Here is a 57671-nt window from a genome sequence, read left to right as displayed (position 1 = left end):
TGTAGTTATCTAGCTCAAGCTTAAATGCTTTAAGTCAACCGACATACTAGCAAAGCTTAGGAGTAAATTGTGTCACATTTATTACATCGCGTGATCTAACCGACTCTTTTATAAACAATTTTCACAGATTAATGTTCGCCAGATAAAACAGAGGGGTTGCCGAGAAATAAGAATTAGGTATAAGTATTAATAATTACTGTTTACCGATAATGAAAGACACTAAAATCCAACTAGTTAACAACGCTAAAAATAGAAAAGTGATTGTCGCTTACAGCGAACAGGCGCCATTTCATTCAATGACACCTATTCGATAGAAAAATTAACAAGACTGAATTACTTTACATGCCCAAGTACGGTTTGTAGCCAAACCGAAATATCTCGAAGCTGCTCAGGTAAAACGCTATGGCCCATTGGGTAAGTTTGCCAGCTAGTATTAAAACCAGCATTCAGTAAAAGGTCATGGGCAATAGAGCCAGCATTGAGTGGAACCACCTCATCATCAACACCGTGGTGTTGTAAAATAGACGTAGATTTATTTACTTCGGAAATAGCCTCTGGCAACGAATCGCCACTTGGAAGGTAACAAGACAGCGCCATAATACCAGCAAGCTTTTTTTGCAGTCTCAACGCAGTAAATAAACTCATTACTCCGCCCTGGCTAAATCCTGCTAACACGATATTTTCACTTGGAATTCCATCGTTAATTTGCTCTTCAATTAGTGCAAGTACCTGCTGTTCACTTTGCTTAACACCAAGCATGTCAGCACGATCATGAAGATCCATACTTTTTATATCGTACCAAGCGCGCATCACATAGCCACCATTAATGGTCACGGCTTGTTCCGGTGCATGGGGAAATACAAAACGAATAGCATGTTCGTTGCCAAGGCCTAAAGCCGGCACGACAGGTGCAAAGCCCGCTCCAGAATCCCCTAAGCCATGTAGCCAAATAACACAAGCTTTAGCGGTAACAGTAGGTTCAATAGTAATACGTTCAAGTGTTGTTGCAGACATTCAAATGCTCTTTTTAATTAGTATGTTAATAACTTGCAATAATATCAGCGCTTACGCACTAATCCCACCAATTAAGCCTAGTCTTATATGCCTAATTAGCAGATCCCGAGTTCTTGTTTTACATCTTGTAATTGCTCATTGGAATCTAACTTGATATTCCAGCGCACAGCACCGGCGTCAGCCACTATCATCAATGCATCATCATGAAACTTAATATCGTCTACCATAGCGTATAGTTGGCAGCCATTGTCTAAACGAGCTTGCAACTCAAACGGGCTAAGGATCAATTTACCTGCTGAAAATTGAATTATCATCTTCTGCTATTTCTCTAAAACCGCATTAAAAAAGCCCAACATGAGTTGGGCTTAAACAAATCAGTGGTTACAGCTTAGTGCTGGTGACCGCCTTTACCATGAGCATGACCGTGTGCGATTTCTTCGCTAGTCGCATCACGAACGTCCATGACTTCTAGATCAAATGTCAGCTCACGACCTGCTAGTGGATGGTTAATATCCACAGTCGCCATAAACTTACCCACTTTTAGAATCGTTACTTGGCGTTGACCTTGATCTGTATTGATCAAAGCGCGCATACCAGGTTTCCATGCACTCGCGCCTTGCAAATGCTTAACTGAAACGCGCTGCTCACAATCTTCGTTACGTTCACCATAGGTTTCGCTTGCAGGTAAAGTCACTGAAAACTTAGCGCCAATTTCTTTACCTTCTAGTGCATCTTCAACACCTGGCATCATATTGCTATGGCCATGGAGATATGCAATAGGATCTAAGCCTTCGTTAGTTTCTAAAACTTCGCCCTGTTCGTCACGCAATGTGTAATTAAATTGCACAACAGAATCATTTTTAATGCTCATGGTATTCCTTAACTCTCATATAGTGGCCGCAGCTTACCAAAAGTGACGAAAAGCCTCTAGTTTTTATCAACTCATCTTAACTCACTTTGTTTATCGGTTTTATATGCTTATTAGTATTAGCCATCATCTAAGCGCCTATGAATAAATAACAACATATCCACTGTAGATACAAAAAGGGCGCAATCATCATGATTACGCCCTTGTTAATGGTTGTGCCTTGCAACAGTAAACCTACTTTACATTGAGTGCTTTAAAAGTTGCTTCGTCTGGATAGCCGTCGGCAACTAAACCTTGAGCGCGTTGATAAGCTTGCAACCCTTTTACAGATTTAGAACCTAAAATCCCGTCTGGTTTACCAACATCGTAACCTAGATCATTTAGCTGTATTTGTAGCTCTTTGACGCGCGCACGACTTAAACTTGGCATTTTTGGCGGGGCAACGTTAAGTGCCACTGCGCCATTGATCCTATCTGCAAGATGGCCTACCGCAATTGCGTAGAAAGTTGAGCGGTTCCAACGCATGATCACGTCAAAATTATCGTAACCAAGAAATGCAGGTCCCGTATGGCCTGATGGTAAATAAAGAGCTGCTTGCATATCTGGCGTACTCAATGGTGAACCACTGGTTTGGGTAATGCCTAGCTCAGCCCATCGGGTTAATGGCTGCGCTTGTGCCTTACCTAGATACTCATAAGAAAAATCTTTTGGTAGCGTGACTTCCCTTCCCCAGCGTTCATTACGTTTCCAGCCCAAGTTTTCAAGAAAGTGCGCTGCTGATGTTAATGCATCTTCAGTACTGTTCCATAAATCAGCCTTACCATCGCCATCGCCATCAACAGCATACTTAGCATAAGCTGACGGCATAAACTGAGTATGTCCCATAGCACCAGCCCAAGAACCTACCATATCAGTTTCAGCAAAGTTATAGCGCTCTTTTAATTTAAGCGCTTGCATTAATTCTTGAGTGAAATAAGTGCTACGTCTTGGATCACACGCTAACGTCGCCAACGAATCCAGCACAGGCATTTTACCTTTGTATGAGCCGAAGTTAGTTTCAAGCCCCCAGAATGCCAAAAGGTACTGTGGTGGAACGCCATATTGTTTAGCCAGTTTATCTAACAGTACTTTATGTTCTTTATAAAGCTTGCGGCCTTGTTCTACCCGCCAATCAGTTACACGTTTAGTAAAGTAGTTCTCAAATGATTGACTAAATTCAGGTTGTTTATTATCAAGCTCGATGACCCGTGGGACATATTTTACATTGGCCAATGTAGAGTCGATAGTTTGTTGCGATAACCCTTCGGTTTTCGCTTTTTGCTGAAGCTCAGCAACGCAGCTTGCCCAATTTGGCTGCTCAGCAGCAAATACTGTTGAGCTAGAAAGAATAAGCGCTGTAGCCAGGGGGATTGATTTAAACAATAGAAGACTCCCAAAATGAATGACTGTAACGTATAAAGTGACCGGTTTTAATTAAACCTACCTTAAACTTAATTAACTTTATGGGCACAAAGCGCAGCATAAAAGCTTATGACAGCAGGTAAACTAAAGACCATGTAAAATATCATACAATGATAGCTGCATAATATAGACTAATTTCGCAGAAATATTGCCGCCAAATAACGATTCTGTTGCAATCGAGCAAATTAGCAACAGCAATGCCCAGTTTACCTGCAATTACACTTTGCTCCTTAAGATAAAATAGCTAAATAACTTGCTAAAACGCTAAGCCAACTGCAGACTATTAACCATTAAATATCGCCGCTTATACCTAACCAAACAAGAGATTAATCATGACTGAAATGACTCCTGCATTAGAAAGTTTCATCAATAACGTAAAACAATCCCAAGTTGTTTGGGGCCTGCAAGATGAAACCGGTGAAGGCTGGGTAGTCTGTGATTCTTCAGAATATGAAGCGACAGACGTTATGCCTTTATGGTCTGAAGAAGCTCAAGCTAAGAGCCACTGTACTGAAGAGTGGCAAGATTACTCTGCCGTCGCTATCACTTTAGAAGAGTTTCTAGAGTTTTGGGTTAGCGATTTAAATGATGATGGTGTACTTATTGGTATTGATTGGATTGCCGATCAAGAGTGCCAAGAAGTTGATCCTATCGTTTTAGCAACATCACTTGTTGATGTTGAAAAAGAGTAATCAACTCACTTTAAGTTTTTAAAGTCAGTTACAATCTACCGAAGCGCACAATCTAACCCATTGTGCGCTTTGTTTTTATATTAAGGTTGCTAGGAACAAGGAGCAAAATCATTGTTAGATCTCACCCCATTAATCGATATTCCTTTTGACCGTCGACACACTTGTTGGTTTTGCGGTGAGCCAAGCAATCAACAATTTAGTTATGTCAAAGACCCCCATACGCCGCATCCGTCGCTGAGCGTACCTTGCTGTAAAGAATGCTTAAAGCTTGCCAAGCAGCATAAGTTGACGTCCATCTGGGACTGTAAAATGGCGGTAAAAGATGAATTAATGCGAATTTACGAAAAACATCTGGCCATTGGAGTTAACTGGACTAAACAAGAACTCGAAGAGTCTGAATTTGAAGATAAAGTTTTTGGTGGATTCAAAAAAAGCGCTTGGATGATGTATGAAATTGCGCGCGACAGAGTCAATTATAAAAGCTGGCCACTGAGTTTGAACGGTCTCGTCATTGACGACTATGGCTACGATGCAAGCTTTAATTTTGACGGAGTAAACTATCGCTCGGTTAGCCAAGCGATTAGCTTTTATGCAAAGCAATTTACCTTAGATAAACGTTTTTTAGAAGATGTCATTGCTATTGTAGGTAAAAACCGCTTTGGTTTTGCCGTCAGAATTGCACAAATAAATATCGCTGCAGTGCCTGAACTTAAGAAGCAAGTACTACAAGATTTGGCAGAAGAGCACGCTAACTAAACTGACGTATTGTCATTAAGGTATCTCAACAATCTTGGCCGTAAAAGCTAATCCCAAGCTTCTCTGCATGAAGCTTGGAACACAGATTTTAAGTTGATGGTTTTAGCTTTAAACTTACGATTTAGCCATTAGTGCTTCTCTGAGTCTATCTTGCACAACTTCGACCAAGAGATCCGGTTGGAATTTTGAAATGAAACGATTACAACCGACCTTTTCAACCATAGCATTATTAAAACTGCCACTTAACGATGTATTTAAGGTAATAAATAGATCAGCCATACGCTTATCGTTACGCACTTCATAGGTTAACTTATAACCATCCATTTCAGGCATTTCCGCATCGGTTATCAACATTAAAATGTGATCGGTTATCACTTTGCCTTCATCACACCATTTTTTTAGTTGATTCAGCGCAAGTAGACCATCAGATACTTCAATAACTTCTAGCCCAAGTTGCTCCAATGTTTCACGTACCTGTCTTCTTGCAGTCGCTGAGTCATCAGCAATTAGCACTTTGCGACCAAGCATATGAGGTAGCAATTGCTCGTCTAACACACCGTCAGATAAACGGATATCATAATGAATGATCTCCGCGAGTACCTTTTCAACATCAATAATCGATACCAATTCTTGCTTGTCTTGATATTCAATACGGGTAATTGCCGTAAGGTAATTGTCTCGCCCTACCGTTTTAGGAGGCGGCATGATGTCACCCCAGGTAAGATTAACAATATGCTCAACTTTATCCACCAAAAAGCCTTGCACCGAGCGGTTGTACTCGGTCACGATAAGGTTACTTTCGGGATGAATAGCTGATGGTCTAAAACCAATTGCTTTACGAAGATCTATCACCGGAATAGATAATCCACGTAAATTAGCCACACCAATAATACTGCTGTGACTGCCAGGCATAGAGCTTAACGGTGGCACTTTAACCACTTCTTTTACTTTAAAAACATTAATCGCAAAAAGCTGGGTAACACTTATTCGAAACAATAATAACTCTAGACGATTCTCACCAACGAGCTTAGTACGTTGGTCGACACTTGCTAGCATTTGAGTCATTTTGTTCCCTCATGTTTAGACTGAGTATGCCGCGTAAAAAAACCACAGATAAAAATACAGCTTAATTTATCAAGATAAGTTTATAACCCGCATCACTTAAACCATGATAGCGATAGTCATCTGTCAGCAGCATACAAATAGAATTATTTTTATGGCTCTAGGTTATATTTTTTTAACACATAAATCATGTACCTACTGCACAAAACACTCGCTAAAATACTAATTGATTGCCAGCGCATGAGTAATTCTCACTTTTTTTGATGCGAGAATTAAATTACTAGCCAAAAAGATGATCGTCATTCAGCTTACCAACGTATCAATACCCAGTTGATAAACTGTTTTAGAGAATTATGAAATTACCGCTGTTTCCACTACAAATGTGTATTCTGCCTCATGGTTATTCCAAACTAAGGATCTTTGAGCCTAGATATCAACGTCTAGTTAAAGAGTCCCTAAAGAATGATTTAGGTTTTGGCGCATGCATGTTGGATGAAGACAATAAAACATTGCTTCCTATTGGCACGCGCTGCAACATTGTCGACTTTGAAACGCTAGAAGATGGCTTGCTTGGGGTCACAATTAAAGGTGTTGAAAAGTTTGAGCTTGGTACTTACACCATTGAAAATGACGGCCTTAAACGCGGTAACGTTATTCCAGTGCCCTCATGGCAAGTGTTGCCAATTGCAGAACATCAGCAGAAATACACCCAAATTCTACAAGATCTGCTTAACGAGTATCCTGAGCATATAAGCCAATATAATCTCGATAACTTTATGGATTTGTCTTGGGTTTGCCAGCGCTGGATTGAAATTTTGCCGATTAGTCCAAGTGAAAAACAACATTGCATTGCGGCCAACGACCCGAAACCAACACTGGCAATGTTAAACGACGTACTAAAATAGCACGCTTAATAAACAAAGCTTGCTAATGCCTTGTTAGCGATGTTTAAAATTTTTTTAAAATAAAGTGATCCAGGCTGACTCAAGCCACGTAGAAACCTTTAACACTTAGTGAGCAAAGCTCTCTGCCTTTTAGAAACAGAGTGAGAATAATGCAAAATATTCAATCACAAAGTCGCCAAAATGGTTATGATAAAGCTTATGTCAGGCAAAATAAGCAAACTATGGATGACTCTAAATCAGATCTGTTATTAGCTCAGCTGACTGAGCAATTAGTTCGTGTCGCTAATGCACGTGACAAACAAGCCTACGCCCAACTGTTTAGCTACTTCGCGCCGAAAATTCTTAATTTTGGTAATCAGAAATTAGCTAGCCAAGGCTTGGCTATGGATCTAGTCCAAGAAACTATGACCACTGTTTGGACCAAAGCACATCTATTTAACGCGGACAAAGGCGCTGTGACCACTTGGGTGTTTACAATTATGCGTAACCGTTGTTTCGATATGTTGCGTAAAGTCCAGCACAACAAAGAAGACACCTTCGGTGACGATATTTGGCCTGTATTTGAAACACCGGAAACCGAGGAGCAAGAGGATCACATTCTCACTGCTAAGCTGCTCAAACATGTTGATGCCCTGCCACCATTGCAAAGGCAAGTCGTCAAAGGCATTTATTTACAAGAACTCAGCCAACAAGAATTATCCACTAAGCTCAGCGTGCCCCTCGGAACTATAAAATCACGCCTTAGATTAGGTCTTGTGAAGCTTAGAAGCATTTTGGAGAAACATTATGATTAAATTCCATCCAAAAGACGAAATGCTATTGCAACATGCAAAAGGTCAGTTGCACCTTGGTCTGGCAACTGCGGTTTCGGCTCATTGCGAGCTTTGCTCTGTTTGCCGCGAAAAAGTAAATGATTTCACCAAACAACTGGCAGAAGAATGCATGGGCGAAGTGGATTCTACTGGCGCTGACAGTGATTTTACTAACTTAGATTATGGCAGCATAGATTTTAGTGCCATGCTTAGCCAAATCACGAGTTTGGCTCCTAGCGAAGAGGAGTCATCTTCAGCAAAGGCTATTGTCGATATCAAAGGTAACCAGTATAAGTTGCCTAAAGCATTCACCAGGCAAGCAGATCATAGTTGGAGTGGCTTTGGAAAAATCAGTCGCATGCGTTTAGACGCCGATGATGGTCATAGCCGCGCAAGTCTATTACACATAGATGCTAACGGCGAGATCCCTGAGCATACCCATAACGGCAGAGAAATTACCTTGCTGCTCGAGGGGTATTTTGAAGATGAGTTTAGTCAATATGTACCCGGTGACTTCATTGAGCTTGATGGCAACCACCAGCATTCACCAAAAACCATGAATGGCTGCCTGTGCTATACCGTTGTTGATGCGCCACTGCATTTTACTAAAGGCATAAGCAAAATCCTCAATCCTATTGGTGAGTTGATTTACTAACTAAGAGTTGAAACAATACTTTTAGGTAAACGATTTGCCTAAATACCAAAGGCCGCATTAGCGGCCTTTTTTATTACTCACTTATTTACTGTTGAGCAGCAGCGACTGGAACAACAGGCACAATCCGCGAGCCATGTTTAGTTACCACATTCATAATGCCAAAGTGCAATTCCTCTGACACTAATTGAAACTCAGCAAAATCTGTCGTGCCAATATAGGCAAAAACGTTAAGCTGTAGACCATACAAACCAAAGCCTTTAAATGTCACCCTAAGTGGCGATTCTTCAACTTTTTCATGTTGCTCTAATAAGGCTCTAATATCATTGATAATTGCGTGAATTTGCTCGGTATTAGTCTGATAATCAAGTCGAATATCTGTTTTCAAACGGATCTTTTCACGCTCAGAAATGTTTTCAATATCCATTTCAGACAAGCGTGCATTAGGCACATTAATCACACTACGATCTATGGTGCGAATTCGCGTACAGCGTAAACCTATCTCTTCTACCGTCCCCGTAATCGTGCCAAAGCGGCCTACATTACCAACTTTAATGGGCGCTGAAGAATATAGCGTAAGCGTGCCAATAAAATTCTCAATCGATTGTTTTGACGCTAGCGCAACGGCAATGCCACCAATTCCAAGGCCGGCAAGAATCGTTGATGCATCAAAACCTAAGTGTTCAAGCCAGATTAATACCGCTAAGGCAACTAAAATAACTCGAATAAAATTTGCTAAAGGTCGCAACAGCGATGCACTCTGGCTATTGCCCCTACTAATCCAACGTAAACGTAAACTGTTTTGAATCACATCGGTGACTGACCAGATAAACCACACTACCGCTATTAGCAACAATACTCCGGTATTTACAACCGCAATCACATTCGCCGATAAAGTCGTGTGCGCCATCCAAGCTCTAACCAGTAACAATGCAACCAAAAAACGAAAAGGCCCTACGACTAAATGTGCTACATCGGCTTTATACTGGTATTCACTGCGTAAGATGAACTTTTTAGCAATCCAAGTAACGGGGATCACGACCAACATAGCCAATACGAAATAACAGATCAGTAACGCCCATTCCCATAGATTTAATTTAAACAAATGCCCTTGAGGAATATGTTTAACAAACCACTCCACTACCGGCCCATAACCGAGTTCACTATACAGCAAAGGCACTTTAGCAACGGTAGCGTTTGATACCTTCCAAATTGATCCTAACTGTTTATTGGGGACTTTTTGTAATAACAGGGTTATCTCGCTGCCTTTAATTTGTACTCGACCAAACGCATCACGATAACTAGGTAGTTGATCCTCTGAAGTCCCATCAGGAGTATCATTAATCTCTTGCATATTGACCCAAATGTTTCGCTCAATAATTGCAATTAATTGCTTGGCGTATTCAGGGCCTAACTCTGCGTCCATATCATCAGGTAAATACCTAAGATCTAAATACTTAGCCGCTTTATCATAATTTTGCTCAAATGCAGCCTCAAAAAGTCCAGCCAATGTGCCTCTAGGCGTATCCCTAAAAAGGCTATCTTTATATTCATAAGAGGCTTCTTTCACAGCAGCGGTACTGGTGGCGTTGTCTGTTTGCTGAACATTTTGCGCAACTGACAGCGCGCCAGATGCTGAGCAATAAAATGAAATAGATAGCAAGAGCAATAGGGTAAACACTTGAACAGTTCGTAACATAAAGACTCCATTATTTGGCGAGCACCAGCAGCCCTGCAAGTGCTATTCATTCTAGCAAGCTTTAACCTATTGTTAACGTATGGGAAGTAAAAATAATCAGTAATTAAATTAAGATTGTCTTGACAAAGTATTTAAGCTGCATATAATTCGCCCAGTTTTTAAGATAGACCCTTTTAGATAGAAGTCACCGCCTTTTTGTCAAATCCACGACTCGTCGTTTGATCCTCACATAAGCGTTATCTCAACTGGTTAAATCATCTTTGTTGGCAGTCATGCTACTGTCATATGCCTATGCTTTACTGCACAGCAGCTGATATTTGTATTATTTTTGCGACATAGCGAACATATTTACATACATATTTGAATACAAGCTACTTGTATCAGCAAACAAAGATGAGTAGTCTCACATAGAACTTAAAATTCATCTTTCGCAAAAATGCTAAGGATATCTTATTGTTATAAAAAACTACCTAATTTAGGTAGCTTAAAATAGAAGGAGTGTGGCCATATGTCATACCTAGTAAATGGACAAGAAATTACCGTCAACTTTCCAGTAGATTCAATTTCAGTCAACAAAACTTCAATTGCTTTTACCGATAGCCAAGGTAAAAACAAACAAACCTTTTCTAAGCGTATTGAAGCGCTGAACTTTATGAAATGGTTAATTTCTAGCAACAAATAAGCTAGTCAAACAAACGCGTTAACTGACTCTTCGATACACCTCCTCTCACTCGTATCGAATGTTTGTCTTCATAGGCAAACGAATAGGACTGAAACATCTACTCAGCTATTTAGTCACATTCATTTGGATTAGGCCATACCCTTAGTCGGTATCTCGCCTAACCAAATGGAATCAACATTTTCCCTACCTGCACATCACTGCTAACGACTAATACACATATATCAACTGTTTATTTTTAGTATTACTAACCGTATTTACGTTGGTAGCGTGGCAGCATAGTTGCATTACCGAGTAACCCACCTTGGTGTATATAAAGCATTGCCGGAGCTGAGCTACCAACCTCTGTTTCAGTTTGGTTTATTACACTTGTTTGTAAGATCTTTTCAACACACATCCAGCCTAACGGGTCATAGAGTAACTCAAACTCGATTCCAGTCGCTAACAGCTTGTTATACATATCGTAAAATGGCTTATACAGTTTGCCAAAGTGATACTTTTTATCTAAATCGATAATCCTAGGGTGCAAGCTTTTATCAGTTACCAGTTCAAAAAACTGTTGCTGGAGATAATCGCTCCCCCCAACACAGGCACAGGTGAGTACTTCAATATTATCGGTATGCAGGTTTAGGTATTCACTTAAAAATACAGCAGTTGTGCCTGTACCCGATGGTAAGAATACTTGCAACGATGGGAAAGAGTGCTTTGTAGCCCAATCAATGATCTCTTGAGCCAATTTATGCACACCAACACGCGCATATTCACAGCGTCCTCCTTCAGGTACAAACAGCAGCTTGTCATTTTTAGCTAGTACTTTTTGCTGGATATAATCTATCACGCTTAAGTCTTGACGATCTTCACACATAGATACATCTACAACATTGGCACCATTCGCAATTGCGGCGGCATAATTGCCTTGGGTAGACAGCAAGACTTGCTCAGCAATATGGTCAACATAAAAGTCTAAACTAATCCCTTTAAGTTTGGCTAACGCCGACATGGAATAAAGCGAGTTAGCAACCGGAGAACCATGGCCTACTAACCCTGTTTTACCTGGAAAGTTATTCTCAAGGAAATAGGCAAACTTACGGGCTTTATTGCCCGAAAATTCTTCACTAAGTAAATCATCACGCTTAACAAAAACTTGCTGATCATTAAAGACAATACTTTCTATTGGGGTATCTGCAAACACTTACGAGCTCACTTTAATTCAACGTCAAACACGTTACCTACTCACAGGCCAACTATCTTGTATAGTTTAGCGAGTTTACTAGCAAGCAGCGTTTTGATTAGTCAGGGGCGGATGCATTAATGCATATAAACGTGAGCTATTGTAAACCGTTAGACTCATTTGCGAAATCAACAAGACGTGAACCAAGATCAAATTTGTTTTTTGACCAGTTAGCAAGGAATTAGTATAAGTTGCTTGCCCGTCTTTTATATGGCTAACCATAGTTTTATATATAGCGTGAAGACTGGCTCATTATCGCGAGAATGAGCCAGTATAAGATTATTACTTAAAACACGTATCAGCCCAATAACCAAGCCTTCAACGGCTTTACCCAATTTCATTGCAACGCTTTCATCTCAATCCAGTTTTAAATTAAGAAAAAGAAACCTTAAAAAATAGCCAAAAGCGCTAAATTTTAGTTAAAAAAATAATCAGACATATATGGGTCGAGTCTTATTTGGCTCAAAAAGGCTTATAACAAGCCAAACTAGCTAGATATGTCTGTTGGCACGAAAATCGCTTACAAGCAATTAAGCTCAAATGAGAGTAAGTGCAAATAAGGAGCCATAAATGGCAGTACTACGTTTAGTGTTTAATATTGCTTGGTTTATTTTAGGTGGATTTGTAATGGGGCTTGCTTGGTGGTTAGCTGGACTACTTTGCTTTATCAGCATCATCGGCATCCCTTTTGGTAGAGCCTGTTTTGTGATTGGTGAAATGGCATTCTGGCCGTTTGGTCAAGACTCTATGAATCGTAAAGCACTGACTGGAAACGAGGACATCGGTACCGGAACATTTGGTATGGTCGGTAATATTATCTGGTTCCTATTTTTTGGGATCTGGCTAGCTATCGGTCACGTCGCTCATGCGTTTGCTTGTGCTATTACCATTATCGGCATTCCATTTGCGCTGCAGCATTTAAAATTGGCGATTTTAAGTTTAACGCCAATTGGTCAAACAGTGGTTGCAAGAGCCTAGTCTATTGTAGAAAACGCTTTAATAGCCTTGTTTCTTCATATAGTAAAAACCTCACGATGTCATATTTAGCCCCTGCTTGGGGCTAAATTGTTTAATCAGCAATCTATGCTTTACCAGCAATCTAACCCCCTACCAGTAAAGCATTATCTTAAAAGCCTTGTCTTAAAAACCTAGTTTGAAAAACCTTGTCTTAAAAGCGTTTACGACAGCCAAATCCAAACCACTCAACAATTACGTCCTTGTGCTGATTACTTTGGTTACAGCAATAATTTCCACGCTTTTATCAAAGCATCACTAAGCTCACAGGCACAATCTAGGCTAAGATCATGACCCGCATGCTCAAATTGGACTAACGGTATTTCGTAATAACTTGTCAACGCATGGCTGCAGGACGGTGCAACTAACTTATCAGCCAAGCCGCTAAATACAATTAGTGGAATATTCACTGGATTTGCTTTAAACCGACTGCAAGCATAAATCTGCCGCGCGCCATTAAATAAACTGGTAGTGCGAGCTTTTCTAAACCCACTCCACCGCGTGATAAGCTCAATATTTTGAGCTTGGGTTGCAGAGGTTAAAGCAATAATGGTTGCTTCAACCGGGTTAATTTCACTCTTGTATACCACTTGTTTTACAGGCCTAACTTTTTCTTGCTCGCTTTGCTTACAATTAACCAAATAGCCAGCTTTGACGCGCTTTCTAAAAGCCAGAAATAGCTGTTTTAACTGAAACCGTTTATACCAAGGAGATAAATTCCCTGCACTTGAATTGATTATCGCCATACCGTAAATATTTTTATGAGTGAGCTTGCTTAAGGCGTCGAACAATGATGTTTCTGTTACTGCATTTAGCCTCTTATATGCTGCTTTAGCTGACCTTTGTTTCAAGTTAACGCTGTCATAGTCTTTTAGGCTAGCTCCAAGCTCAAGTGCAATCATTCCGCCCATTGATAGACCCGCAATATAGATGTCTCTGTCTTTAATCTGAGCCAATTGTTCCATTATTGGAGGCAGGTACTCTGATAAATGTAATGGGCTAGTATCACTACTAAACTCACCATTGCCCAGAGTATCAATCATCAATACATTATGCCGCCCAGCCAGCTTTGATTGCAGCAGTGACTCAAACTCTCCCCAATGGCGCTTATCGCGCATAAGTCCGCGGAGCAACACCACTGCGGCCATACAAACCTCACTTTATCTAAAATAAATTAAGCTGATAATTCGTTATTCATACCATAGCTGATAAGCCTGTCTATCGAGCTTGTGTAATTGTTTATCGGTTAAGTTCTCTAGTGTACGGCTAGCCGCTATATCCATTAAGAATTGCATAAAAACCGTATGCTTACGCAAAGTGCGGTGGTAGCGATGTGTTTTCTGTGGATTAAATAAACCCGCAAAATTAAACAGTTGCCGAGGATTCTTTTTAACCCAACTCCATGAGCCCATTTCGAGCGTTAGTGGCACAAATGGTACTTTAGGATTTTGCGCCACAAGGTAATCCCAAATATCACCATGAGTCTGATAAATAAGACTTTGCGGTGAAAAGCGATAATGATTGTGATGGGGGAAACTCGACTCAAAAGCTTGTTTAAGCTGGTATATTCGGCCTATTTTATCCATTGGACTTTGGCTACTAGCATAAGGAAACCACACATGATCTGACAAGCCAAACCCTGAATGGGCATCTAAAACGATAACACTAGAGCTAGTGCTAAGCAGTGAAGTAACGTAATCGACTAACGCACTAGTTTCTCGCTCCATCCCATTTTTGCCGCGGTACCAAGGCAATTTGGCTGATATTTTCTGTCCGCCAACTAAAAATGTAACCTTATCTGCAGAGGTGATCGGCGCATTTCGCATTAAATCGACACCTTGGCCATTACAGCGAGTACCTCTAATCAAGCCGACAGGATTAACGATAGGCACAAACGATAACCTCACACGAGTCAGTAAATGCTGTAACTGCACATCCCATTCAAGCCGAGTGAGTAAACTCGCCATAAGCGCTAACTGCACTTGACAGCCTATTCGCTCAACACCGTGCACCCCACCAACAAACATTACAGTAGGAACATCGATGTTTGTACAGCCAAGTTCTGCTCGAATAACTGGATATAGCTTGCCGTTATATTCAACATCAGCAAGTGTTTTGGCGCGTAATTGAGGATGACAAGCAATAAGATGATTTAAGGTATCTAACTCAAACGGAACACTTTCCATCGGCAACAAAGGTAGAGGTGTGATGTCGATAGCATACGGCTAGATTGCGTCATCTTTTATACAGAAACATGACAGGATTATTCAATGTGCTCAGCTAATATCGCTTGCACGTTAATTTTAGCTAGGCCTTGGTTAAAACGCTCACGCCACAGCTGCCCTTGCTGATTATTTTTAAACGCAATGAACAACTCTTTAGAGATTAAGCGCTTCTTATTAAACTGCAGTTTGTGTTTAACTGACTGCATATTTGGCTGTGACAAAATATACCTAAGCACGTGTTCATCAATAACGGCCGCGTCTATTCGGCCAGTGAGCACTTTATTAATATTGTGCAGATCTGAAGCAACGGCTTCAAAAGACTGACTACCATTGACCATCATGGCATCGAGTTCTGCGGTATTAACATAGTCCTCTACAACACCAATTGTGTATTGATTTAAATCCTTTTGCTCAATCCAGCTAATAGGATGAGATTTACGCTCTACAAGACCGAGAGCACTGCGTCCCATAGGCTCCGAAAACACAAACTTATCTGTTGGATAACGATATTCAGGTAAATAGCCTAAATACTTAGCGTCATTACGAGAGGCCATTCTTACTGCGCGGCTCCAAGGATAAAAATCAACCTCAAGTGAATGACCCACCGCGCCTAACGCAGCCTTTGCTATTGCAATACATGCGCCTTGATGTTTTAGCTGCTCGCCAGAGAACGGCGGCCAATGCAGTGAGGTTAAATACAATGTGTCGGCAGCGGCAAAATTAACAGGGGAAAGCATGATTATGCAGCACAGTAGTCTAAGCGCTTTGTAAAAAGTGCCTGATATCACGTTATAGTAACGAGGAAAAAGCATGCTAATTGCATTGTTTTTTTCTCGCAAACAACTTTGCTTGAAATGCATAACAGCCTACATAACGAAGATAGAACCTATTAAAGATTTTAGTCAAACCTTGTAATAACGCCAAAATGTTGACCTTTAGCAGACATAAATATTAAACGGCTAATAGTGTTTGTTACAATTAATAGCGCTGCAAAATGGTGATTTACTATACACTGACCCTAAGTGAGCTAGTTGATTGACAACTTGCCACTAGAAATTGAGCACAGCTCATAAATGCGCTGGTTAAAATATCTTAAGAAATATAAGGAGATTATTTCAATGATAAAGAAAGCCTTAATCACTATTATTGGCGGATTATTAACCCTAACAGGTGCAGCGCTCATTGTATTACCAGGGCCAGCTTGGTTACTACTGCCAATCGGACTTGCAATATTAAGCCTAGAATATACTTGGGCGCGTCACTGGTTGAAGAAAAGCCAAGCTCATTTAAGTAAAACAGCTCGCTGGCTCGACAGGAAGATGTTATTGCGCCGCTTAAACCGCAAATAAGCAATGAACAAAAATTAATTTACCGTCAAGTTGGTCAATTAGCCCCGCGTTAGTTATTTTTCTAATCGCTTCTTATCGGCTAAATGTTGTTTAGCCGCATTGACTGGACATTATTTGCACTACCCTACCTATCATTAGGTATAAAGTCTGCGACCTAGGTCGCATTTAACTAATCCAAATCCACGATAGTCCTAATCGAAACAAAGCGTTATCTTATTTTCTAGTTCCTCACTATTATCAGCTTATTGATTTAACCCTATAAAATGTAATGTTTAGTTGAGGCTATTATGAATAAGCTTAATGTAATCTCTATTGCTCTGCTTTCTACTTTATCTATTGGTGCAAACGCGTCTAACGAACCGATCGAAATCATTCCTGCAGCCGTTATCACTAACCCAGAAAAGGTAGAGCTTGGGAAGATGCTATTCTTCGAACCAAGATTATCAAAATCAGGCTTTATTTCATGTAACTCTTGCCACAACATTTCAACAGGTGGTGTTGATGCCCTGCCTACGTCTATTGGCCATAACTGGCAACAAGGCCCTATTAACTCGCCTACCGTACTCAATGCGGAATATGGTTTAGCCCAGTTTTGGGATGGTCGTGCTAAAGATCTTAAAGAGCAAGCTGCGGGCCCAATTGCCAATCCAAAAGAAATGGGCTTTACTCATGATTTAGCTGTCGATACTGTCCGCTCTATGCCTGCTTATCAAGCACGCTTTGCCGATGTTTATAATTCAAAAGATATCAACATTGATATGATCACTGATGCTATCGCTGAATTTGAGAAAACCTTAGTCACGCCTAACGCACCGTTTGATCTTTACCTTCAGGGCGACAAGTCTGCTATTTCAGACCAAGCAAAAGCAGGTTATCAACTGTTTAAAGATAAAGGCTGTGTAAGCTGTCACAACGGTCCAGCGGTGGGTGGCACCATGTATATGAAGATGGGTCTAGTTAAACCTTTCCACACCAATAACCCAGCTGAAGGTAGAAAAGGCGTAACGGGTAAAGAAGCGGATAAGTTTGTCTTTAAAGTACCAACACTACGTAATATCGAACTTACCTATCCGTACTTCCACGACGGCAGCGTATGGGATCTTGAAGAAGCGGTTAACACTATGGCTGATATTCAGCTTGGACAAAAACTGTCTGAGTCAGAAGTTAAAGAGATGGTTGCATTCTTGAATTCGCTAACTGGTGAGCAGCCACAAATTGTATTACCAATTTTACCGCCATCTAATAAGAACACCCCTCGTCCAGAGCCTTTTGCTGACTAAATCAAGTGTAATTAGTATGAAACGAAAAGAGCTGCAATTGCAGCTCTTTTTATTATGGTTACCCTAGCGACTAGCTAACTAATATATTGTTTTTTATAAAAAATTCTATTTCAACTCAAATACAGTTAAATGCAGTTAAAACAAGCTTAACTAGCTTAACTAACTTGCTTGAAATGCAGTGTTTGAAAACGCTCAATAATCGCTAACAACACACCTTGGCGGCGCATATTAGACAAAACGCCGGGGCTAAACCTGTCTATCCGCGCCATTGCGGTGAGCAATAGCTGACACTCATACATGCTTGCATCACCGATATATTCGGGCCTATCGAGCATATGGCTATTTTGATACCACTCGTCCCAGTCAAATTCATCCAGTAACATTCCGCATTGCTCTAGATCAGCTACAAACTCTTGTAGACGCATATCTGAGACTATGTGATTGCCTAATTTTAAATCTGCCACATATTTAGCATACAGGTTGTTTGAGTAACCGTTAGAAGTCATATTGTTCATTGTAAGCCTCCTTCACATCAGTACCTGAATGCCGCATCATCATATTGCAATTAAAAATGAAGCGATGCATAGCACGTACCAACTCTTGATAGGCTTAGTCTAATAAAGGCAAACTGAACACAAACTTAACGATTAAGCTCGTTAACGAACGCAAATAACAAAGTAGGTTAACAAAGGTAAACTGCTGATATATTAAGTTTTATATAACAAGCTAACGGGTAATTAAGTGAATTGTAGAGTTAAAAGCTAGCAAAATAAAACCGCTGTTAACTTTACGGCTTAGCTTTATTCTGCAAAATAACCAAACAGCCTGCAGCTTTAAGTAAATTAACAGCGATACTGAACTTGCATTTATCTTCGCAAGTTGCAATGTTTCACTTGCACCTCAAAACCACAGGTTACAGACCTATTTTACACTGAGCTCTGCAGTGAACTCTTCCATGATAAGATCTGTGAATAAGCGCCCTGCTCGACCAAGTGGTCGCTCCATGGTTGAAACTAATTGCGGAGTAAAACTGTAGCGATTGCCACCGGTAAAATCGACTTCAACCAGCTCTCCACTTTTGAGCTCAGATTCGATTAAAAAGTCCGGCATCCAACCAAAGCCCAACCCCATTAATAAAGCGTTCTTCTTCATTACAAAGCCCGATAGATAAAACACCTTGTCGCCACCAAATTGCATCTCATCACGGTAGTGTTTATTTATAGAGGAATCTTCAATGGTCAGCTCTACATAACGTTGCAGCTCAAATAAACTGAGTTTTTTTTCTGTTGCTAGCGGATGAGTAGCCGCGACCACCAGCACACTGGTGATCTCAGGTAAAGCTTGTGGGCGATAACTCGGGCCCGTGCGGTAATCCTTTACCAGCATTAAGTCAGCGTTATCGCGCTCAAACCTTTCTTGAACACCGCCTAAAAACTCCATGTTAAGTTGCACTTTAGTGGGTATTTCCAATTCTGTAAGCCGCTTTAGTGCGCGCATAATTGGTTTCATCGGTAAGGCGTCGTCGATCACTAATTCAAGCTTTGGCTCCCAGCCATCACCAAACTTGCTGGCTAAATGTTCAATGTTGGCAAGGTATTGCAGTAATCTTTGCCCCTCTGCCAAAATTACTTTGCCCTCAGGAGTTAACTCTGCACGATATTGATCGCGACAAAAAAGGTTTACACCAAGGTGTTGCTCTAGTTTTTTTACTTGATAGCTCACAGCAGACTGAGCCTTATGTAAACGCTCAGCAGCCTTAGCAAAGCTGCCCTCCTCCACTAAAACCTGCAGTACCTTAAATGCATCAACATCAATCCGCATAGTGCTTCCTTAGCGTAAAGCATAAATTACCATCTAATTTTTAGATGGAGACCTAGCAATTATTATTCTTTTTTTTGTTTATTTAAGCAACTAAATTGAAGCTAGATCACATTTACACTGAAATACGTGCAGTAAGCGTAGAAAGGAAAGCGAATATGCCATTTTATGTGAAGCAAGGAAGAATTCCGACAAAGCGACATATCACATTTAAAAAAGATAATGGTGAGCTGTATCGTGAAGAGTTGTTTTCAACTCACGGATTTTCCAACATTTATTCGAATAAGTATCACCACAACATGCCAACCAAAGCGCTAGAGGTTAGCCCATATAGCTTATCTCATGGTGAAGCTTGGCAAGACTCTTTAGTGCAGAACTACAAGCTTGATACTAAAAAGGCTGACTGCAAAGGTAACTTTTTCAATAGCCGTAATAAAATCTTCTTTAATAATGACGTGGCCATGTACACCGCCAACGTTACCGAAGATACCGCAGAGTTCTACCGTAATGCTTATGCCGATGAAGTAGTATTCATCCATGAAGGACAAGGCACCCTATACAGTGAATATGGCGCTTTAGCGGTAAAAAAGTGGGATTACTTAATCATTCCTCGTGGCACAACTTATCAGCTTAAGTTTGATGACTACAGCAATGTACGCTTGTTTGTGATTGAATCATCTAGCATGGTCGAAGTGCCTAAGCATTTCCGTAATGAATATGGCCAGATGCTCGAGTCTGCTCCCTACTGCGAGCGTGATATTCGTACACCAGAATTACAAGATGCCGTTGTTGAGCAAGGCGAATTTGCATTGGTATGTAAGTTTGGCGATAAGTACCAGCAAACCTCACTCGAATGGCACCCATTTGATTTAGTCGGTTGGGACGGCTGTGTCTACCCTTGGGCGTTTAATATTCAAGAATATGCGCCAAAGGTAGGTAAGATCCATTTACCACCATCAGATCATCTGGTGTTTACCGCGCACAATTTTGTTATTTGTAATTTTGTGCCACGCCCTTATGACTTCCACCCCCAGTCGATCCCTGCGCCTTACTACCACAATAATATCGACAGTGATGAAGTGCTGTATTACGTCGATGGCGACTTTATGAGCCGCACAGGCATTGAAGCTGGTTACATGACCTTACATCAAAAAGGCGTACCTCACGGACCCCAACCTGGGCGAACAGAAGCGTCTATCGGCAAAACCGAAACCTATGAATACGCCGTAATGGTCGATACTTTCGCACCATTGCAGCTCACCGAACATGTAAAGCATTGCATGAGTAACGACTACAACCGCTCTTGGATTGAAGATTAACCGGTTTTTAATTTCAGGATCAGGTCATCAAAGAATGACTGGTTTGTAGGATCAAATTGACAGAGGATATAACAATGGCAAGCGAACAAAACCCACTAGGCTTACTTGGTATCGAATTTACTGAGTTTGCAACGCCTGAACAAGATTTCATGCATCAGGTATTTATCGATTTCGGTTTTTCATTGCTAAAAAAATCAAAATCTAAAGAGATTTTGTATTACAAGCAAAACGATATTAACTTCTTACTTAATACCGAACGTAAGGGCTTTTCTGCTGAGTTTGCTAAAAGCCATGGCCCAGCAATTTGCTCTATGGGTTGGCGCGTTGAAGACGCACAGTTTGCATTTGAAGGCGCTGTAGCTCGCGGGGCAAAACCTGCTGATGATGCAGCTAAAGATATGCCATATCCAGCGATTTACGGCATTGGCGATAGCTTAATTTACTTTATCGATACTTTTGGCGAGACAGATAACATCTACGCTAAAGATTTCGAAGACTTAGATGAGCAAATCATCACTCAAGAAAAAGGCTTTATGGAAGTCGACCATTTAACTAACAATGTCTACAAAGGCACAATGGAGTATTGGTCAAACTTCTATAAAGATATCTTTGGCTTTACTGAAGTCCGTTATTTCGACATTAAAGGCTCACAAACAGCCCTTATCTCATATGCACTGCGCTCACCAGATGGAAGCTTCTGCATTCCAATCAACGAAGGTAAAGGTAACGATAAAAACCAGATTGATGAGTATTTACGTGAATATGATGGTCCAGGAGTTCAGCATTTAGCATTTAGAAGTCGCGATATTGTAGGCTCACTCGATGCAATGGAAGGCTCATCAATTCAAACTCTTGATATTATTCCTGAGTATTACGACACCATCTTTGAAAAACTGCCACAAGTGACCGAAGATCGTGAGCGTATTAAGCATCATCAGATCTTAGTTGATGGCGATGAAGACGGTTACTTGCTGCAAATCTTTACTAAAAATCTATTTGGTCCAATTTTCATTGAGATCATTCAGCGCAAAAATAACTTAGGTTTTGGTGAAGGTAACTTTACTGCACTATTTGAATCTATTGAGCGTGATCAGCAGCGCCGTGGCGTACTGTAAAACATAGATTTAGTCGTACGCTCAAGTTTTCGTATACACGCAAAATCCAAGCATAAACTTTGAGCAGTCAGCAACCTATGCAATAGACAATAAAACCAGCTTTTTAGCTGGTTTTATTTTATCTATCACTCAGCCAGTTTTTTCTCTACACTGTGCACCTTATTTAGCCCTTGTTGTTATTCGCTGCAGATCAGCTAAACAACCGAAGTACAGAATCTATACCATGCCTGATTTAGCCCTACTTGCCGTATTTTTACCTACCTTTTTCTTTGTTTCTATCACTCCAGGCATGTGCATGACCCTTGCTATGACACTCGGAATGAGTATTGGCTTTCGCCGCACCTTATGGATGATGCTTGGCGAGCTTGTCGGTGTGGCACTGGTAGCTATTGCCGCCGTTATGGGCGTAGCTAGCATTATGCTCAACTATCCTGAACTGTTTGCAATTTTAAAATGGGTTGGCGGACTTTACTTAGTTTATATTGGCGTCAATATGTGGCGTTCAAAAGGTAAAATGGCCATCATCGAAGGTCAACAAACCCCTAGTGTTGGCAATTTTGAGCTAATTTCACAGGGCTTTATTACCGCAATAGCTAATCCAAAGGGCTGGGCATTTATGGTGTCTTTACTGCCACCTTTTATTAATGTTGAACGTGAAGTGGCGCCACAACTTATGGCGCTTGTGAGTATCATTTTATTTACTGAATTAATCAGCATGATGGCGTATGCTGCGGGTGGAAAAAGCCTAAGAATATTTTTAAGCCGCGGTGACAACATCAAATGGATGAATCGTATTGCAGGCAGCTTAATGATTTTGGTTGGCGTTTGGTTAGCTGTAGCTTAAGCCAATAATAAGCACTAATTAACAGTATAAAGGTGAATAAAATGAACTCGTTTAAGTTGTTAATACTATTTGTAGCAGGACTATTTCTATCGGCTTGTACATCAACACCTCTTGTAGAATTAACTAAAGAACCTATCCCTACCAATAGTGCACAAAGTGTTGAGCAAGCAATCATTAAAGGTTGTCAGGCAAAAGGCTGGACGCCTGTTGTTGCCGATAACAATACCATTGATGCTTATATTACTGTTCGTTCTCATAAGGCACATGTGCAAATCACTTATGACGATAAGTTTTATAATATCAATTATGTCGATAGCACCAATTTAGACTACAACAACGGCAAGATTCATCGCAATTATAATAAGTGGATCTACAAACTTTCTGCGTCAATCCAACAACAATTTGGTACTCGTGCTCAAAGCTACTAAAGGCGATTTTTTTAAATGGCTTATCAGACTTTTGCTAACCTGCGCCCGTTAATTTAATCCCTTACAGTTAATCCCTTACACTTAGATGGGGGATTTATAGGGAAGTTTAAGCTTAATTTGCTGCATATAGGTTTTAATGTTCTCTGCTTCTTGCAGTGTAAAGCTGTGGATCGCTTGTCTAAACTCTTGATGGGCGATCTCGTGATTAGAATATGTCGCTACCGGCTCAAAACCCCGAGGCACCTTATGTTCCCCCTGCGCCCCAGCATCAAATACCTGTAAACCATGTTTAATGCAGTATTCAATGCCCTGATAATAACAAGCTTCAAAATGCAGCCCATCAACATCAACTAACGCGCCCCAATAACGACCATATAGGTGAGTGTTAGACTTAAAAAACAACGCCGATGCTATTAATTGTTGTTCACTATTGCTAACAACGAGCAAAGTAACCGCATCAGTTAAAGTTTGACCTAAGGTTTCGAAAAAAGTCTGATTAAGGTAACCATAGTGACCTGAGCGTTTAGCATAGGTTTGCTGATAACAGGCATAAAACTGCTGCCACAGTTCAGTCGTGATCTGCGCGCCTTCAATAAATTCAAAACTCAATTGTGCATCATTGACTTTAGCGCGCTCTTTTCTAATATCTTTGCGCTTTCTTGAACTTAGTGATGCTAAAAAGCTATCAAAGTCCAAGTACTGACGATTGAACCAATGAAATTGAGTGCCTAATCGCTGCAAACTGTTAGTTTGAGAAAGTTGCTCAAACTGCCCTTTAGGCAAAAACAAACAGTGCCAGCTAGAAAAGTCATATTCTGATAAACAACGATTAAGAGTATTTACGACTAATTGCCAAATAAGCGTTTGCTCTGATCCGGTTTTACTTACATCAATCCCTAAGCGTTTACCAGTAGTCGGTGTAAATGGGATCGCTGATAACAACTTCGGATAATACGCTAGCTGGTGGCGCTCATAAGCATCCGCCCATGCCCAGTCAAACACATACTCACCGTATGAATGCGCTTTAATATACAGCGGCATTACAGCGACTATTTCGGCTTTTTCGCCCTGCTGCTTTACGAGTAAATGCAGTGGCGTCCAGCCGGTTTTAGTGCAAACACTGTCACTAGCTTCAAGGGCCGATAAATACTCATGGCGATTAAACGGATTATCATCAGCCATTAAGTGATTCCAACAAGCCGCAGGGATCTTAGCTATCGTATCAACCAGCTCAACCTCATAAACTGCAGTGCTCACTTCACAAGTACTGGTTTCACAGGTGCTGCCAGCGCTAATACCGACATCACTACTATCGATGCTATTGCCAGTACTCATAGATGTATCGCAATCCTTTGAATCTGCTTTCCCATTATTGAGTTTTGCCAAATCATCTTCCTTGCTGGTCAATTGATAAAACCGACCTATAAATATCTCTGTGGTAACAGTGCCGTCGCCCTTAGCTAGGCTTGCATTTAGCGCCAATAAACGTCACATTGCGTTTACCAGCAGGTAATGACCTTACTAATTTGCAACACTATAACGAGTTACCGCAGGTTATAACAATAAAGAAAATAGCTTTTAGCTTACCAATATTTTGATCTAATACCACTGCAAGGACCCAACATGCGCGCTTTTAAAACCCGCTTGCTTAGACCTCAATCATCTCATGCGCAACCAGTTACATCTTATTCGTTTAAGACACTAGCATTTGCCATTTCAATGGTTATCCCTTTAACCACATTAACCGTTACCACAAGCGTTCCAGTCCAAGCTAAAGAGCCTTCGATTTATAGTCACATGGCGACAGCTCAACCAATTTGGGCTAAGCACGGCATGGTTTCAAGCCAAGAGGCACTGGCGACTCAAGCCGGAGTGGAGATTTTAAAACAAGGTGGTAACGCAGTTGATGCTGCGGTTGCGGTAGGTTTTAGTTTGGCAGTTACCCTGCCGCGAGCGGGTAATATTGGCGGAGGTGGATTTATGTTAGTTCACCTCGCTAATCCGAAAAAGACAATCGCGATTGATTACCGAGAAATGGCCCCAAGCTCAGCGCACCGTAATATCTTTATTGGCGACGATGGCGAACCCGTTAAAAAGTTAAGTAGAGAACACGGCTTAGCCATTGGTGTGCCGGGCACTGTAATGGGGATGGAATTAGCGCTGGAAAAATACGGCACTATGACGATGAAACAAGTAACACAAGCTGCTATTGATATGGCCCAAAATGGCATCGAAGTTACCCCTGATCTGCAATCATCCCTAGCAGGCCTTAAGCGCCGTATCGCCCAGTGGCCAAGCTCGGCAGAAATTTTTTATAAAGCTGATGGCTCAAATTACCAAGCTGGCGAAATATTAAAACAGCCAGAGCTCGCGCATTCGTTAGGGCTAATTGCAAAGTCAGGCAGTAAAGGCTTCTATCAAGGTGAAACCGCAGAAAAAATCGTTGCAGCGATCGGTGCTGCTGGCGGGATCATGACTTTAGATGACCTAAAAAACTATAAGGTTATTGAGCGTGAGCCTGTGGTGGGTGATTATCGCGGCTATCAAGTTGTATCTATGCCGCCTCCCTCTTCTGGTGGTATTCACATAATTGAAATGCTCAATATGCTCGAAGCGTATCCCATCGACAAACTCGGCCACAATACAGCCGCTACCCTGCATTTAATGACAGAGGCCATGAAGCGTGCCTATGCTGACCGTAGTGAGTATCTAGGTGATCCTGACTTTTATGATGTCCCCGTAAAAGCATTGATCAGTAAAGACTACGCCAAGCAACTTGCCAAACAAATATCTGCCGATAAAGCTACACCAAGCAGCGAGATTAAACCGGGTAAGCTCGCTCCATACGAGAGTGACCAGACCACACATTACTCAGTGGTAGATAAATGGGGCAATGCCGTTTCAAACACCTATACCCTGAACTTTAGTTATGGCTCAGGGCTTGTCGCCAAAGGCACTGGTATTTTACTGAATAACGAAATGGATGATTTCTCAGCCAAACCCGGAACCCCAAATGGCTATGGCTTAGTAGGCGGTGAAGCCAATGCAGTTGAAGCCAACAAGCGTCCGTTAAGTTCAATGAGTCCAACAATTGTGATGAAAGATGGTAAGCCTTATATCGTCACCGGTAGCCCTGGCGGCTCACGAATTATTACCACCACCATGCAGATAATCATGAACGTGATTGACCATAACTTGAATATTGCTGAGGCCACATACGCACCAAGAGTGCACCATCAATGGTTGCCCGATCTGTTACGTGTCGAGCATACACTTAATCAAGATACGCAAACGATACTCAAAGCTAAGGGACATGAAGTAAAGGTCAATAATGCGATTGGTTCAACTCAATCAATTATGGTTAGCGAACAAGGCATATTTGGTGCGAGCGACCCACGTCGTGCGGGTAGTCAAACACTAGGCTACTAACTTAACTTCACCTAATTAATCTAGGCCCCTATTAAATATAGGGGCTTTTTAATATCAGTAGTTAGCTAGTTACTATATGAGCAATCACATTCGCTCACACACAAAGCAAACGCTAAGTCACAGTTTTAATGATCATTAAAATCTAGGATGTTCAACAATCTATAAACGCAACTATGCGGAGAAATAATGAGCCCTACAACAATGCCAGCAAAAGCAAAACCAATTATTCTTGATTGCGACCCAGGCCATGATGATGCTATTTCATTGATTTTAGCCATGAGCAGCCAAGCGCTAAAGCCACTAGCAGTGACCACCAGCGCGGGCAATCAAACCCCTGACAAAACCTTAAACAATGCATTGCGCATTCTCACTCTAGTTGAGCGCCACGATATTCCTGTTGCTGCTGGCGCCCCTGAGCCATTAGCCCGCGAATTGATTATTGCCGACAATGTGCACGGTGAAAGCGGCTTAGATGGTCCAAAACTGCCCGATCCTGCATTTGAACCACTAACAATCTCTGGTATTGAGCTAATGGCGCAAAAAGTACGTGAAAGCGATGAACCTGTAACGCTCGTGCCTTCAGGGCCATTAACCAATATCGCACTATTTTTATCAACCTATCCAGAGCTACACAGTAAAGTTGAGCGCATAGTGTTAATGGGCGGCGCAGCAGAAGCCGGCAACTGGACTCCAGCAGCAGAGTTTAACATTTTCGTTGATCCTGAAGCTGCGGATATGGTTTATAAGTCAGGTATTCCTATCACCATGTGTGGCCTTGATATTACCCATCAAGCACAGATCATGGATGAAGATATCGAACGTATCCGAGTCATTCCAAACCCTGTGGCTAAGTGTGTGGCTGAGCTGCTCGATTTCTTCATGATCTACCATAGAGATCCAAAATGGGGCTTTGAAGGCGCACCGTTGCACGATCCATGCACTATCGCTTGGTTATTAAAACCGGAGCTATTTACCTCATACGACTGCTGGGTTGGCGTTGAAACTAAGGGCGAATACACTCAAGGCATGACTGTTGTTGACCGTTATCAGTTAACTAACAACCCGCACAACACTCAAGTACTTTGTAAGCTAGATAGACAAGGTTTTGTGGATTTAATTGTTGAGTGCTTAGAGGCTTATAACTAAAAGCAAATCTACTCACTACATACTTTATAACACTTTATGAATAGCCACATCCTCATTACGGAAGTGGCTTTTCTATATTAGCGACTCGAGTTTATATACTCACTTAAAATTACGATGCGACAAAGGTTTTATATCTAGCCCTTTGCCAAAGATCATGAATAGCCTCAATTCAGCGGACAAACACCCCAGCCTTAATAGCATTAGAGCGATTAAAACCAGTTTTAAATAATAAATCTGTCTTTGGCGAAAGATATTTTTAGCTGCTCCGTTCTATATTCCCAACGTATCACTTTGGGGCTTCATATTATGATAATAAACAACATGACTCACAGCACTATCGGGTTAAAAAAGCGCGTATCTAACGCTATCAACCCACTCATTCAGGTCAGTATATATACAGGCTTGGCTTTGCTATCCACAGCCACTATGGCCACTGAAAAGTCTATTCCAGAGCTAGTTGACGCAGTCAATGGCACGCCCGATACCGCAAGTCGGGAAGCAGGTAAGAAAGTAAAGCTACGCAACCACGCTAAAGGCTTTTGTACCTCCGGCATGTTTAAGCCAGCTGCGCAAATTAACAATCAATTCAACATTCCGTTTTTTGAACAGCAACAAATAAGCGTAACTGCTCGTTTCTCACTAGGTGGGACTAACCCACATGCATCGGACAAAGGTGCAGGTCGTTTTATGTCGCTAAAAATTGATGGTGATAAGGAAAGCCTTAACTTTGTCACATCGAATGCACAGTTATTTTTCGCCAGTAATCTAGAAGACTTTTTTACTTTTCAAACTAAAGTAAAACAAGGCGCAGAGGGAAAGCAGTGGCTTATCAACAACAAGCCCGATGCAAAAGCTTTTTTTGAATACGTAAGTCAACTGCCCAAAAGTAGCAGCTTTGCTACTAGTCGTTACTTTGGCGTAAACAGTTTCTTATTTGATAAACCTGATAACACCCAGGTCGCTGGTCGCTGGATTTTTGAGCCAGCTGCAGGTGAAGTTGCATTAACACAAGCAGAGCTTGCAACCCGTTCTGATGACTTCCTACAACAGGAATTGCTCAATCGAATTGAAACCACGCCTGCAGTTTGGAACCTATACGTAAAACTGGCAGATAGTAACGATATAATCACCGACCCTACTGTTCTGTGGCCAGAATCACGTCAACGAGTGTTGGTGGGGCAAGTCATCATAGATGGCAAACAAGACAAACAAACTAGTGTTCAACAATGCGATAAAAGCATTTTTAATCCAGTCTTATTACCTGAAGGCATTGCGCCATCAGCCGATCCTATTTTAAATGCTCGTACACCCGCTTATATCGAATCTTTTATTAGGCGTTTGTAAATTTCAAGAGTTTGCTCAGCATAAAGTAGCAGGCGGTTAGTCTCTGCCACTGCTACTTTTAATCACTTTCTATACTCGATAGTAGTGGCCTATTTACCATTAACGCCATTGCTAGCGCCGCTAATGTTAGTCTGCATTCAAACAGCGACTAGCTCAATCGCCCTTGCAACCTTTGTAACATAAGATCTTTATATGTAAATCACAAATGACAATCATTATCATCTAGTTGTTTTTACTTTATACTCGCCGCCATCATTTCTTACCAATGAGAATACTCTGGTGTTATCACGTCCTATTAAATTGTTTTCATTATCTTTTATTGCATTATCCATTCAATCTCAAGTCTATGCGCAGAGCCCAAAGATATCGCTCGCTGATGAACCGTCGGAGCAACAGTTAACGGCTGAAGCATCAAATAAAGTACTTGGTGCAGCTAAAGTTGATCCAATTGAAGTCATAAAAGTCACTGGGAGAGCCTACCCCCGCGAACTAAAACTCACTCCTCCTGGCACAGCCATTATTACTATGAAGGAAATTGAAGAACAGCAGTCGACACAATTTGCAGAACTGGTCGATGAATTGCCTGGTATTAATATCGACGGCGGCACACGAGTCGGCGGTGAACGAATTAATGTCTGGGGATTTGGTGATGAAGAAGATCTCAATCTTTATTTAGACAATGCACCACAAGGTTTTGAGCAATATCGTTACGGCTCATTCTTTATTGATCCCGATCTTATTAAGCAAGTTCAAGTCATCAAAGGTGCTCACGATGTTCGTTCTGGAAATGGCGGATTTGGTGGTTCAATGTATGTAACCAGCAAAAGTGCTGAAGACTTTTTAAAGCCGGGCGAGCACTTTGGCGCACGGGTAAAAGCCGGTTACAGCGACAATGATGATGAAAAACGCAGCTTAATCAGTCTATACGGTCGAGTTAATCGCCACCTTTCCGCTATTGTTAACTATACCTATCGTGATGCAAACGATACAACATTAGGCAAAGGCATATGGGGAGACAATATCGCTGATGAGGGGCAGCCGCCCGAATTTGATACTGGAGATGAAGATAAACTGCGTTATTCCGGCTATCGCCAAAATAGTCTACTGGCTAAAATTGACTTCGACTATGGTGATCACTTGCTGTCTTTGTCGATGACAGACTATACGGATGAAGGCCAAAAACCTTGGGCAAACCGTCGTGGTCAAATGCCGACAATTAGTGATTACAATATAAAAAAATATGGTGATTATGAAACTGCGCTATACGCAACTACTGCAGCTAACACCTATAAAGATACTAATTACTCAATCAATTATCGCTACACTCCAAGCAATGACTGGATTGATACGCAACTGGTACTTTCAACAAGTGATAATCAGCGTCATTGGGTACGCCCTGATATCGCATGGGAGAAAATGTATGTATCTGTAGGTAACTTTGGTCATGAATCTTGGCTTGATTACAAGCGCTCGTTTGTAGATATCAATAATACCAGCTGGTTTGGTGACAATAACCTTATTATTGGTCTGCAGTATTTGAGTTCCGATCGTGATTCTTTGGTTTATAACAAGACTTATGAAAACAAAGAAGCCAAAAACTTTGGCCTATATACGCCTTATTATCAACCAAGCGGCAAACAGCAGACATCAAGTGTGTATGCTGAGTTTAATTACCAAATAACCGATGATTTGTCAGTCAAACCTTCACTAAGATACGACCATATTCGTAGCGAAGGTAAAGGCAACTTAGCATCAGATTATAACGACTTCGCCGCCGGCCATGATTATAGTGCAGTTTCTCACTCAGGTTTGTCTCCTCGTTTAGGCGTTAACTATCAGTTTAGTGAGCAAACACAATTTAGTTTCGACTACGCTTATACGCTGCAAGCCCCCGTTATTGATGATATCTACACAGTTCAATACGCCAAAGCCAGCAAAGCAATTATGTCTAGTCGAGATCTAGAATTAGAACGTTTACATGCTTATAAATTAGGCATGACTCAAGTTAATAACGATTTATTTGCCAATGACGATGTGCTCTCAACTCAAATAACTCTGTATTACCACCAAGGTGAAAACGATATCGCCAAACGTTCTGGAGTCCATTCAGTAGAGCAAGCACAAGGTTACAACACTAACCTTGACGGTTATTACAACAAAGGTGCCGATCTCGTGATCAACTATCGGTACCACGATCTGTTTGCTGACTTAGACGCGTCCTACATTACAGGTAAACACAATGGCAGCTTGAAAGATTCAACAGGGGAAGATGAGTACCTTGCCGACTTAGCACCAACGAACATTGGTTTAAAGTTGGGTTATTACCTCACTAGTGACTTGATGCTAGCGTGGCGCGGAAAATGGTACGACAGCAAATCTGAAGATAAAATGCCTGTTGCCAGTAGCTTTAGAACTGATCAAGCAACGGATGCTTACTTTATTCAAGATTTCTATATTGCGTTCACTGGCGAGTCAGGCGTGCTAAATAACTGGGAGGCCTATTTAACAGTGAAAAATATAACCAACCAGTATTACAAACCTTACATGGGTGATGGCGTCGCTGCTGCGGGCAGAGACGTAAGAGTCAGCGTTGCTTATAAATTCTAACTCGGAAGATCTACGCGTATCATTTGCTAATGGCAAATTAAAGTTTAAAAGCCATTAATTAAAAAGGCGCAGCTTATAACAACTGCGCCTTTTATCAAATCCTTACATTGAATAGCTTTATATCTTACGTTGTACGCTCTGCTCCCAGAACTGCTGCGACAAATGGTTAGTTTTGGCCGATAAACGCAGTACTTGCTCACCGCGCTCTGCAGCATTTTGGGTCTGCTCTAAGCTCTCAAGCGACAGCTCACTGATAACCTGAATAGAGTGGCTAATCTCATTAGCCACAGTGGTTTGCTGTGTCATAGCGCAAGCATTTTCATCGCTCATCACATTCATTTTAACAATCGATGCTCTAAGGGCTTCGAATGACTCATCAACTTGTCTTGCTAAATCAACTGAAAGCGCTGCTTTTTGCTGCCCCGCTTCCATTGCTTTGGTCGCCATCGTTGTACTATCACGAAACTTACTAACAATCGCTTCAATATGCGATGTAGACTCACTAGTGCGACTTGAAAGCTGGCGCACTTCATCGGCAACCACAGCAAAACCACGTCCAGACTCACCAGCTCTAGCAGCTTCAATTGCGGCGTTTAATGCTAAAAGGTTGGTCTGCTCCGCAATGCCGCGAATAACTTCCAGCACTTTATTAATATCTTGGCTATCTTGCTCAATTGAGGCCACTACAGTGGCAAAATTGCCAACTTCGTCTTTTAGTTGATTAATTGAATCAATCACTCGCTCAAGTAGGTCATGACCCTGCTGCGCCGAAATATTACTGACTGACATCTCTTGCGCTGCACTATGAATGTTTTGGCTCACCTCACTGAAACTGGCGCTCATTTCTTCCATAGCTGTCGCTGCTTGACTGGTTTGCTGACTTTGGCTGTCAGCACGCTGGCGAGTATTGGCAATTGTATCGTTTAAGCTGGCGCTAAGGGTCTCAATTGAACCGGCAGAATCTGCCATACGCCCAACAACACCGCCGGTTTCGGTAAGTAGAAATTGCAAAGCAAAACTCACCTTACCAATTTCATCTTGGCGACCGGTAAATACTCCCGTCGCTAAAGGATCTGTAACAATACCTTGAGCCTGAGTGACAACTTGATTAAATGGTTTCAATATTACACTTAAACCTAACCCAGCAACCAAGCACATTGCTAATGCTGCGAACATGGGCGAGTACTGTGCAAGTACCACTGTAAACAAAACAGATAACATCGACCAAGTGTATAGCTTTGCACTAAAGCCCAATATCGGCTTTTTAAGCGCGGCCGGTTGTTTACCCTCTTTTACAGCTTTATAAATTGTTTGTGCGCGCTCAATCTGCTCAGGGGTAGCTTTGCGCCGTACCGATTGATACTCGTGAATTTTGCCATTCTCATACACAGGTGCAATATAGGCATTAACCCAATAATGATCGCCAGATTTTGTGCGATTTTTAACGATACCCACCCAAGGTTTACCCTGTTTTACTCTGTCCCAAAGCGAGCTAAAAGCCGCTTCAGGCATATCAGGATGACGCACTAGATTATGCGGTTGGTTTTGTAACTCACCAAAGCTATAACCACTAACGTTGATAAAGCCCTCATTAGCGTATTTTATATTGCCGTTAAGATCAGTTGTCGACAGTAAGATACAGTTGCCGGTTAAGGTTTTTTCAGTTTGAGTTACAGGTTGGTTATTGCGCATACAGGTAGGGTTTCCCGCTTATAAAAATCAGCGGTTATTCTGGCAAATTCACCGTTGCATGGCATTGATTGCTATCACGAAATAATAGGCAAATAACACAAAAATAAAGCGTTAGATCACAGGGTTAACTAAAACACTTAAGAATATGAAAGCAATCAAGTTTGCCGATTAAGCAGCATGATTAATAGTAAAATAGCGTGCAAACTATTAATCATGCAAAACTCTTTACTGTGCTATTTTGCCGCTAACTCAATAAATGCTGCGGTATACATTTTTAGATTAAGCATGAATTGCTCATAAGTAATAAATTCATACTCACTGTGACCGGTATATTCAACTCCCGGCATAGCAGGACCAAAACTCAACGCATTAGGGAATAACTTACTATTGGTCGAGCCGCCAATCGCGACAGGTTGCGGGTTTTTAATTCCAGTGAAGTGTTCAAAAACATTAAGTAGTGTCGATAAGTGCGGCGCATCTTCCATCACCATCGGCTCGCCCCAATAGGTCTTTAGATTAGTAATATCAGCGCTATGTTGTATTTGCCACTGCTTAATTGCTGCTTGTGCTTGCTGCTCAAGTAGTTGTTTATCTTTTCCCTTAGGCCGCCTTAGGTTTAAGGTCAGCTCTATGCCCTGCTCGTTTTGCTTCACTACGGTTGCAGCAAGGGTCATATGCCCCATAAAGTCGTCTTTATAAGCGATTTCGCCAAATTGCTCAGCATACAGACCTAAACCTACCATTTCTGCAATAAACAACTGTGCCTGTGAAGCGGTTGATTTAGGCCACTGATGAATTGATAAAAGCTCAGCTAAATGGGTCACGGCATTCACTCCGTCTTCTGGAGTTGAAGAGTGTGCAGACTTACCATTCGCGCGGATCAGCAGGTTTCCTGCGCTCTGCTCAAACTGGTATGTCATTGTCACTTGGCTTGCCGCTTTGGCTTTTAAGGCAGTAAGCAACTCATCACTCACATTGCTTATCACAGCGTTTGCCTCTTGAGGCACCTGACTTGCAAATGATCCACCGTGAAACTCAATAAGCTGCGACTGTTTCTTCGAAGAAGGGGCTATTGTGATCTCAGCTAAACTAAAAGTTATCTGACTCCAACCTTTTTCAGCAGTTACCACCGGGTATTCAGCATCAATGGTGATATTAATATCTGCAGGAGTGAAGTCTTTTAAAAACTCCCTAAGCGGCTGCCAGTCAGACTCTTCGGCCATATAAACCATTAATTCAATGCGCTTATCTAGCTTGATTTGCTTGTCTTTTATAGCTTTCATGGCAAACATGGCCGTGACAATTGCGCCTTTGTCGTCTTCTGTGCCACGACCTATTAATTTTCCTGGCTCAGAACTTACATCTAGCTCATAAGGGCTTTTTTGCCAAAATTTAGCATCGGCTGGTTGCACATCACCATGGGTGATCACCCCAAGCTTGTCAGAGCTATCGCCAAGTCCAATCAGTACAACATAGCCATGGTCGCTAAAGTCTAAACCTAATGTTTTACTCAAGCGCTTTAGCTCATTTTTAAAGCCAGTAAATTCAGGATTAGTGTCAGGGGTTAATCCCTGCACGGCTTCAGTATTAAATGCCACTAACTTTGCGAGGTTATCAACCATGGGCGTTGAATAGGTCTCTACCGCATAGTTAGCAACGAGTTCTGAACGGAGAGAAACCTCATTCGCTTGGCTAGTAAACGAGCTTGCTAAAAGTGTGCTAAAGGCCAAAGAAGTGCTCAATAAGCGAGATAATTTCATAGCTTTCCAATTGTTATTATTATGTTTTAAAAGCGCAGTTTGCCACAAATAACACCATAAAACGTGCAAAAAATAGCTAATTGAACGCTTTGTTACAAAGTTTAAGCTTTTACAATAGATCTCACACCTTTAACCGTGATACTTAAAGAAGTTAACGTCTGCGTAATTTAAAAGGCGATTTTTAAAACAAGTTAAAGTCGGGGATATAAATATGAAGGGATTAACCCTCAAACCAGTCGTGTCGGCAGTGGCTCTTGCATTAGCACTTACGGCATGTAGCGCGTCCAACACCACTACAACGACCCAAGAAGCACCTAACGTCGTTGCAGCTCAAATTATTGAAAACAACGCAAGCAACCCATTTTTCAAGCCATATGATACTTACCTCGGGATCCCTGATTTCGATAAAATCAAACCTGAGCATTACCTACCAGCATTTAAAGCTGGTATTGCGCAGCACAAAGCTGAAATCCAAGCCATTATTGATAACCCTGCTGCACCTACATTTGCCAACACTATCGAAGCGATGGAGTTTTCTGGCGAGCTAACAACTAAAGTAGCCAGTGTTTTCTATAACCTAACCGGTGCTGATACTAACGAGCAGCTTCAAGCAATTTCAAAAGAAGTGTCGCCAATGCTGTCTGCAGCAAGTGATGATGTGCTGCTAAATGATGCGTTATTCCAAAAAGTTAAAGCGGTTTATGAGCAGCGTAACCAGCTTAATCTTAATGTGGCGCAAGCAAAGCTACTTGAAGATACTTATAAGTCATTTACTCGCGGCGGCGCTAACTTAAATGATGCTGACAAAACTAAATTGCGTGCTCTTAACGAGCAAATTGGTAAGTTGAGCTTAGAGTTTGGTGACAACCTTTTAGCTGAAACCAATGCATTTGAATTGGTTATCGACAGTGAAGCCCAACTATCAGGTTTACCAGCTGACGTGATTGCCACTGCAGCACAAACCGCAACTAAACGCGGCCATGATGGCAAATGGGTATTTACCACTTCACGCCCATCAATTACACCATTCTTAACTTATGCAGATAACCGCGAGTTACGTGAAAAGCTGTATAAAGGTTATATTGATCGTGGTAATAATGATAACGCCAACGATAACAAAAAAATTCTAGCCCAAATGGCAGCGCTACGTGCAGAGCGCGCACAGTTAATGGGTTACAAAACTCACGCTCACTTTGTACTTGAAGAGCGCACAGCCAAAACACCTGAAAATGTTTATACCCTGCTAAACAAAATTTGGCCTGCAGCACTTGCACAAGCCGAAGCTGAAGTTGCAGACATGCAAGCGCTTATCGATGCTGAAGGCGGCGACTTTAAGCTAGCCGGTTGGGACTGGTGGTACTACTCTGATAAAATCCGTGTAGCAAAATACAGCTTTAACGAGCAACAAACACGTCCGTATTTCTCGCTAGAAAATACCCTACAAGGTGTGTTCTATACGGCTAACCGTTTATTCGGTATTACTGTAAAAGAGCGTACAGATCTACCTAAGTACAATGATGAAGTGCGTACTTGGGAAGTGTATGACAAAGACGGCGAGCTAATGGCTATCTTTATGGGCGACTATTTTGTTCGTGATAGCAAGCGCGGTGGTGCTTGGATGAACTCTTACCGTCAGCAGTACAACATGAACGGTGTAGAATCTAAGCCAATTATTGTTAACGTACTTAACTACCCTCGCCCTGCGGGTGATGAGCCAGCGTTGCTAACGTTTGACGAAGCTAGCACGCTATTCCATGAATTTGGCCACGCGCTACACGGTATGATGTCTGATGTGGAATATCGCTCACAAGCGGGTACTTCTGTACCACGCGACTACGTTGAGTTCCCATCGCAAGTAATGGAAAACTGGATGACACAACCTGAAGTACTGGCGCAATTTGCTAAGCACTACAAAACGGGTGAAGTGATCCCACAAGAGCTTGTTAAAAAGATCCAAGCTGCAAGTAAGTTTAACCAAGGCTTTGCAACTGTTGAATACATGGCGGCGACTAAGCTTGATTTAGACTGGCACACAGTGACAGACTTTATGCCAAAAGATGCAGCTAAATTTGAAGCAGAGTCGCTAAACAAAATGGGCTTGATTGCTGAAATTGCGCCTCGCTACCGCAGCACATACTTCTCGCATATCTTTGCTGGCGGTTACTCTGCAGGCTACTACAGCTACATCTGGTCTGATATTTTAGGTGCTGACGCATTCGAAGCCTTTAAAGAAAATGGTATTTTCGACAAAGCGACTGCAGATGCCTTTAGAGACAATATCTTGTCTCAAGGTGGTAGTGAAGATCCTATGCAGCTATACAAGCAGTTCCGTGGTAAAGAAGCTGGCATTGAGCCATTACTTCGTAGCCGTGGTCTTTTAGCTAAATAAGCCTAGAGCACACTAAATTAAAAAAGGTACGTCAATGACGTACCTTTTTTATGTCTTAATCGATGGTATCAGCCCTGAGGAAACATCAATTGGTACACCCAACGTGCCCCATAAAACCCAGCCGGCAGACCCGCTACAATACCAATCACAAAGACAAACAACTTTATTCGTTTACGATTTAGCTCTGATACCAAGGCTGCAAGCTCGGGATCAACATCAGACTCTTTAACTGAAGCCCTATTAGGTTCCATATTTTATCGACTCCTTGTCAATGAAAGGGCGAATGATAATGGCCGCATTGTAAACCAGTATAAGTTAAATTTAGGTATACCTTTTGGTGTGCAAATGTTTCAGAGCTAAAACTAGGCGCAAAGCTGCGATATAAAAGCTCTCTTAATGACTTACTAATAGTTGTTTACTAAAAGCTACTTACTAATAGCTTTTACAACTTCAAAACGGCACTGCTTAAGCGCTTGAGTAAGCTTAATGTCATGTTGGTTTAATATGCGTTCACTCAATAATGCCAGCTGTTGAGTTTGACCAATTTCAATCGCCTCACTCAATGCCGTTTGCGATTCGAACATAAAACGAATAACCAAGCTGTCAGACACTTTGGAAAAGTTGACTTGATGAGTTAACCACAAAAAACCGTTTACATCTTCTTTTGCGCTTTCACACACCAAAGTTAATGCGCCGCTGATTAACTTATCGATTTTCTTCTCTGTTTTGGTCACTCATCTCTCCTTTGCCAAACTCACTACAACAATCAGCCAAAATACAAGTTTAGCCTTGGTTAATCTGTATCAGTTTCGCAATAAAAGCTTTAAGCGCATCTTTGCTATCAAAGCTAAATGCTAAGCCATAATGTATGCCGTTCACGCTTTTCTGAACCCGCTTAGGAAAACGTGTCATCTCTGAATAATGACAATATTGCTCTTTGGCGTTCACCCCTTCAAGTTCGGCAAAGTCAGCTTTAAACACCTCATAAGCAGGGCGGATCACTAGCTGTGCTTGCTTACCATCAAGATACAAGTAGAAAGGCTCTTTTAACTTAGGCAGCATGTACTCAGTCACTTTCTTAATCGAAAAGTTGGTTCTACATTCAAGTTCGCTAAGTAATGAAACTATCTCGTAGTGTTCTATAGCCAAAATACTCACCTTTTATTCTTTCGTTGAACCTAGAGCTTAACCCTTTTTCTTTTGGCAACCTACGGATAATACCAATATTTCAAAAGTTGCTAGTTCTTAATCCCAAACTTAGCTTGGCAAGGGTTTGAAGCCTAAAAGGCATAAAAAACAGCCGTAAAATTCCTTATCCAAGATTGAATTTAGCCACTAGACACGGTAAAACAATAGCCATCATTTACAAACAAAGCCGTTACCGTGAGCTCACTCCCCTACTCTCAATCCTGTGAAAACAATAAAGCTGCAATCGCCGCAGTTATCGAGCAATGTTTTAGCCAAGCCAGCCAAGTACTAGAAGTTGGCAGCGGTACAGGCCAGCATGCGGTACACTTTGCTAAGCTAATGCCGCATTTAATCTGGCAAACCAGCGATCAGAGCATTTACCATGATGGTATTAATGCATGGTTATTAGCAGAGCCAAGTATAAATCTACGTCCACCTTTAACTCTTGATGTCACCCAAGCATGGCCTATTTCTCAACTTGAGAAGCCCGTAATTGATGGTATCTTCACCGCTAATACTTTGCACATCATGTCTAAAGCCATGGTTGAGGAGTTTTTTAAAGGAATCGGCGAGCATTTGGCGCTACACGGGCAACTGTGTATCTATGGTCCGTTTAACTATAATGGCCAATACACCAGCGATAGCAATCGTAACTTCGATTTATGGTTATATGAGCAAAATAATCAAAGCGCTATTCGAGATATTGAATGGATTATTGAATTGGCGAATAAGCAAGGCATGGAGCTAATCACTGATCACCCCATGCCCGCTAATAACCGCTTGCTCCACTTTGAAAAGCTAAGCAAATAGAGGTGATTACTGGCAATTAAGCACTTTGTTTACAGCTTAAGATCTCCCGTAGTTCACACAAGGTGCTTACTTGGTAGTGCGGATTAATATCATGGGGCTTTTCAGCGCCATTACTATTAAGCCAACAGGTATGAATACCTGCATTAATGCCACCCAAAATATCCGAGTGTGGATTATCGCCGACCATTAATACTGAGCTTTTATCAGGGTTGCCCATCAAAGAGAGTGCATGGTTAAAAATGCCGACATCAGGTTTAGCTATGCCCACCTCTTCTGAGATCACCAATGGCGAGAATCTATCGACTAAACCGACCTTTTGTAAACGCACGCTTTGCAATTCAGTAAAACCGTTGGTGATGATCCCCATATTGACTCGGCCAGTCAGTGAGTCAATAAGCTCTTGCGCACCAGGAAGCAACTGACAAATGTCTGCCATTGCACTTAAAAAACTACTGTTTAACTCTTGGGTTGAAACCGTGAGTTTTTGCGCCCATTCTGTAAAGCGAATATTTTGCAACTCCTGAGCGGTTAATTTGCCATCTTGGTAATCAACCCAAAGAGGCTGATTAACCTTTTGATAGTGGGCAAAATCTTGACGGCTAAAATCTACGTCAAATCGTGAAAACATTAGCTGCAAGCCTTGAAAAGCATCGAAGTGAAACAAGGTCTCATCAGCGTCAAAAAGTACCCATTTATACTGCATGTCTATCCTAATAAAATGAATACAGCCATCGCTGTTTATTGTTGTAAATACTGCACTGAAAGGCGCAGTTGGTAAGGTGCGCCAAGGTTAGCTTAGTTGGCATGGCAATGTCTAATACCAATCGCAGCTGCAGCAAAAAACAAAAAGCACCTCAAACCAGGTTAGGGTTATAAGGTGCCATCTTCAATCAAGCGTTAGTTGTTAAAAGCAGCTTAAATTGACTGATTTAAAGCTGCGTTTAAAAAGCCCTATCTTCAAACTCCACAATATCGCTACTAGCCAACTCAATTTGCTTAACTAAACTTGTAGTTTGTACCGCCCAGTAGTGCATGAAAAACTTTGCCGTTGCCAATTTATCTTGATAAAACTCACTGTCGTCAGCACCATTCTCAAGGCACTGTAAGGCTTTTTCAGCTGTACGTGTCCACATCCAAGCTAATGCTGTGATGCCAAATATTTGTAAATAAGCCATAGAGGCCGCACCAATTAGATCAGGATTTTTAGCCGCTTTTGCAACGATATAGCCTGTTGCCTTTTCAAGATCTGCCGCAGAGGCCATTAAGCCCTCGATATAAGGTTTCATCGCTTGATTTTTTATATTGCGCTCTATTAAGGTTTTAACCAACTCTGACCACAGTTTAAGTGTCGCGCCTTTATCAGCTAATACTTTACGACCAATAAGATCCAGTGCTTGCACGCCATTAGTGCCTTCGTAAATCATCGCAATTCTACTATCACGCACAAATTGCTCCATGCCCCATTCATGGATATAACCATGGCCACCAAATACTTGCTGTGCATCAACGCAGGCTTTAAACCCCTGTTCGGTTACAAAGCCCTTAACGATAGGCGTAAACAATGCAGCCAATTTTGATGCTGCTTTAACTTGTAGAGGGTCAGAGTGGCGCTCAGATTCATCAAGCCACAGCGCTTGTTGCCCCATAAGTGCACGAGTACCTTGATTAAACGATTTTTGCGCCAACAACATACGTCGCACATCGCCATGCACCAATATAGGATCAGCTGCTTGCTCAGCTTGTTTCACGCCACTTAACGCGCGACCTTGAATTCTATCTTGTGCATACGCAAGGGCATTTTGATAGGCAATTTCAGACACACCTAGCCCCTGTAAACCAACACCAAGCCTTGCTTGATTCATCATGGTAAACATAGCGCGTAAACCTTGATGCGGCTCGCCCACCAGCTCGCCAATAGCACCATCAAAATTCATCACACAAGTCGAGTTACCATGGATCCCCATTTTATGCTCAAGACTCGAAGCTTTTAGCTGGTTTAATTGCCCTAACGAACCGTCTTCATTAATTAATACTTTAGGTACCACAAATAAAGAGATCCCCTTCACTCCTTCAGGAGCGTCTGGCAATCTTGCCAATACCAGGTGAATAATATTGTCAGTCAGATCATGATCACCCGATGAAATAAAGATCTTCTCACCGCTGATAGCGAACTCTCCGTCAGCCAAAGGCGTTGCCTTAGTGCGTAATAACGCCAGATCTGTCCCAGCATGAGATTCTGTCAAGTTCATGGTTCCAGTCCATTCACCACTGACCAATTTGTCTAAATATTTAGCTTTTAAACTATCACTGCCATGGGCGTGAATAGCTGCATAAGCGCCGTGGGTTAAACCGGGATACATGGCAAAAGCCATATTGGTTGAAGTTTTCATTTCAGTGGCAAAGACGCCAATCACTTCAGGTAATCCTTGGCCGCCATATTCAGGATCACAGGTTAAGGTTGCCCAGCCATTATCGATATATTGCTGGTAAGCATCACTAAAACCTTTTGGAGTAATAACCTTACCATCTTGTAAACGGCAGCCCTCTAAATCGCCACTACCATTTAAAGGCAACATGATATCAGTTGTAAAATCAGCTACACCTTGCAGCACCGCATCAATCAACTCTGGATCAAACTCATCAAAGCCTTGCAACTCTGGCTGTTGATAGACGTTGAGTAATTCACTCAAAATAAACTGATAATCACGTATTGGCGCTTGGTAGATAGGCATAAAGAGATCCCTTGTTCTTATAAATAATTTTTATAATTAATGGTCGGTGCTCTGACCACCTTTTAACCACCATAACCAAGTTTGCACAAAAACACAGCTATTTTTTGGCCAGTAACTATCTAGGAATATTCTCGAATTGATAAGAAAGGAGCAGCGAAACTAGCATATCCATACAGTGCCAACAGATAGCCTAATATCATGTTAAATTCGTAGGGATTTACAAACACAGTAGAGTCATTTGCCTCTCCAATCTCTTTTGTTTGCTCAAGAGAACAGCATTACCGCAAATACGTGTAAAAGAATGCTTATCTCGCCCAGAAAAACGGGGTAAGCTAAGTCGCACTATTCATGATAACGCTTTGAAAGGACAACACCTCATGGGTTCGGTCACCACCAAAAAACATGCTAATGGATTAGACTACGTCGACGTTAATACGCCTTTATGTAAAGCTCGGATTTTCCTGCAAGGTGCACAAATTGATTATTTTGAGCCTGTAGGCAAAAAACCATTACTGTGGGTTTCAAGTGCTGATGATTATGAGCCTGGTAATGGTATTAGAGGTGGGATCCCAGTATGTTGGCCTTGGTTTGGTATGTCTGACAATCCAGACTTTCCGCAGCATGGTTTCGCTCGAACTCGTCTTTGGTCGCTCGAGTCTGTAAAAATGCGTGATCAAGTGGTCGATCTAAAATTTACACTAAAAGTCAGTGAAGAAGATAAACAATATTGGCCTCACGACACTGAAGTTGAAGTATTAATGACCTTAAGTGATACGCTAAGCGTTAGCCTAGTTAATATCAATAAAAGTGACTATGAAATCAGCTTAACCCAAGCATTACACACCTATTTCCCAATTGAAGATATTCATCAATTAAAAGCTTCTGGTTTTACAGGCTCTAAGTTCATCGAGTTTGGAAATGGGCCATTTGCGCAAGAGCAAGATGGCGTCGACTTCACTCGTGAAACTGACCGCGTATATACTGACCTAGGTGAAACACAAGAGCTACACACACCAGATGGAATCATTGAAGTAAGCCGCGAAAATAGTACAAGCGCAGTGCTCTGGAACCCTTGGATTGACAAGTCAGTGCGTTTATCTCGTTTTAATAGCGATGATTACCTCACCATGGTTTGTTTAGAAGCCGCTAACGTACTTGAAGATAAAGTAGTGCTTGCGCCAAATGAAACTCATACGCTAACCACACATATTCGCTGGAAATAGCATAATACTTAGCGGTATATAACGATTTAACCAGCTATAACCTAACTCGCATTATCAAAAATACCGGTCAGCAGTTCACTCACTTCACTGCTGACCGTTTAGGCTCCTTGCTTGCCACACACAAATATTCAAAGCTCACACAATATTCAAAGCTCACACACAGACATATTCACCATTTGCTTGTCACTTTATTGGCTATCATCAGAATTCATCACCACACTTACTCAGTAACATAATCGCTAAAATCCAATTCTTTTCCCAAAATTGGCGAACTAAATTGCGATGCTTTATCTGCTGTGTGATGGTCACAATTATGTGTGTTCACTGTTGCTATAGAAAACACAAAAATAATAAAGAACAGTAAATTACCAAATAAAAGATATGGCAAATTACCTGATGTTCTTATTGCAATGGCAACACCAGCCACTAAATTTAAGCCCAGTAATGCAAACATCATATTGACTAATAAATTCGCACTCTCAATAACATGCAAGTAATGCAAAATAGCCATCACAACTAAAAAGCAACTACAAACAGCGGGAACAAAAATTAATAACCATGCAAAATTTTTCAAAGGGAACCTCTTCTCTGTTAAATACTGCTGGCTAAATAGCTCTGCGGCTAACAAAGCTTTTTAGCCAAAAGAACAGCGAAACTACTCAGCAACGCTCACTGTTGAGCAAATCAGTAACAAATGGTTCAACTTGTATCGGTAAAAATCGCCATATAAATGGTTTTGTTTGAGCTACATCACAATCTTCATGGCATTGATCGGTAGTCCTTAATGTTGCCGAACAACCTATAAGCCTTGAATTAGTCTATTTCGTTACTGAATTAAGGTGTTAGAATCAGCGGACTATACTAAAAGTTCCTGAGCAAACAATACTCAGCAAACAACACTCGGCAAATGAGTGACTGTTAGAACGCAATGAACGGGATCAGGCAAGTGCAACAGGCTGTAAAACTAAACAGGCGACAAAAAGCCACCCGATATCTAGTCACATCATTGCTTTGTATAGCCTTGCTCATTGCTATTGCTATTGCTGTAACACTCAAGTTTTATGAAAAAATGACTATCGAACTGGCAAATCAATACTTGTCAGCTTATAACACTCAAATACACCAACTCAGTTTTGCTCCTAAAAGCTTTACCCAATGGCAGATTGCAAGCGCGTTAATCAGCGTAGATAACACCGATATCCGCCTGACAGATCTCAATCTAATGTTTGATGAAAACACTCAACCTTGGGCATTTGAGATCAATGATCTGTTGGCGCTATCCGTTGAACGTGTTGATGTAGCACTGTCACCCAGTGCATTATGGCAGTCAAGTTCTGCCGCTCATGCCACTGGTCCAGCCGTTGGCCTAAATTTTGATTCACTACCAGATATTAAGGTCAACCACACTCATTTAACCCTTAAAGGCATAAATGAGTCTGAGTTATCTGTTGATTTACAAAACTTAAGCTTAAATAAGCTTAGACAACTTCAAAGCCAGATTTATATCAATAATAAGCCCCTGCTTACACTTTCTGCAGACCTAAATGAAACAGAATGGCGCGCTAGCAGCAATATTGATTTAACTTTACTGCAAGCATTTAGCCGTCAGCTAGCTCAAAGTGAGCAACTTCTTTTAGCTAATAAAACCAACGTAATAAGCGGTACTAACGAGGTAAACCATAATCACCAATATCAGAGCTTACTAGCACCGCTATATGAGCTTGTTGAAAAGATTGATGACAAACATATTCAACTTCATGCCAATCTAGACTCAAGACTCAAGCTAAATTTAAAAACAGCGCAAATCAGCTCGCAACATAGGTTAAGTCAGGCGAGTTTGGTTTTTGATGATTTTGAGCAGACACTGCTAAGGCCAATGAGTCTTGATACCAGTGAAAAAAAGCAACATAGCTCATCGGGGCTAAGCTTTGATATTTCGGGGCATATTACCGAGCCGACTCTAACTGTAGAGCCGTTTTCACTACCGCTTAGGTTGGACACAAAATTGTCGGAAACTGATCCGACAATCATCACAGTAAACAGTGATGAACGACTTAAAAATCTGCTACAAAAACTCAATGATAAACCGTTTGAACAAGCGCTACTCAACCTTTATCAGCAACTAAGCTTAGACAATTCAAATATAGACGATTCAAATATTGTCAATAGCAAGCCAGACCAAGCGATTCAGAGCCCTAACTTGCTGATTAATCTAGCTCAAGGATTAAGTTATAAAATTACCGAAAACAAGCTACACATACCTGCTGTATCAATAGAACTAAAAGACAGCAAATTAAGAGCGGTAATCGCAGTCAATGACCTCCATTATCATTTAGATAACGCTAACTCAGACTACCTGCTAAAAGGCGATTGGCATATTGAGGCATCGCATAATCAGGCTTTAACACTTAACCGTTTGTGGCCATCCCTCAATAAACTGCCTTACCAAGTTAACTTCAATCAATCTGAAATTAACCTATCGGGAGATCTTAGTGCAGGCCAAACTGGCACCAACACTGATTTTAATATTCAAATAAAAAGCGGCGCCCAGCAAACAAGTAAAGGAATTGAGTTAATTCAACCTGATTTGCCTCAATCAGCTAATAGCACTTCATTAAAAGCCCATTCAACCGCAACAAACACATTGCACATAGATCAAACCAAGTTACTCCTTGACTCCCCAGTTGAGTATCGCTTTAGCATGAACGCAAATAGTGACTATTTCAGCGCCAGCAAACAGCTGAGCATGAACCAATTAAGCATTCCAGCATTTAGTTATCAGGTGTCAGGTTTAAGCAGCAACATTGTAACTAACAATGAGCTAGAAGAACAATACGCATTAAAAGTTGCCAGCATAGGCTTTAATCTACAAGCCCCAACTAAACTAATATTGCGTTCATTTACAGAATCCCAGCAATTGACTCGAGCAGCTAATGCTAAAACTTACACTAAAGCTGCCCCCTTGAGCGAGGTTACTGCGCAGCAGAACCAAGATCAAGCTGCGCTCAATCTCCCGCTTACGCAGCAACTACTATCTCATAAGCTGAGTAATCAGATAGCAATTGATATATCAAACGTTCGCATAGATAAATCGGGTTATAACCGCCCACTAGAGCCTACAAGCTCAAGTCGCTTGCATGGGATTGCAGAAAAGAATAAACCGAGCAAGCTTAGTAAAAGACGTCATATTAAACAGAAGCTAGCCGAATTTGACGAGATCTCACTACTGCAGGTACTAGCTTTAAATAAGCAAACTCTTCAAACTAATGAAAGCTGGCAAATAAATGATCTTAACCTAACTAGCCAACATCAACTGGCACCACAACATAATATCAAGTATTTTTCGCTAGCCGGCGATTGGCAGTTTAGTAGTGAATTCGCCCCTATCTTGGCTTTTCTCAGTCAAACAGACAGCTTACCTGAATCACTTGATATCCAAGGCAATGCTGAATTTGCTATGCACTATGAGCTTGAAAAAAATCAACAATTAGCTTTTGCGGCAAGTCTTATTCCACAAGTTAAAGATATAACCGGTAGTATCAACAATTTGCCATTTGAAGGTGGTAATATGGACACCCAATGTAATTTTAACTGGCAGCAAAATAGCGACAATAAACGTAAAAGCGAATTTAATTGTGACAATATAGCCTTATCACTACTGGCGTTTAACCCAGGAGTGCTTATCACAGATATTAACGCTGAAGCTGCTGTAAACTTTGCTACTGAATCTCAAACTAATACCTCAATCAACCAGACACCAACGCTAGACCCTAAAGCCGCAGAACAACAAACAAGCGATAGCAATAACCTTGCATTAGCTAAGCAACTACTGGGCGTCAAACAAGCTTCTTTTGCACTTACCGCACAAGGGGATTTACTTGGTGGTCAGCTGCTCATTCCGCAATTTGAGTTAAATTTAAAACAACCTTCATCAGCATATTTTGTATTGCAACAAATAGATCTAGAGCAGCTATTGGCCATTCAACCTCAAGTTGGTGTTTATGCTACAGGCATTTTTGATGGCGTCTTGCCAGTCAATCTTGATAACGGTAAAGCCAGTGTTATTGGTGGAAAGCTTGCTGCTCGAGCACCTGGCGGTTTAATCGCTATTGGCAATAACCCTGCAGTGGAGCAAATGCGCCAAAGCCAACCTTATCTAGAGTTTGCATTTTCAACACTTGAGCACCTTAACTATTCTGAGTTATCTAGCACATTTGATATGAACGCTCTCGGTGATGCCATACTTAAAGTCAATGTAAAAGGTCGCAGCCGCGGTATGGAGCGCCCTATTCACTTTAACTACTCTCAAGAGGAGAACATGTTACAGTTACTTAGAAGTTTACAGATTGGTGATAATTTACAGAACCAAATTGAGCGAGCTGTAAAATAACAACCGGGTAAAACCTAACAATCTGTTGTTTTTATTGTTTTATATATTTATAAATTAATGGTTCCCAATATAGTCCAAGCGAATAAGGAAAGGATAAGCCAATGAGCACATTGCATGATCCTAAAAATCAAAAGCAGATAACTCATCAAAGCTCTAACATAAAAAGTGCTAGAGTGCTGTTGAGTGTCGTGATAGCGACGTATGCGTTGGTGGCTTGTAGCCCAACAGTAAAAATTGAACCACCAGATAAACCGATTGTGATTAATCTTAATGTTAAAATTGAGCATGAAATAAAAATCAAAGTCGACAAAGAGTTAGATCAACTTTTGTCTGACGACGAATTGTTTTAAGCAAAGGAATTATAGGAGAACCCCATGAAGTCTATATTACTTGTACTTGTTGCAGGCTTAGTACTTAGCTTTAATGCCTTTGCTATTTCTTTGCAAGATGCTAAAGCTCAAGGGCTCGTTGGTGAGCAGCTTAATGGCTACTTAGGCGTAGTAAAAAGTTCAGCTGAAGCTAACGCGGTAGTTAGTTCTGTCAACGCTAAGCGCAAAGCCCATTATGAGAAGATAGCTAAGAAAAATCAGATCACAGTCAATGATGTGGCAAAACTGGCGGCCGAAAAAGCAATTAAAGCCACTAAAAAAGGTCATTACATTAAAAATAAGTCCGGTAAATGGGTCAAAAAATAACAGCTACAATGCTTAGGATATTTTGATTTAGGTTATTTTTCCACGCAAAAACCATTTTTTGGGCAACCACAAACTCAGGTTATACGAGTTTGTGGTTGCCTATCGCCTCACCGTTTTGCAAATGCAACTCAGTATAAACTTACTATTGAAACCATAGATCTAGTCAGCTATCATCGGCGTTTTTTATGTGGTTGATAAATAATGACAAAATATACAGAATACAAAGTTGTTCATATTGTTGAAGGCGGCTGCGGTACTATCTTTCTAGGCGCTAGTGGCTTACCTATTCAGAAAATTGAAGCTGAGATGAATAAATACGCTCAAGACGGCTGGCAGGTTGTTTTCCAAGTGTTAGAACAAAAGCGCTTTATGCTATTTTGGAAGCGTGAAGCGGTTATTCTTACCTTAGGTAGATAAGCTTGTTTAAGCAAATATCGCTAAAATTGATCCACCGCTATCAAGCTAGTGGTGGTTCAAAAAAGCTGTTAAATATCGAGTGTAATTTTGAGCCGACATGCTCTGAATATACCAAGCAATGCATTATTAAATATGGTGCAATAAAAGGCTGGCGACTAGGTTTATCACGCATTAAACGTTGCAACCAGCCCGACCTTTGCCAAAAAATTTACGATGAGGTCCCCTAGTGCAATATTTGCAACCTTGGAACGAATTGGAAGAACAAGAAGAGCAACTTCGAAACCAAGTCAACCAGCTCCCTGCTGAACAGAAAAAAGCCTATTACAAGCAGCAATCAACCCAGCTTAAAGATCCTGATACCTATGCCTCGTTAAACTGGTTATTTTTAGGTGGTTTCCATCATTTATACCTAAAGAAATATCGACTCTTTGCTATTGAGTTCATTTGCTTAGTCATCAGCATTACAGGGCTTTGTTTAGGTTATCATCAGGCTGTTTATTTACTGCTCGCAATTGCTATCTACGAGCTACCACAACTATTTTTCTCTCAAAAAATAGCTAGGCAATATAACTATAAAATCTCTGAAAAAATATTCACTGAACTTGCTAATTAACATGCTCAAACATCAATAGTCATTTCAAAGGGACTTATATCTATCAGTATAATTTGATTGGCACAGAGCGATTTTAGGCGAACTAACTCAAGACGAACAGCAGCGATAATGGCCACTCCCTTATCAAGCGATTCAGCCTAGAAGTCGTCAGCCTAAAAAGCGCATAATAGCTACAACACTGTTCAAAGGAGAGAACCGTGAGATCACTTAAGTTAGCAGGAACCTTAACCGCAATAGCCGCAGTAACTCACTTAATGATTATTGTCGGTGGTGCAGATTGGTACCGCTTTTTTGGTGCCGGAGAGCAAATGGCACAAATGCAGGAGCAAGGCTCAAACTACCCTGCAATTGTTACTTTCATCATTGCCAGCATTTTAGCAATTTGGAGTTTTTACGCGTTTTCAGGCGCGAAATCCATTAGAAAACTGCCTTTCATTAAGCCTATTTTGTCAATTATCACCCTCATATTTTTGGCAAGAGCCCTATTCGCTATTCCAGTAGTGATATTAGCTGACTCTCCCTATATGGCAGAGCTAGCAAACAATATGAGCTTTATGGTCATATCGTCAATGTTCTGCTTAGCTATCGGGCTCTGTTATGCCATAGGTACTTATCAATTACTCACTGCCACAAAACAAGAAAAGCATAAAACTCAAGGGAACAATTAACCATAACAAGGAACTAAAATGGAATTTATCGAACCATATCGACTGTCAGTCTTAGTATTAGGTTTATCCGGCGCTCTATTTTGGATACAGCTAGCCATAGTTGATGTCGTAGGGATCAAAACCAAACACACTCCAGGCTTTAGCATTGAGCAAGATCATAATCAGCTGCTCTTTAGAGCGAATCGTGCTCTAGCAAACAGTAATGAAAGTATCGGCATTTTACTGCTATTTGTTCTATTCGCGATGTTATCAAATGCAAATCCGGATTGGCTCAATAACTCCGCCCTTACCTACTTCATTGGCCGAGCTTTACATATGCTTTGTTATTATTTAAATATCAAAGTATTACGTAGCATCGCCTTTGCTATCAGTTTTAGCGCGCTGTTGGCGATGTTTATTGTTGGGCTACTTGCTTGGATATAATGATAAAATAACGGCAATAACACTGATTGGTATAACAAGGTTTAAGCTGAGTATTAGACCTTGTTACTTATTTCAACCCGAATTTGAATGACTTTAAATTTGATTCAGCGCTAAAGCTTATTAAAGTTTTTATCCAACATAGATTGCAGTAATAGCCCGCCCTGTTGGTTGACCCTAAACTCACCATACTTAGCACGCTCATAACGCTTTGCTTGCCCCTCTTCAAAGAAGAATGCATTACTCGCAAATTTAACGCGATTATTGCGCAGTCGATATTGAATATTAACCAGCGAGCTTGGCTGCTGTTTAATATGGGGCTCCTTGGCTATCGACACTAAGGATGCCACTCGATTTTCATCTAAGCTTACTTGCAACCATCCATCAGAGCTAATCTCATCCATCAACGGCAAGATTTCCGCTGCAAGCGCATAATTGAGCACCATATAGTCGCCCTGCATTAACGAGCGAGGATCAACTGGCGCTAGCGTTAGCCGAATTACTTGACCGTCTGCTAGGTGTTGCTCTTTTTTAAAAATATCCCAATTTACAACTGCAACAATAGTAAGAATTGTTGCAATAACGACATACATAGCCCAAGGCCAAGCTAGTTTGTAATTTTTAGTGTGTTGTTCAACCATGTTTCGCTATCCATCTGGTATCTTTGTTAATACGCGCCTTAATTAACTGAATGTGTAAACTTGTGTTCAAAGCTAAAGTTTAAAGCTTAAATTCCAAGCTAAAGTTCAAGCTAATTTGGGGTTGTTTGAACTTGCGATGTAGGAATGAATTTTATCATCAACACCTTTGCTAACAATAACATCGAACCTAATGCCACTAACCACAAAGACTTATCCAACAAAGGCAACTGCAAACTGTAATAATACCAACCAATAAAGCTTAAAATCCCTAAGACACCAAGCGCAAAAAGTAGCCTTTCACCTAGGTAAAAGCCCATGAGCAATATTAAAAGCGCGGTTATTAGCCCGGTCATTACAAGAGATAAAGCCGCACTCAAAACCAAACCAATCAAACAGAATAGTCCTATTCTGCTGCGCCATGAAATATGTATAGAGCCTAAAATATGATTAATAGCAACTGCGCCAATACAAAAAGCAGTCACGACGGATGCAACATTAGACCAAGGAGCAATAATGGGTAGTTCAACAATATGTTGAAAGTCACCATGTTGCATCAGTAAAGGAATTTGAATTAGCACTAAACAAACGGCAATCATATAGCCAAGAGCATTAAGCCTGGAATAATATTGACCTACTTTGGCTTCATAGAGCCATATAGCGCAAAAGAAGATACAGTAAAGGGGTGCGACATATGCCAAAAAACCGAGCTCATAGGCCATAGCCGCAAAACAAACTAGCATACCAAAGCTCATCATTAACTGATGACTGTAATGCTTAATCACAAGCCAATGGACTAATAAAGCTAAACCAAAACTAAAGTGCCAGTAAATACCATGATTAGGCTCAAACCAACCCGTTAACCCATAACCTAACGACAATAGTCCACACAGACTGATTGATAATGCCATTTGGTTAGCAAACAGCTGCGAACTGCTATTGCTGCGATATATTCCTATAGCAACAAGGCTATAGATAATACCGATCCCAAAAGCAAACTGAGTACCAAGATCGTCATAAAGTAAGCCGAAAAAGGTAATAGTGAACCCCAAAATAAATAGCGACGCAAACCAAGCCCCAATAGACTGCATAAACTGAATATACCAAGGGCTTTTACTGTCAAATTCAGGCAATTTAGGCAATTTAGGCAAATTATCAGAATCTCCCTCTGTTAATTTAGCACCGGTCAAATCTTGTTTAATTAGACCCTTACCGACCAATAACGTCCAAAGTTCTGCTTCGGCTGTTTTATTATTCTCAGCAAAACGGCCATGAAAAAGTTTATCTAAAATCATGCTGACGCTCCGGTATTAAACGCTTTATGACGCTGTTTAAGCCACAGGGTTACGCCTGTTGTCGAGCCAATAATACTGATCCCTAACAGCAAGAACATAGCGACAACATCACTACCTTCAAGAGCCACACGAATAAATAAACAATTGACCACGGTGACTAAGCTATAGCCGCCAATCGCCAAGACAAATATATCTTTCACCTTATGGTTATATACAAAAAAACCAGCTGCAATAACGGCCGTATAAACAAATCCCCAAATACTTGGCCCCTCATCAAACAAGGACTCTATCGCCAGTATTGTGATAGTACCAACCGCAGCTAACATAGTAATTTGTTGAAATAACGGCGCGTTAAAGCGCTGTTGCTGTATTTTCAATATCCGCGGCAACCGAACAAATCGACCACTTAACAAACTGCAAGCTAAGTGCAAACTCAGATTAAGAAAAAACAACCAAGCTAATAAAGCTGTTGGACCAAATAACCAGTTCAATGCCCCTGGAAAAGCTTGAAAATAAAGTAACACGGCCAAATTAAGCAATAAACCAAGTAGTAGCCAAAGCAGCTCATTCCCTGCGACCAATGCTAACGGCAACATAAGTAACGCCCAGATAGCAAAGAGCTGCCAAGGATCTGCGCCTGTTTGATATGTTTGGCCAACGAGTGCAAGCAAACTACCGATGATAATAGCTGATAGAAGCAGTATTGCATTGGCTGTGGTGTAGCCAAAACCACTGATATCGCCTGCATTTACGGCGCGGCGGCGCACCAATATATAGCCTAAAAGTGAGGTAAGCAGTAACATTTCAACTAACGCGAAGCGGCTAAACTGGCCCATAACTTGCCAATTAGCTGCAACAAAAAATACAACGCCAGCTCCTACTAACAAGGCTCCGCCCCAAGTCAGTAGTAATGTAATAAGCGCATGCCATTGTATAGTCGAAGCATGAGATTCGGCCGAGTCCTGAGCAGTATGCAGTGCAGCTGGTAATGCTTCTTTAGTAATAAAGCCCTGCTCAAACCAACGTATAACTATAGGTTTTAAATTTGCCACTATTGTGTCCCGTCGATTTTATCTTTTAGATAAACTAAAAGGCTGAACTTTATTGTTCCTGCCTGCTAATCCAGTATTTTCTACAACATGTTAAAAATACGAGTATAAACGGCGGTAATTTACCAATAGGTAATTAAAATTTCAATTCTAAACCAAGGCTACAATTTACAAATAGCAGCAAAACAAATATACAAAAAAGGATGCCAATAGCATCCTTTAAAATTGTCGGTTAGTAACTAGAATTAATCTTCAACCGGCAAACTCACTAACTTATCTTCAGCTTCATTTGCCTGTTCCGCATTGGCATTTTGTTGCTCTTCAGTTTTTAACCACGTCATAAACAACTCATACCAAATAGCCAAAACGACCGCCCCGAAGAAAAGACCGATGATCCCCGCAGTGATCATACCGCCAATCGCACCAATTAAAATAACAGGCATTGGCACATCAACACCACGCCCCATTAACATAGGTTTTAATACGCTGTCAGACACTCCGGCCACTAACACCCAAACTGTAAATATGGTCGCAGGGGTAGAGTCGTGAGTCGAGAAAACATAGAAGATCAGTGGTAGAACCACCAGCAGCGGCGGCAACTGCGCTATCCCCAAAATAAACACGATAAAAGTAAATAGTCCCGCAGCTGGAATGCTAAAAGTAAATAATGCCGAACCAATCAAAATCGCTTGGATAAATGCAACCCCGACGACACCAAGTAGCACGCTGCGAATAGTTGCAGCGGTTAACGTGGTCCACTCTTCACCGTGAGTTCCAGCAATTTTAACCGCTACGGTATTTACCGCGGCTGCTGATTTTTCTGCATGAGCCATAAATCCACCAGCAATGGCCAGTGAAATAATAAACATCACCAGTGTTCCTAAGCTGCTACCAAGCATCCCAGCGGCAGCACTTACAGCAGATTTGATTTGCGGCAAAAAATGCATAACCGCTTTTTCTAAATTATTGGCAAATAGTGCCCACGCCTCAAACAGCTTGTCACCTATCAAAGGAATGTCTGCAATTTTCTGAGTCGGACCAGGAATATCAACTTCGCCTGACTGCAGCACTTCAATAGAGTGTGAAATGCCTTCAAAAATAGAGCTAGTGACTATCCAAAATGGTGCAATAAGTAATGTAATACCAGCGAATGCTAATATCGTTGCCGCCAATCCTCGCCGCCCCTTGAGAGCACGTTCAAGCTTTTGAGTCATAGGCATTAACGCCACTGCGATAATTGCTCCCCACAAAACAGGGATCACAAAGGGCTTAATAATATCAAAGGTCCAAACAACCAATATAAACAACAAGCCAATTCGAATTGCAGACTCCATCATATTATTGATGAACAACTTACTTTGATTATGTTGCATCGGGTTTTCCATAGTACGCTTCCTATTGGGTTTCCTTTTGAGCCATTCCTGCGCTCACCAAACTTGCAACTACAATTGCCATATAAAATACGCCGGCAATTGCCTCCATATAAACTGCGACTTGAGCAAATGGCGTATTCGGACTGATATCGCCATAGCCTAACGTTGTTAAGGTTACAAAACTAAAATACGCCATTTGAGAAAAGTTTTGCCCCCAAACACTATGCTCAACACCGCTAAATGCTTGCGGTGATAGTGCCAAGATCAATAGATAAACTAACGCCCACATTAAGCCAAGTAGCAAGAAAAGCGCTATAGAACCAACGATTTTGTTGCCGTCCACTGACCCACTAAACAGAATTTGCCTAGCGATTGAACTAAAGGTGCCCCAGAAAAAAGCAAACATGAGCATTAGCATGAAAAGATCGATATTCGGTATGGCTGTAAAGCGCTTAACCATTGCAGCAATAAGCCAAACAACAATGAGTCCTTGCATAAAGCGCTTCCAGCTTTTGTCCACTCCTAGACTAACCACACAAACAAGAAAGGTTGCCGCTATCACCCCATCCAATAGGGATTCAAGCATACCGTCAGCCACCGATTTAACTAACGATGCACTTAATAGCAATACAACTAAAGCTGCTGTCATATAATAAAAATTATTGTGCTTAGTAATAACTTTGTTGATCAAACTGGCGCTTCCTTGACAGTTATCATGTTACGGCTAAATACGACTAAAGCCTGCTGGAACGTTAAATACTTCCAATACAATAGCTTACTTTATCTTCGATTGCTGATATTTTTTGAGCGTTTTACCGCACAAATAGCTCTAAATTCGTTCAAAATGATGGATGAACGCTAATAGTATTGCAACCGCGAAGAATATTTGAAATATTCGCTCCCCCCTTGTCGCTAGGTGCAGCTTTAAACCGCTACTTATCATCCACATAAATAGGTGTTAGGTTTTTATGGCTTAACATTGGACGAAACAGGTGTTCTTGTTTAATTTCGCGAAGCGAAAAAATCTGAAAAATGGTAACTGCAGAGGGTTAGTCTCTTTACATCAATAGGTTACATTGATATGTTGAGTCAAAATTAATTAGAAGCAAAGGTTTATCCAAGACGTAAGATAATAAGCAGTTGAACTCAGTAGTTAGCTAACTTGCTATCCAATTCATTATTAAGTTTCGAATAAAAGGATTTAATTTGAAAAAAATAATACTGTTTTGCCTACTTGCTTCGAGTTCCGTTCTCTCTGAAGAGCATGAGCACGAACAATTCCTTTTACAGGCAGTAAAAATCGGTAACCAAATACAAGAACAAACGAAAGGTAAAACTTTAGTTGAGAAAATCTCATTCATTGAAGACTTTGCCAAAGATTTTTCTAACAATCCCATCGGCTTAGATATTCTCATGCAAGAGCTTAGTGTTGAATATTCTTTTGCTGGTTCACATAGTAATGCCTTAATTAGTAGAGATAAAACAGCAGAAATAGAAAGCTCTAGTGTTGAAGATTTGGCTAACTATAATGCAAAAAATGCTGTTGTCGAAATTTTGGAGCGGGCTAAAACACATCAAATCGTTATGGTCAATGAAGCTCATGATATTGCACAACACAGAGTTTTAACTTACCGCTTACTAAAAGGATTATGGGGGCAGGGTTATCGCTACTTTGCAGCAGAAACATTAAGTAACTCCGCTACTGAGCAAATTGATAAAGGCTTTATAACTAAGCAAGTTGGGTATTACACACGTGAAGCACTTTATGCAAATCTAGTGCTTAAAGCAAAAGAAATTGGATTTGAAATTATTTCATATGACCAACATAAGCCACGTAGACTTAATACAATTGATGAACGGGAAACCAATTCTGCATTAACTCTCAAAGAGAAAGTCTTTGACAAAGATCCAGATGCAAAAATTATTATCCATGTTGGTTACTCTCATATAAATGAGGAGAAATGGTTAGCAAGTAAACTTAAAAAGTACACGGCCTTAGAAACGCTAACCATTGATCAAACTAGCCGCATAGAACGAAGTAATACTAAGTATGAGCATCCTACGTATTCTAGAGCTGTTAAAAGCGTCAAAATGGAAGAACCATTTATTTTTGTAAAAGGTAAGCAAATTTGGAGTTCTGATCCAAATAAGTGGGACATTTCAATTTTGTGGCCAAGGACAATTTACCTCAATGGACGTCCAAAGTGGGCTTCTTTAGACCGAGTTAATTACCACGTCAGCGCAAGTGATTGTAAAAACTTGTACCCTTGCATGGTTGACGTTTTTAAATTTAACCATAGAGATGAAATTCCTTTAGACAGAGTGCTAATTTCATCTAAAAATGAGCTCAAGTCAGTCTTTTTATCCCAAGGTGATAATATTATATTGACGACTGATAGTAATGGTAATGAAATTAATAAAATCAAGATTCGAAACTAAGATCAATAGGAAATAGATAGGACACCCATATCTTTGTCCTATCATCCATCCTCTACTAAGCTTTTAGCTACCTGATTGTTACTGCTTAGTGAAGGTTGTTTTGCATCACCTCCGCAAGACAAACTCTAATT

55 protein-coding genes and 1 pseudogene (1 of these 56 only partly in view) are annotated in these 57671 nt (G+C 41.1%); 30 read left to right on the top strand and 26 right to left on the bottom strand.

The annotated features are described in order from the left end of the window. Window positions 1–333: 333 nt before the first annotated feature. The 4 genes from L2740_RS00795 to L2740_RS00780 all read right to left on the bottom strand — a co-directional run bounded on the left by L2740_RS00795 (window position 334) and on the right by L2740_RS00780 (window position 3304). Window positions 334–1014, bottom strand: coding sequence for an alpha/beta hydrolase (locus L2740_RS00795; protein ID WP_248948048.1), 681 nt, complete (start codon window positions 1012–1014; stop codon window positions 334–336). 95 nt (window positions 1015–1109) lie between these two features. Continuing rightward, the gene (locus L2740_RS00790; protein ID WP_248470839.1) at window positions 1110–1328 is read right to left on the bottom strand and encodes a DUF3389 family protein; all 219 of its coding nucleotides are present in this window, start codon (window positions 1326–1328) and stop codon (window positions 1110–1112) included. A gap of 74 nt (window positions 1329–1402) precedes the next feature. Further along, window positions 1403–1885, bottom strand: a complete 483-nt coding sequence (locus tag L2740_RS00785) for an FKBP-type peptidyl-prolyl cis-trans isomerase (RefSeq protein ID WP_248948047.1) — start codon at window positions 1883–1885, stop codon at window positions 1403–1405. Between the two features lie 231 nt (window positions 1886–2116). Next, window positions 2117–3304: a lytic murein transglycosylase gene (locus tag L2740_RS00780; protein WP_248948046.1), complete on the bottom strand. Its 1188-nt coding sequence runs from the start codon at window positions 3302–3304 to the stop codon at window positions 2117–2119. 371 nt (window positions 3305–3675) lie between these two features. Between L2740_RS00780 and L2740_RS00775 the strand changes: the two genes are divergently transcribed. Both L2740_RS00775 and L2740_RS00770 read left to right on the top strand, forming a co-directional pair. Then, on the top strand, window positions 3676–4035 hold the full coding sequence (locus tag L2740_RS00775; protein WP_248948045.1) for a DUF2750 domain-containing protein: 360 nt from the start codon (window positions 3676–3678) through the stop codon (window positions 4033–4035). A 111-nt stretch (window positions 4036–4146) separates the two neighbouring features. Then, on the top strand, window positions 4147–4791 hold the full coding sequence (locus L2740_RS00770; RefSeq protein WP_248948044.1) for a hypothetical protein: 645 nt from the start codon (window positions 4147–4149) through the stop codon (window positions 4789–4791). A gap of 114 nt (window positions 4792–4905) precedes the next feature. On the opposite strand, the gene L2740_RS00765 is transcribed toward L2740_RS00770, so the two are convergent. Next, a complete protein-coding gene (locus L2740_RS00765) occupies window positions 4906–5856 on the bottom strand; it encodes a chemotaxis protein CheV (RefSeq protein ID WP_248948043.1) in 951 nt (316 codons plus the stop codon). A gap of 350 nt (window positions 5857–6206) precedes the next feature. On the opposite strand from L2740_RS00765, the gene L2740_RS00760 reads away from it, so the two are divergent. The 3 genes from L2740_RS00760 to L2740_RS00750 all read left to right on the top strand — a co-directional run bounded on the left by L2740_RS00760 (window position 6207) and on the right by L2740_RS00750 (window position 8225). Further along, the gene (locus L2740_RS00760; protein WP_248948042.1) at window positions 6207–6758 is read left to right on the top strand and encodes an LON peptidase substrate-binding domain-containing protein; all 552 of its coding nucleotides are present in this window, start codon (window positions 6207–6209) and stop codon (window positions 6756–6758) included. Between the two features lie 221 nt (window positions 6759–6979). Beyond that, entirely contained in the window at window positions 6980–7552 is a 573-nt protein-coding gene (locus L2740_RS00755) for a sigma-70 family RNA polymerase sigma factor (RefSeq protein WP_420833496.1), read from the top strand. Beyond that, the gene (locus L2740_RS00750; protein ID WP_248948040.1) at window positions 7545–8225 is read left to right on the top strand and encodes a ChrR family anti-sigma-E factor; all 681 of its coding nucleotides are present in this window, start codon (window positions 7545–7547) and stop codon (window positions 8223–8225) included. The genes L2740_RS00755 and L2740_RS00750 overlap by 8 nt, the downstream gene beginning before the upstream one ends. A gap of 85 nt (window positions 8226–8310) precedes the next feature. Here L2740_RS00750 and L2740_RS00745 read toward each other — a convergent pair whose 3' ends face one another. Further along, a complete protein-coding gene (locus L2740_RS00745; RefSeq protein ID WP_248948039.1) occupies window positions 8311–9921 on the bottom strand; it encodes a mechanosensitive ion channel family protein in 1611 nt (536 codons plus the stop codon). Between the two features lie 508 nt (window positions 9922–10429). On the opposite strand from L2740_RS00745, the gene L2740_RS00740 reads away from it, so the two are divergent. Beyond that, on the top strand, window positions 10430–10603 hold the full coding sequence (locus tag L2740_RS00740; protein ID WP_156925668.1) for a hypothetical protein: 174 nt from the start codon (window positions 10430–10432) through the stop codon (window positions 10601–10603). 244 nt (window positions 10604–10847) lie between these two features. Here the strand turns inward: L2740_RS00740 and L2740_RS00735 are convergent, their stop codons facing one another. Further along, window positions 10848–11792: a pyridoxal-phosphate dependent enzyme gene (locus tag L2740_RS00735; RefSeq protein ID WP_248948038.1), complete on the bottom strand. Its 945-nt coding sequence runs from the start codon at window positions 11790–11792 to the stop codon at window positions 10848–10850. 609 nt (window positions 11793–12401) lie between these two features. Here L2740_RS00735 and L2740_RS00730 point away from each other — a divergent pair. Further along, entirely contained in the window at window positions 12402–12809 is a 408-nt protein-coding gene (locus tag L2740_RS00730; protein ID WP_248948037.1) for a YccF domain-containing protein, read from the top strand. Window positions 12810–13066: 257 nt separating this feature from the next. Here the strand turns inward: L2740_RS00730 and L2740_RS00725 are convergent, their stop codons facing one another. The 3 genes from L2740_RS00725 to L2740_RS00715 all read right to left on the bottom strand — a co-directional run bounded on the left by L2740_RS00725 (window position 13067) and on the right by L2740_RS00715 (window position 15807). Then, window positions 13067–13993, bottom strand: coding sequence for an alpha/beta fold hydrolase (locus L2740_RS00725; protein WP_248948036.1), 927 nt, complete (start codon window positions 13991–13993; stop codon window positions 13067–13069). Between the two features lie 42 nt (window positions 13994–14035). Next, window positions 14036–15031 (bottom strand): M14 family zinc carboxypeptidase, encoded by a 996-nt coding sequence (locus tag L2740_RS00720; RefSeq protein WP_248948035.1) that lies wholly within the window; start codon window positions 15029–15031, stop codon window positions 14036–14038. 77 nt (window positions 15032–15108) lie between these two features. Beyond that, a complete protein-coding gene (locus tag L2740_RS00715; protein WP_248948034.1) occupies window positions 15109–15807 on the bottom strand; it encodes a substrate-binding periplasmic protein in 699 nt (232 codons plus the stop codon). Window positions 15808–16188: 381 nt separating this feature from the next. Between L2740_RS00715 and L2740_RS00710 the strand changes: the two genes are divergently transcribed. Both L2740_RS00710 and L2740_RS00705 read left to right on the top strand, forming a co-directional pair. Next, window positions 16189–16419: a PGPGW domain-containing protein gene (locus tag L2740_RS00710; protein ID WP_248948033.1), complete on the top strand. Its 231-nt coding sequence runs from the start codon at window positions 16189–16191 to the stop codon at window positions 16417–16419. Between the two features lie 287 nt (window positions 16420–16706). After that, the gene (locus L2740_RS00705; RefSeq protein WP_248948031.1) at window positions 16707–17699 is read left to right on the top strand and encodes a cytochrome-c peroxidase; all 993 of its coding nucleotides are present in this window, start codon (window positions 16707–16709) and stop codon (window positions 17697–17699) included. 155 nt (window positions 17700–17854) lie between these two features. On the opposite strand, the gene L2740_RS00700 is transcribed toward L2740_RS00705, so the two are convergent. Then, window positions 17855–18214, bottom strand: a complete 360-nt coding sequence (locus L2740_RS00700; protein ID WP_248948030.1) for a DUF6508 domain-containing protein — start codon at window positions 18212–18214, stop codon at window positions 17855–17857. 406 nt (window positions 18215–18620) lie between these two features. Further along, complete coding sequence (locus tag L2740_RS00695) at window positions 18621–19520, bottom strand: LysR family transcriptional regulator (protein ID WP_248948028.1); 900 nt, start codon at window positions 19518–19520, stop codon at window positions 18621–18623. A 155-nt stretch (window positions 19521–19675) separates the two neighbouring features. Between L2740_RS00695 and L2740_RS00690 the strand changes: the two genes are divergently transcribed. The 4 genes from L2740_RS00690 (at window position 19676) to L2740_RS00675 (ending at window position 23223) form a co-directional block, all read left to right on the top strand. Next, a complete protein-coding gene (locus L2740_RS00690; protein ID WP_248948026.1) occupies window positions 19676–20836 on the top strand; it encodes a homogentisate 1,2-dioxygenase in 1161 nt (386 codons plus the stop codon). 74 nt (window positions 20837–20910) lie between these two features. Continuing rightward, entirely contained in the window at window positions 20911–21951 is a 1041-nt protein-coding gene (hppD, locus tag L2740_RS00685; protein WP_248948025.1) for a 4-hydroxyphenylpyruvate dioxygenase, read from the top strand. A gap of 223 nt (window positions 21952–22174) precedes the next feature. Then, window positions 22175–22795 carry a LysE family translocator gene (locus L2740_RS00680; protein WP_248948024.1) on the top strand — a complete coding sequence of 207 codons (621 nt, stop codon included), beginning with the start codon at window positions 22175–22177 and terminating at the stop codon, window positions 22793–22795. Window positions 22796–22836: 41 nt separating this feature from the next. After that, complete coding sequence (locus tag L2740_RS00675) at window positions 22837–23223, top strand: hypothetical protein (protein WP_248948023.1); 387 nt, start codon at window positions 22837–22839, stop codon at window positions 23221–23223. Between the two features lie 81 nt (window positions 23224–23304). Here L2740_RS00675 and L2740_RS00670 read toward each other — a convergent pair whose 3' ends face one another. Next, the gene (locus tag L2740_RS00670; protein ID WP_275973903.1) at window positions 23305–24609 is read right to left on the bottom strand and encodes a GNAT family N-acetyltransferase; all 1305 of its coding nucleotides are present in this window, start codon (window positions 24607–24609) and stop codon (window positions 23305–23307) included. Window positions 24610–24942: 333 nt separating this feature from the next. Between L2740_RS00670 and ggt the strand changes: the two genes are divergently transcribed. The 4 genes from ggt (at window position 24943) to L2740_RS00650 (ending at window position 31749) form a co-directional block, all read left to right on the top strand. Further along, the gene (ggt, locus tag L2740_RS00665) at window positions 24943–26652 is read left to right on the top strand and encodes a gamma-glutamyltransferase (protein WP_248948582.1); all 1710 of its coding nucleotides are present in this window, start codon (window positions 24943–24945) and stop codon (window positions 26650–26652) included. Between the two features lie 186 nt (window positions 26653–26838). Further along, window positions 26839–27798 (top strand): pyrimidine-specific ribonucleoside hydrolase RihA, encoded by a 960-nt coding sequence (gene rihA / locus L2740_RS00660; protein WP_248948021.1) that lies wholly within the window; start codon window positions 26839–26841, stop codon window positions 27796–27798. A gap of 321 nt (window positions 27799–28119) precedes the next feature. Next, window positions 28120–29142: a catalase family peroxidase gene (locus L2740_RS00655; protein WP_420833495.1), complete on the top strand. Its 1023-nt coding sequence runs from the start codon at window positions 28120–28122 to the stop codon at window positions 29140–29142. A gap of 363 nt (window positions 29143–29505) precedes the next feature. Further along, complete coding sequence (locus L2740_RS00650) at window positions 29506–31749, top strand: TonB-dependent receptor domain-containing protein (protein WP_420833494.1); 2244 nt, start codon at window positions 29506–29508, stop codon at window positions 31747–31749. Window positions 31750–31866: 117 nt separating this feature from the next. Here L2740_RS00650 and L2740_RS00645 read toward each other — a convergent pair whose 3' ends face one another. Both L2740_RS00645 and L2740_RS00640 read right to left on the bottom strand, forming a co-directional pair. Next, the gene (locus L2740_RS00645; protein WP_248948018.1) at window positions 31867–33441 is read right to left on the bottom strand and encodes a methyl-accepting chemotaxis protein; all 1575 of its coding nucleotides are present in this window, start codon (window positions 33439–33441) and stop codon (window positions 31867–31869) included. A gap of 233 nt (window positions 33442–33674) precedes the next feature. Further along, window positions 33675–35201: a dipeptidase gene (locus L2740_RS00640; RefSeq protein WP_248948017.1), complete on the bottom strand. Its 1527-nt coding sequence runs from the start codon at window positions 35199–35201 to the stop codon at window positions 33675–33677. A 211-nt stretch (window positions 35202–35412) separates the two neighbouring features. Here L2740_RS00640 and L2740_RS00635 point away from each other — a divergent pair, with 211 nt between their 5' ends. After that, window positions 35413–37590 (top strand): M3 family metallopeptidase, encoded by a 2178-nt coding sequence (locus tag L2740_RS00635; protein ID WP_248948016.1) that lies wholly within the window; start codon window positions 35413–35415, stop codon window positions 37588–37590. Window positions 37591–37658: 68 nt separating this feature from the next. Here the strand turns inward: L2740_RS00635 and L2740_RS00630 are convergent, their stop codons facing one another. From L2740_RS00630 to L2740_RS00620, 3 genes are all read right to left on the bottom strand, one after another. Continuing rightward, the gene (locus L2740_RS00630; protein WP_248948014.1) at window positions 37659–37841 is read right to left on the bottom strand and encodes a hypothetical protein; all 183 of its coding nucleotides are present in this window, start codon (window positions 37839–37841) and stop codon (window positions 37659–37661) included. Between the two features lie 174 nt (window positions 37842–38015). Further along, window positions 38016–38324: a Fis family transcriptional regulator gene (locus L2740_RS00625; RefSeq protein ID WP_248948013.1), complete on the bottom strand. Its 309-nt coding sequence runs from the start codon at window positions 38322–38324 to the stop codon at window positions 38016–38018. A 49-nt stretch (window positions 38325–38373) separates the two neighbouring features. Continuing rightward, window positions 38374–38739, bottom strand: coding sequence for a hypothetical protein (locus L2740_RS00620; RefSeq protein ID WP_248948012.1), 366 nt, complete (start codon window positions 38737–38739; stop codon window positions 38374–38376). 234 nt (window positions 38740–38973) lie between these two features. Here L2740_RS00620 and L2740_RS00615 point away from each other — a divergent pair, with 234 nt between their 5' ends. Next, on the top strand, window positions 38974–39588 hold the full coding sequence (locus L2740_RS00615; RefSeq protein ID WP_248948011.1) for a DUF938 domain-containing protein: 615 nt from the start codon (window positions 38974–38976) through the stop codon (window positions 39586–39588). A 16-nt stretch (window positions 39589–39604) separates the two neighbouring features. Here L2740_RS00615 and yjjG read toward each other — a convergent pair whose 3' ends face one another. Together yjjG and L2740_RS00605 are read right to left on the bottom strand one after the other, a co-directional pair. Further along, complete coding sequence (yjjG, locus tag L2740_RS00610; protein ID WP_248948010.1) at window positions 39605–40291, bottom strand: pyrimidine 5'-nucleotidase; 687 nt, start codon at window positions 40289–40291, stop codon at window positions 39605–39607. 238 nt (window positions 40292–40529) lie between these two features. Then, a complete protein-coding gene (locus L2740_RS00605; RefSeq protein WP_248948009.1) occupies window positions 40530–42320 on the bottom strand; it encodes an acyl-CoA dehydrogenase C-terminal domain-containing protein in 1791 nt (596 codons plus the stop codon). 377 nt (window positions 42321–42697) lie between these two features. Here L2740_RS00605 and L2740_RS00600 point away from each other — a divergent pair, with 377 nt between their 5' ends. Beyond that, the gene (locus L2740_RS00600) at window positions 42698–43543 is read left to right on the top strand and encodes a D-hexose-6-phosphate mutarotase (protein ID WP_248948008.1); all 846 of its coding nucleotides are present in this window, start codon (window positions 42698–42700) and stop codon (window positions 43541–43543) included. Window positions 43544–43763: 220 nt separating this feature from the next. Here the strand turns inward: L2740_RS00600 and L2740_RS00595 are convergent, their stop codons facing one another. Continuing rightward, entirely contained in the window at window positions 43764–44171 is a 408-nt protein-coding gene (locus tag L2740_RS00595; RefSeq protein ID WP_248948007.1) for a hypothetical protein, read from the bottom strand. A gap of 300 nt (window positions 44172–44471) precedes the next feature. On the opposite strand from L2740_RS00595, the gene L2740_RS00590 reads away from it, so the two are divergent. The 8 genes from L2740_RS00590 to L2740_RS00555 all read left to right on the top strand — a co-directional run bounded on the left by L2740_RS00590 (window position 44472) and on the right by L2740_RS00555 (window position 50749). After that, the gene (locus L2740_RS00590) at window positions 44472–47933 is read left to right on the top strand and encodes an intermembrane phospholipid transport YdbH family protein (RefSeq protein ID WP_476707510.1); all 3462 of its coding nucleotides are present in this window, start codon (window positions 44472–44474) and stop codon (window positions 47931–47933) included. A 101-nt stretch (window positions 47934–48034) separates the two neighbouring features. Continuing rightward, window positions 48035–48283, top strand: coding sequence for a YnbE family lipoprotein (locus L2740_RS00585; protein WP_248948005.1), 249 nt, complete (start codon window positions 48035–48037; stop codon window positions 48281–48283). A gap of 24 nt (window positions 48284–48307) precedes the next feature. Beyond that, entirely contained in the window at window positions 48308–48628 is a 321-nt protein-coding gene (locus tag L2740_RS00580) for a YdbL family probable chaperone protein (protein ID WP_248948003.1), read from the top strand. A 201-nt stretch (window positions 48629–48829) separates the two neighbouring features. Then, window positions 48830–49045, top strand: a complete 216-nt coding sequence (locus tag L2740_RS00575) for a DUF4177 domain-containing protein (protein ID WP_028766941.1) — start codon at window positions 48830–48832, stop codon at window positions 49043–49045. A gap of 2 nt (window positions 49046–49047) precedes the next feature. Then, window positions 49048–49272 carry a membrane protein insertion efficiency factor YidD gene (gene yidD / locus L2740_RS00570; protein ID WP_275973902.1) on the top strand — a complete coding sequence of 75 codons (225 nt, stop codon included), beginning with the start codon at window positions 49048–49050 and terminating at the stop codon, window positions 49270–49272. Next, window positions 49272–49658 carry a TM2 domain-containing protein gene (locus L2740_RS00565; protein WP_248948002.1) on the top strand — a complete coding sequence of 129 codons (387 nt, stop codon included), beginning with the start codon at window positions 49272–49274 and terminating at the stop codon, window positions 49656–49658. The genes yidD and L2740_RS00565 overlap by 1 nt, the downstream gene beginning before the upstream one ends. Window positions 49659–49855: 197 nt before the next feature. Beyond that, window positions 49856–50326, top strand: coding sequence for a hypothetical protein (locus L2740_RS00560; RefSeq protein ID WP_248948001.1), 471 nt, complete (start codon window positions 49856–49858; stop codon window positions 50324–50326). An 18-nt stretch (window positions 50327–50344) separates the two neighbouring features. Beyond that, window positions 50345–50749 carry an MAPEG family protein gene (locus tag L2740_RS00555; protein ID WP_248948000.1) on the top strand — a complete coding sequence of 135 codons (405 nt, stop codon included), beginning with the start codon at window positions 50345–50347 and terminating at the stop codon, window positions 50747–50749. A gap of 110 nt (window positions 50750–50859) precedes the next feature. Here the strand turns inward: L2740_RS00555 and L2740_RS00550 are convergent, their stop codons facing one another. The 5 genes from L2740_RS00550 to L2740_RS00530 all read right to left on the bottom strand — a co-directional run bounded on the left by L2740_RS00550 (window position 50860) and on the right by L2740_RS00530 (window position 55792). Next, window positions 50860–51387: a GDYXXLXY domain-containing protein gene (locus L2740_RS00550; protein ID WP_248947999.1), complete on the bottom strand. Its 528-nt coding sequence runs from the start codon at window positions 51385–51387 to the stop codon at window positions 50860–50862. 110 nt (window positions 51388–51497) lie between these two features. Then, complete coding sequence (locus L2740_RS00545; protein WP_248947998.1) at window positions 51498–52679, bottom strand: DUF4401 domain-containing protein; 1182 nt, start codon at window positions 52677–52679, stop codon at window positions 51498–51500. Next, window positions 52676–53731: a DUF2157 domain-containing protein gene (locus tag L2740_RS00540; protein ID WP_248947996.1), complete on the bottom strand. Its 1056-nt coding sequence runs from the start codon at window positions 53729–53731 to the stop codon at window positions 52676–52678. Before L2740_RS00540 ends, L2740_RS00545 begins: the two co-directional genes overlap by 4 nt. Before the next feature lie 242 nt (window positions 53732–53973). Further along, window positions 53974–55113 (bottom strand): AI-2E family transporter, encoded by a 1140-nt coding sequence (locus tag L2740_RS00535; protein ID WP_248947995.1) that lies wholly within the window; start codon window positions 55111–55113, stop codon window positions 53974–53976. 10 nt (window positions 55114–55123) lie between these two features. Next, window positions 55124–55792, bottom strand: a complete 669-nt coding sequence (locus L2740_RS00530; protein ID WP_248947993.1) for a potassium channel family protein — start codon at window positions 55790–55792, stop codon at window positions 55124–55126. Between the two features lie 515 nt (window positions 55793–56307). On the opposite strand from L2740_RS00530, the gene L2740_RS00525 reads away from it, so the two are divergent. Then, window positions 56308–57540: a hypothetical protein gene (locus L2740_RS00525; RefSeq protein ID WP_248947992.1), complete on the top strand. Its 1233-nt coding sequence runs from the start codon at window positions 56308–56310 to the stop codon at window positions 57538–57540. Window positions 57541–57644: 104 nt separating this feature from the next. Next, window positions 57645–57671, top strand: a pseudogene (locus tag L2740_RS00520) (hypothetical protein); its annotated part runs 327 nt beyond the window's last position; the annotation flags it as partial.

The organism is Shewanella pneumatophori (assembly GCF_023283895.1).
GTDB classification, from domain to species: domain Bacteria; phylum Pseudomonadota; class Gammaproteobacteria; order Enterobacterales; family Shewanellaceae; genus Shewanella; species Shewanella pneumatophori.
The sequence above is the reverse complement of the archived record's forward strand: the minus strand, read 5'-3'. Positions and strand labels throughout refer to the sequence as shown.

Excerpts from the sequence above, each read along its gene's own strand:
- L2740_RS00795 (WP_248948048.1), bottom strand. The coding sequence starts at position 1,014 with ATGTCTGCAACAACACTTGAACGTATTACTATTGAACCTACTGTTACC.
- L2740_RS00790 (WP_248470839.1), bottom strand. The coding sequence starts at position 1,328 with ATGATAATTCAATTTTCAGCAGGTAAATTGATCCTTAGCCCGTTTGAG.
- L2740_RS00785 (WP_248948047.1), bottom strand. The coding sequence starts at position 1,885 with ATGAGCATTAAAAATGATTCTGTTGTGCAATTTAATTACACATTGCGT.
- L2740_RS00775 (WP_248948045.1), top strand. The coding sequence starts at position 3,676 with ATGACTGAAATGACTCCTGCATTAGAAAGTTTCATCAATAACGTAAAA.
- L2740_RS00765 (WP_248948043.1), bottom strand. The coding sequence starts at position 5,856 with ATGACTCAAATGCTAGCAAGTGTCGACCAACGTACTAAGCTCGTTGGT.
- L2740_RS00760 (WP_248948042.1), top strand. The coding sequence starts at position 6,207 with ATGAAATTACCGCTGTTTCCACTACAAATGTGTATTCTGCCTCATGGT.
- L2740_RS00755 (WP_420833496.1), top strand. The coding sequence starts at position 6,980 with ATGGATGACTCTAAATCAGATCTGTTATTAGCTCAGCTGACTGAGCAA.
- L2740_RS00750 (WP_248948040.1), top strand. The coding sequence starts at position 7,545 with ATGATTAAATTCCATCCAAAAGACGAAATGCTATTGCAACATGCAAAA.
- L2740_RS00745 (WP_248948039.1), bottom strand. The coding sequence starts at position 9,921 with ATGTTACGAACTGTTCAAGTGTTTACCCTATTGCTCTTGCTATCTATT.
- L2740_RS00740 (WP_156925668.1), top strand. The coding sequence starts at position 10,430 with ATGTCATACCTAGTAAATGGACAAGAAATTACCGTCAACTTTCCAGTA.
- L2740_RS00730 (WP_248948037.1), top strand. The coding sequence starts at position 12,402 with ATGGCAGTACTACGTTTAGTGTTTAATATTGCTTGGTTTATTTTAGGT.
- L2740_RS00725 (WP_248948036.1), bottom strand. The coding sequence starts at position 13,993 with ATGGCCGCAGTGGTGTTGCTCCGCGGACTTATGCGCGATAAGCGCCAT.
- L2740_RS00720 (WP_248948035.1), bottom strand. The coding sequence starts at position 15,031 with ATGGAAAGTGTTCCGTTTGAGTTAGATACCTTAAATCATCTTATTGCT.
- L2740_RS00715 (WP_248948034.1), bottom strand. The coding sequence starts at position 15,807 with ATGCTTTCCCCTGTTAATTTTGCCGCTGCCGACACATTGTATTTAACC.
- L2740_RS00710 (WP_248948033.1), top strand. The coding sequence starts at position 16,189 with ATGATAAAGAAAGCCTTAATCACTATTATTGGCGGATTATTAACCCTA.
- L2740_RS00705 (WP_248948031.1), top strand. The coding sequence starts at position 16,707 with ATGAATAAGCTTAATGTAATCTCTATTGCTCTGCTTTCTACTTTATCT.
- L2740_RS00700 (WP_248948030.1), bottom strand. The coding sequence starts at position 18,214 with ATGAACAATATGACTTCTAACGGTTACTCAAACAACCTGTATGCTAAA.
- L2740_RS00695 (WP_248948028.1), bottom strand. The coding sequence starts at position 19,520 with ATGCGGATTGATGTTGATGCATTTAAGGTACTGCAGGTTTTAGTGGAG.
- L2740_RS00690 (WP_248948026.1), top strand. The coding sequence starts at position 19,676 with ATGCCATTTTATGTGAAGCAAGGAAGAATTCCGACAAAGCGACATATC.
- hppD (WP_248948025.1), top strand. The coding sequence starts at position 20,911 with ATGGCAAGCGAACAAAACCCACTAGGCTTACTTGGTATCGAATTTACT.
- L2740_RS00680 (WP_248948024.1), top strand. The coding sequence starts at position 22,175 with ATGCCTGATTTAGCCCTACTTGCCGTATTTTTACCTACCTTTTTCTTT.
- L2740_RS00675 (WP_248948023.1), top strand. The coding sequence starts at position 22,837 with ATGAACTCGTTTAAGTTGTTAATACTATTTGTAGCAGGACTATTTCTA.
- ggt (WP_248948582.1), top strand. The coding sequence starts at position 24,943 with ATGGTTATCCCTTTAACCACATTAACCGTTACCACAAGCGTTCCAGTC.
- rihA (WP_248948021.1), top strand. The coding sequence starts at position 26,839 with ATGAGCCCTACAACAATGCCAGCAAAAGCAAAACCAATTATTCTTGAT.
- L2740_RS00655 (WP_420833495.1), top strand. The coding sequence starts at position 28,120 with ATGACTCACAGCACTATCGGGTTAAAAAAGCGCGTATCTAACGCTATC.
- L2740_RS00645 (WP_248948018.1), bottom strand. The coding sequence starts at position 33,441 with ATGCGCAATAACCAACCTGTAACTCAAACTGAAAAAACCTTAACCGGC.
- L2740_RS00640 (WP_248948017.1), bottom strand. The coding sequence starts at position 35,201 with ATGAAATTATCTCGCTTATTGAGCACTTCTTTGGCCTTTAGCACACTT.
- L2740_RS00635 (WP_248948016.1), top strand. The coding sequence starts at position 35,413 with ATGAAGGGATTAACCCTCAAACCAGTCGTGTCGGCAGTGGCTCTTGCA.
- L2740_RS00630 (WP_248948014.1), bottom strand. The coding sequence starts at position 37,841 with ATGGAACCTAATAGGGCTTCAGTTAAAGAGTCTGATGTTGATCCCGAG.
- yjjG (WP_248948010.1), bottom strand. The coding sequence starts at position 40,291 with ATGCAGTATAAATGGGTACTTTTTGACGCTGATGAGACCTTGTTTCAC.
- L2740_RS00605 (WP_248948009.1), bottom strand. The coding sequence starts at position 42,320 with ATGCCTATCTACCAAGCGCCAATACGTGATTATCAGTTTATTTTGAGT.
- L2740_RS00600 (WP_248948008.1), top strand. The coding sequence starts at position 42,698 with ATGGGTTCGGTCACCACCAAAAAACATGCTAATGGATTAGACTACGTC.
- L2740_RS00590 (WP_476707510.1), top strand. The coding sequence starts at position 44,472 with ATGAACGGGATCAGGCAAGTGCAACAGGCTGTAAAACTAAACAGGCGA.
- L2740_RS00585 (WP_248948005.1), top strand. The coding sequence starts at position 48,035 with ATGAGCACATTGCATGATCCTAAAAATCAAAAGCAGATAACTCATCAA.
- L2740_RS00580 (WP_248948003.1), top strand. The coding sequence starts at position 48,308 with ATGAAGTCTATATTACTTGTACTTGTTGCAGGCTTAGTACTTAGCTTT.
- L2740_RS00575 (WP_028766941.1), top strand. The coding sequence starts at position 48,830 with ATGACAAAATATACAGAATACAAAGTTGTTCATATTGTTGAAGGCGGC.
- L2740_RS00555 (WP_248948000.1), top strand. The coding sequence starts at position 50,345 with ATGGAATTTATCGAACCATATCGACTGTCAGTCTTAGTATTAGGTTTA.
- L2740_RS00550 (WP_248947999.1), bottom strand. The coding sequence starts at position 51,387 with ATGGTTGAACAACACACTAAAAATTACAAACTAGCTTGGCCTTGGGCT.
- L2740_RS00545 (WP_248947998.1), bottom strand. The coding sequence starts at position 52,679 with ATGATTTTAGATAAACTTTTTCATGGCCGTTTTGCTGAGAATAATAAA.
- L2740_RS00535 (WP_248947995.1), bottom strand. The coding sequence starts at position 55,113 with ATGGAAAACCCGATGCAACATAATCAAAGTAAGTTGTTCATCAATAAT.